The 57,671-nt window shown below is 73.6% G+C and carries 49 protein-coding genes and 1 riboswitch (1 of these 50 cut by a window edge); of the genes, 18 read left to right on the top strand and 31 right to left on the bottom strand.

Annotation, left to right across the window (positions count from 1 at the left end):
* The 10 genes from murG to mraZ all read right to left on the bottom strand — a co-directional run.
* On the bottom strand, positions 1-910 hold the 5' portion of the coding sequence (gene murG / locus OG896_RS30335) for an undecaprenyldiphospho-muramoylpentapeptide beta-N-acetylglucosaminyltransferase (RefSeq protein ID WP_328473970.1). It extends 179 nt beyond the left edge of the window; the window shows 910 of its 1,089 coding nt (coding positions 1-910); its start codon is at positions 908-910; its stop codon lies beyond the left edge, outside the window.
* A 6-nt stretch (positions 911-916) separates the two neighbouring features.
* Positions 917-2,395, bottom strand: coding sequence for a putative lipid II flippase FtsW (gene ftsW, locus OG896_RS30330; RefSeq protein WP_329374380.1), 1,479 nt, complete (start codon positions 2,393-2,395; stop codon positions 917-919).
* 520 nt (positions 2,396-2,915) lie between these two features.
* Complete coding sequence (murD, locus tag OG896_RS30325) at positions 2,916-4,319, bottom strand: UDP-N-acetylmuramoyl-L-alanine--D-glutamate ligase (protein WP_329374379.1); 1,404 nt, start codon at positions 4,317-4,319, stop codon at positions 2,916-2,918.
* Positions 4,320-4,459: 140 nt separating this feature from the next.
* Positions 4,460-5,524: a phospho-N-acetylmuramoyl-pentapeptide-transferase gene (mraY, locus tag OG896_RS30320; RefSeq protein WP_328462969.1), complete on the bottom strand. Its 1,065-nt coding sequence runs from the start codon at positions 5,522-5,524 to the stop codon at positions 4,460-4,462.
* A complete protein-coding gene (locus tag OG896_RS30315; RefSeq protein WP_329370431.1) occupies positions 5,521-6,972 on the bottom strand; it encodes a UDP-N-acetylmuramoyl-tripeptide--D-alanyl-D-alanine ligase in 1,452 nt (483 codons plus the stop codon). Before OG896_RS30315 ends, mraY begins: the two co-directional genes overlap by 4 nt.
* Positions 6,969-8,654 (bottom strand): UDP-N-acetylmuramoyl-L-alanyl-D-glutamate--2,6-diaminopimelate ligase, encoded by a 1,686-nt coding sequence (locus OG896_RS30310; protein WP_329370429.1) that lies wholly within the window; start codon positions 8,652-8,654, stop codon positions 6,969-6,971. The genes OG896_RS30315 and OG896_RS30310 overlap by 4 nt, the downstream gene beginning before the upstream one ends.
* On the bottom strand, positions 8,651-10,441 hold the full coding sequence (locus OG896_RS30305; protein WP_443057178.1) for a peptidoglycan D,D-transpeptidase FtsI family protein: 1,791 nt from the start codon (positions 10,439-10,441) through the stop codon (positions 8,651-8,653). Before OG896_RS30305 ends, OG896_RS30310 begins: the two co-directional genes overlap by 4 nt.
* 420 nt (positions 10,442-10,861) lie before the next feature.
* On the bottom strand, positions 10,862-11,578 hold the full coding sequence (locus OG896_RS30300; protein WP_329370427.1) for a hypothetical protein: 717 nt from the start codon (positions 11,576-11,578) through the stop codon (positions 10,862-10,864).
* Positions 11,575-12,543 carry a 16S rRNA (cytosine(1402)-N(4))-methyltransferase RsmH gene (rsmH, locus tag OG896_RS30295; protein WP_329370425.1) on the bottom strand — a complete coding sequence of 323 codons (969 nt, stop codon included), beginning with the start codon at positions 12,541-12,543 and terminating at the stop codon, positions 11,575-11,577. Before rsmH ends, OG896_RS30300 begins: the two co-directional genes overlap by 4 nt.
* A 328-nt stretch (positions 12,544-12,871) precedes the next feature.
* Positions 12,872-13,312 (bottom strand): division/cell wall cluster transcriptional repressor MraZ, encoded by a 441-nt coding sequence (gene mraZ, locus OG896_RS30290; RefSeq protein WP_329370424.1) that lies wholly within the window; start codon positions 13,310-13,312, stop codon positions 12,872-12,874.
* A 198-nt stretch (positions 13,313-13,510) separates the two neighbouring features.
* On the opposite strand from mraZ, the gene OG896_RS30285 reads away from it, so the two are divergent.
* From OG896_RS30285 to OG896_RS30270, 4 genes are all read left to right on the top strand, one after another.
* Positions 13,511-14,065, top strand: coding sequence for a beta-class carbonic anhydrase (locus tag OG896_RS30285; protein WP_329370422.1), 555 nt, complete (start codon positions 13,511-13,513; stop codon positions 14,063-14,065).
* 151 nt (positions 14,066-14,216) lie between these two features.
* On the top strand, positions 14,217-15,260 hold the full coding sequence (locus OG896_RS30280) for an AAA family ATPase (protein WP_328462983.1): 1,044 nt from the start codon (positions 14,217-14,219) through the stop codon (positions 15,258-15,260).
* Positions 15,260-16,936, top strand: coding sequence for a DUF58 domain-containing protein (locus tag OG896_RS30275; protein ID WP_329370419.1), 1,677 nt, complete (start codon positions 15,260-15,262; stop codon positions 16,934-16,936). Before OG896_RS30280 ends, OG896_RS30275 begins: the two co-directional genes overlap by 1 nt.
* Positions 16,933-19,332, top strand: coding sequence for a transglutaminase TgpA family protein (locus tag OG896_RS30270; protein ID WP_329370418.1), 2,400 nt, complete (start codon positions 16,933-16,935; stop codon positions 19,330-19,332). Before OG896_RS30275 ends, OG896_RS30270 begins: the two co-directional genes overlap by 4 nt.
* A gap of 268 nt (positions 19,333-19,600) precedes the next feature.
* On the opposite strand, the gene OG896_RS30265 is transcribed toward OG896_RS30270, so the two are convergent.
* The 3 genes from OG896_RS30265 to OG896_RS30255 form a co-directional block, all read right to left on the bottom strand.
* On the bottom strand, positions 19,601-20,035 hold the full coding sequence (locus OG896_RS30265; protein ID WP_328462988.1) for a DUF3040 domain-containing protein: 435 nt from the start codon (positions 20,033-20,035) through the stop codon (positions 19,601-19,603).
* Between the two features lie 269 nt (positions 20,036-20,304).
* A complete protein-coding gene (locus OG896_RS30260; RefSeq protein ID WP_329370416.1) occupies positions 20,305-21,087 on the bottom strand; it encodes a methyltransferase in 783 nt (260 codons plus the stop codon).
* Between the two features lie 68 nt (positions 21,088-21,155).
* Positions 21,156-21,689: an SAV_6107 family HEPN domain-containing protein gene (locus tag OG896_RS30255; protein ID WP_443057177.1), complete on the bottom strand. Its 534-nt coding sequence runs from the start codon at positions 21,687-21,689 to the stop codon at positions 21,156-21,158.
* A 169-nt stretch (positions 21,690-21,858) separates the two neighbouring features.
* On the opposite strand from OG896_RS30255, the gene OG896_RS30250 reads away from it, so the two are divergent.
* From OG896_RS30250 to OG896_RS30240, 3 genes are all read left to right on the top strand, one after another.
* Entirely contained in the window at positions 21,859-22,482 is a 624-nt protein-coding gene (locus OG896_RS30250; RefSeq protein ID WP_329370414.1) for a TetR/AcrR family transcriptional regulator, read from the top strand.
* Between the two features lie 697 nt (positions 22,483-23,179).
* On the top strand, positions 23,180-24,733 hold the full coding sequence (locus tag OG896_RS30245; RefSeq protein WP_329370413.1) for a phytoene desaturase family protein: 1,554 nt from the start codon (positions 23,180-23,182) through the stop codon (positions 24,731-24,733).
* Positions 24,734-24,931: 198 nt separating this feature from the next.
* The gene (locus OG896_RS30240; RefSeq protein WP_329370411.1) at positions 24,932-27,181 is read left to right on the top strand and encodes a terpene synthase family protein; all 2,250 of its coding nucleotides are present in this window, start codon (positions 24,932-24,934) and stop codon (positions 27,179-27,181) included.
* Between the two features lie 66 nt (positions 27,182-27,247).
* On the opposite strand, the gene OG896_RS30235 is transcribed toward OG896_RS30240, so the two are convergent.
* The 5 genes from OG896_RS30235 to OG896_RS30215 form a co-directional block, all read right to left on the bottom strand.
* Positions 27,248-28,264 (bottom strand): hypothetical protein, encoded by a 1,017-nt coding sequence (locus OG896_RS30235; RefSeq protein ID WP_329370410.1) that lies wholly within the window; start codon positions 28,262-28,264, stop codon positions 27,248-27,250.
* Positions 28,265-28,287: 23 nt separating this feature from the next.
* Positions 28,288-29,208 (bottom strand): methylenetetrahydrofolate reductase [NAD(P)H], encoded by a 921-nt coding sequence (metF, locus tag OG896_RS30230; protein ID WP_328463000.1) that lies wholly within the window; start codon positions 29,206-29,208, stop codon positions 28,288-28,290.
* A 999-nt stretch (positions 29,209-30,207) separates the two neighbouring features.
* Entirely contained in the window at positions 30,208-30,867 is a 660-nt protein-coding gene (gene thiE / locus OG896_RS30225; protein ID WP_329370407.1) for a thiamine phosphate synthase, read from the bottom strand.
* A 96-nt stretch (positions 30,868-30,963) separates the two neighbouring features.
* Entirely contained in the window at positions 30,964-31,338 is a 375-nt protein-coding gene (locus OG896_RS30220) for an Rv2175c family DNA-binding protein (protein WP_329370405.1), read from the bottom strand.
* A 93-nt stretch (positions 31,339-31,431) separates the two neighbouring features.
* On the bottom strand, positions 31,432-32,643 hold the full coding sequence (locus OG896_RS30215; protein WP_329370403.1) for an NAD(P)/FAD-dependent oxidoreductase: 1,212 nt from the start codon (positions 32,641-32,643) through the stop codon (positions 31,432-31,434).
* 128 nt (positions 32,644-32,771) lie between these two features.
* Positions 32,772-32,885, top strand: a riboswitch (TPP riboswitch).
* Here OG896_RS30215 and thiO point away from each other — a divergent pair.
* The 5 genes from thiO to OG896_RS30190 all read left to right on the top strand — a co-directional run bounded on the left by thiO (position 32,881) and on the right by OG896_RS30190 (position 38,270).
* The gene (thiO, locus tag OG896_RS30210; protein ID WP_329370402.1) at positions 32,881-34,044 is read left to right on the top strand and encodes a glycine oxidase ThiO; all 1,164 of its coding nucleotides are present in this window, start codon (positions 32,881-32,883) and stop codon (positions 34,042-34,044) included. (Overlaps the previous riboswitch by 5 nt.)
* The gene (thiS, locus tag OG896_RS30205) at positions 34,041-34,247 is read left to right on the top strand and encodes a sulfur carrier protein ThiS (RefSeq protein ID WP_329370400.1); all 207 of its coding nucleotides are present in this window, start codon (positions 34,041-34,043) and stop codon (positions 34,245-34,247) included. Before thiO ends, thiS begins: the two co-directional genes overlap by 4 nt.
* Before the next feature lie 2 nt (positions 34,248-34,249).
* Positions 34,250-35,071, top strand: coding sequence for a thiazole synthase (locus OG896_RS30200; RefSeq protein WP_443057176.1), 822 nt, complete (start codon positions 34,250-34,252; stop codon positions 35,069-35,071).
* Between the two features lie 331 nt (positions 35,072-35,402).
* Complete coding sequence (gene pknB / locus OG896_RS30195) at positions 35,403-37,358, top strand: Stk1 family PASTA domain-containing Ser/Thr kinase (RefSeq protein WP_329370399.1); 1,956 nt, start codon at positions 35,403-35,405, stop codon at positions 37,356-37,358.
* Between the two features lie 24 nt (positions 37,359-37,382).
* Positions 37,383-38,270, top strand: a complete 888-nt coding sequence (locus OG896_RS30190; RefSeq protein WP_329374375.1) for a deoxyribonuclease IV — start codon at positions 37,383-37,385, stop codon at positions 38,268-38,270.
* A gap of 92 nt (positions 38,271-38,362) precedes the next feature.
* On the opposite strand, the gene OG896_RS30185 is transcribed toward OG896_RS30190, so the two are convergent.
* The 5 genes from OG896_RS30185 to OG896_RS30165 form a co-directional block, all read right to left on the bottom strand.
* A complete protein-coding gene (locus OG896_RS30185; RefSeq protein WP_328473985.1) occupies positions 38,363-39,124 on the bottom strand; it encodes an amino acid ABC transporter ATP-binding protein in 762 nt (253 codons plus the stop codon).
* A gap of 86 nt (positions 39,125-39,210) precedes the next feature.
* Positions 39,211-40,248: an amino acid ABC transporter permease gene (locus tag OG896_RS30180; protein WP_329370398.1), complete on the bottom strand. Its 1,038-nt coding sequence runs from the start codon at positions 40,246-40,248 to the stop codon at positions 39,211-39,213.
* A gap of 38 nt (positions 40,249-40,286) precedes the next feature.
* Positions 40,287-41,213: an ABC transporter substrate-binding protein gene (locus OG896_RS30175; protein WP_329370397.1), complete on the bottom strand. Its 927-nt coding sequence runs from the start codon at positions 41,211-41,213 to the stop codon at positions 40,287-40,289.
* Positions 41,210-42,019 carry a deaminated glutathione amidase gene (locus OG896_RS30170; RefSeq protein ID WP_329370396.1) on the bottom strand — a complete coding sequence of 270 codons (810 nt, stop codon included), beginning with the start codon at positions 42,017-42,019 and terminating at the stop codon, positions 41,210-41,212. The genes OG896_RS30175 and OG896_RS30170 overlap by 4 nt, the downstream gene beginning before the upstream one ends.
* The gene (locus OG896_RS30165; RefSeq protein WP_329370395.1) at positions 42,004-43,050 is read right to left on the bottom strand and encodes a hypothetical protein; all 1,047 of its coding nucleotides are present in this window, start codon (positions 43,048-43,050) and stop codon (positions 42,004-42,006) included. Before OG896_RS30165 ends, OG896_RS30170 begins: the two co-directional genes overlap by 16 nt.
* A 146-nt stretch (positions 43,051-43,196) precedes the next feature.
* On the opposite strand from OG896_RS30165, the gene OG896_RS30160 reads away from it, so the two are divergent.
* On the top strand, positions 43,197-44,654 hold the full coding sequence (locus tag OG896_RS30160; RefSeq protein ID WP_329370393.1) for an aminotransferase class I/II-fold pyridoxal phosphate-dependent enzyme: 1,458 nt from the start codon (positions 43,197-43,199) through the stop codon (positions 44,652-44,654).
* A 64-nt stretch (positions 44,655-44,718) separates the two neighbouring features.
* Here the strand turns inward: OG896_RS30160 and OG896_RS30155 are convergent, their stop codons facing one another.
* Positions 44,719-45,333, bottom strand: a complete 615-nt coding sequence (locus OG896_RS30155) for a sulfite oxidase-like oxidoreductase (protein WP_328463024.1) — start codon at positions 45,331-45,333, stop codon at positions 44,719-44,721.
* A gap of 179 nt (positions 45,334-45,512) precedes the next feature.
* Between OG896_RS30155 and bfr the strand changes: the two genes are divergently transcribed.
* Positions 45,513-45,992 carry a bacterioferritin gene (bfr, locus tag OG896_RS30150; RefSeq protein WP_329370389.1) on the top strand — a complete coding sequence of 160 codons (480 nt, stop codon included), beginning with the start codon at positions 45,513-45,515 and terminating at the stop codon, positions 45,990-45,992.
* 22 nt (positions 45,993-46,014) lie between these two features.
* On the opposite strand, the gene OG896_RS30145 is transcribed toward bfr, so the two are convergent.
* The gene (locus tag OG896_RS30145; RefSeq protein ID WP_329374374.1) at positions 46,015-46,332 is read right to left on the bottom strand and encodes a (2Fe-2S)-binding protein; all 318 of its coding nucleotides are present in this window, start codon (positions 46,330-46,332) and stop codon (positions 46,015-46,017) included.
* 157 nt (positions 46,333-46,489) lie between these two features.
* Complete coding sequence (locus OG896_RS30140; RefSeq protein ID WP_329370387.1) at positions 46,490-47,839, bottom strand: class II 3-deoxy-7-phosphoheptulonate synthase; 1,350 nt, start codon at positions 47,837-47,839, stop codon at positions 46,490-46,492.
* A gap of 283 nt (positions 47,840-48,122) precedes the next feature.
* Here OG896_RS30140 and OG896_RS30135 point away from each other — a divergent pair, with 283 nt between their 5' ends.
* Together OG896_RS30135 and OG896_RS30130 are read left to right on the top strand one after the other, a co-directional pair.
* On the top strand, positions 48,123-50,231 hold the full coding sequence (locus OG896_RS30135; RefSeq protein WP_329370384.1) for an anthranilate synthase family protein: 2,109 nt from the start codon (positions 48,123-48,125) through the stop codon (positions 50,229-50,231).
* A gap of 69 nt (positions 50,232-50,300) precedes the next feature.
* Positions 50,301-51,047 carry a hypothetical protein gene (locus OG896_RS30130; protein ID WP_329370383.1) on the top strand — a complete coding sequence of 249 codons (747 nt, stop codon included), beginning with the start codon at positions 50,301-50,303 and terminating at the stop codon, positions 51,045-51,047.
* A 43-nt stretch (positions 51,048-51,090) separates the two neighbouring features.
* On the opposite strand, the gene OG896_RS30125 is transcribed toward OG896_RS30130, so the two are convergent.
* The 5 genes from OG896_RS30125 to OG896_RS30105 all read right to left on the bottom strand — a co-directional run bounded on the left by OG896_RS30125 (position 51,091) and on the right by OG896_RS30105 (position 56,182).
* Positions 51,091-51,768, bottom strand: coding sequence for a uridine kinase family protein (locus OG896_RS30125; RefSeq protein ID WP_329370381.1), 678 nt, complete (start codon positions 51,766-51,768; stop codon positions 51,091-51,093).
* 265 nt (positions 51,769-52,033) lie between these two features.
* On the bottom strand, positions 52,034-53,062 hold the full coding sequence (locus OG896_RS30120) for a 6-phosphofructokinase (protein WP_329370379.1): 1,029 nt from the start codon (positions 53,060-53,062) through the stop codon (positions 52,034-52,036).
* 69 nt (positions 53,063-53,131) lie between these two features.
* On the bottom strand, positions 53,132-53,917 hold the full coding sequence (locus tag OG896_RS30115) for a response regulator transcription factor (protein ID WP_329370378.1): 786 nt from the start codon (positions 53,915-53,917) through the stop codon (positions 53,132-53,134).
* Positions 53,914-55,227 (bottom strand): MacS family sensor histidine kinase, encoded by a 1,314-nt coding sequence (gene macS, locus OG896_RS30110; RefSeq protein ID WP_329374373.1) that lies wholly within the window; start codon positions 55,225-55,227, stop codon positions 53,914-53,916. The genes OG896_RS30115 and macS overlap by 4 nt, the downstream gene beginning before the upstream one ends.
* A gap of 232 nt (positions 55,228-55,459) precedes the next feature.
* Entirely contained in the window at positions 55,460-56,182 is a 723-nt protein-coding gene (locus OG896_RS30105) for a lysophospholipid acyltransferase family protein (protein WP_443057175.1), read from the bottom strand.
* A gap of 138 nt (positions 56,183-56,320) precedes the next feature.
* Between OG896_RS30105 and OG896_RS30100 the strand changes: the two genes are divergently transcribed.
* Together OG896_RS30100 and OG896_RS30095 are read left to right on the top strand one after the other, a co-directional pair.
* Positions 56,321-57,100: an alpha/beta hydrolase gene (locus OG896_RS30100; RefSeq protein ID WP_329370374.1), complete on the top strand. Its 780-nt coding sequence runs from the start codon at positions 56,321-56,323 to the stop codon at positions 57,098-57,100.
* Positions 57,093-57,602: a hypothetical protein gene (locus tag OG896_RS30095; RefSeq protein WP_329370373.1), complete on the top strand. Its 510-nt coding sequence runs from the start codon at positions 57,093-57,095 to the stop codon at positions 57,600-57,602. The genes OG896_RS30100 and OG896_RS30095 overlap by 8 nt, the downstream gene beginning before the upstream one ends.
* Positions 57,603-57,671 lie beyond the last annotated feature (69 nt).

The raw sequence follows: 57,671 nt of genomic DNA, 5'->3' as shown, positions 1-57,671 counted from the left end.
CGCCGCCGGCCTTGACCACCGGCTGCGCGTTGAGCCGCTGCTCGCCGTTGCCGATCGGCAGCGGCACGTACGCCGCGGGCAGCCCCACCGCGGAGAGTTCGGCGACGGTCATCGCGCCGGCCCGGCACAGCATCATGTCGGCGGCGGCGTAGGCGAGATCCATCCGGTCGAGGTAGGGCACCGGACGGTACGGCGGCATGCCGGGCATGTTGTCGGACTGCGGCAGTTCGTTCTTCGGGCCGACCGCGTGCAGGATCTGCACCCCGGACTGCTGGAGCCGCGGGGCGACCGTGGTCACCACCTCGTTGAGCCGCCGGGCGCCCTGGGAGCCGCCGGAGACCAGCAGCGTCGGCAGGTTCTGGTCGAGGCCGAACGCGTGCCGGGCCTCGGGGCGCGCGGCGGCCCGGTCGAGGGTGGCGATGGAGCGCCGCAGCGGGATGCCGATGTAGTGCGAGTCGCGCAGCTTGCTGTCAGGGGTGGAGACGGCCACGGTGTGCGCGTAGCGGGAGCCGATCTTGTTGGCCAGGCCCGGCCGGGCGTTGGCCTCGTGGACGACGATCGGCACGCCGAGGCGCTTGGCGGCGAGGTAGCCGGGCAGGGCGACGTAGCCGCCGAAGCCGACCAGGCAGTCGGCCTTGGTGCGCTCCAGGATCTGCTCGGCGGCCTTGATGGTGCCGCGCAGCCGACCGGGGACGGTGATCAGTTCGGGGGTGGGCCGGCGCGGCAGCGGGACCGCGGGGATGAGGGCGAGTTCGTAGCCCCGCTCGGGCACGAGCCTGGTCTCCAGGCCGCGCTCGGTGCCCAGTGCGGTGATTCCCACGGTCGGGTCCTGCCTGCGCAGGGCATCGGCGAGCGCGAGCGCCGGCTCGATGTGGCCGGCGGTCCCCCCACCGGCGAGTACGACATGCACCGTCATTCACCGCTCTCCCGACGGCCGCCTTCCGGTACGCCGTCGCATCGTCCTTTTCATCACCCCGGTCAGGGAGTTGCGCTCCCGCATGGCCAGGGCCGCCCGCGCCGCCGGCTCGCTTCTGGCGAAGGAGATCAGCAGCCCCACGGCGTACATGGTCGGCAGGAGGGCCGAGCCTCCGTAGGAGAACAGCGGGAGCGGGACACCGGCGATCGGCAGCAGGCCGAGCACCGCACCGACGTTGATCACGGATTGGACCGTGATCCAGGTGGTCACGCCACCCGCTGCGAACCTGACGAAGGGGTCCTCCGTGCGACCGGCCACGCGGATACCCGCGTAGCCTAGTGCCGCGAAGAGGGCGAGTACGGACAGCGTGCCCGCCAGGCCCAGTTCCTCACCGGTCACGGCGAAGATGAAGTCGGTGTGCGGCTCGGGAAGTTCGCCCCATTTCTCCACGCTCGCGCCCAGGCCGGTGCCGAACCAGCCGCCGGACGCGAGGGCGTAGATGCCGTGCACGGCCTGCCAGCACTGGTCGTTGGCGCCGGGTGAGGTCGCGGCGATGCAGTGCAGCCGGCCCATCCGGTTGGGGCTGGTCGCCACGAAGAGCGCGGCCAGCACGCCGGCCGCGGCCAGCACGCCGGTGAACAGCCGGGTGGGGGCGCCGGCCAGCCACAGCAGGCCGAACAGGACCGCGGTGAGCACCATGGTGGTGCCCATGTCGCCGCCGAGCATGATCAGGCCGAGCAGCAGCACGGCGACCGGCACCAGCGGCACCAGCAGGTGCTTCCACTGGGTGAGCAGCTTCTTCTCGTTCTTGCGGGCCAGCAGGTCGGCGCCCCACATCACCAGGGCGAGCTTGCCGAACTCGCTGGGCTGGAGCTGGAACGGGCCGCCGATGGACAGCCAGTTGGTGTTGCCGTTGACCGTCTGCCCTATCCCCGGCACCTGGACCAGGCACATCAGGAAGACCGCGCCGAGCAGCAGCGGGTAGGCCAGCGCCCGGTGCAGCCGGATCGGCATCCGCGCCGCCGCGTACAGCAGCACCGAGCCGATCGCCACGGCCATCAGCTGCTTGCGGAAGTAGTACGTCGACGGCAGGCCGTAGCGCAGCGCCTGGATCATCGACGCGGAGTAGACCATCACCAAGCCGAGCACGGTGATCAGCAGCCCGGCGCCGAGGATCACGTAGTACGCGGTGAGCGGGCGGTCCCACGCGTCGCGAACCTGTTTCGGCAGCCGTGCCGCGCCGCGCCGCGCGCTGCCGCGCGGCCGGTTGCCGCCGGCCGTGAACCGGGGTGGGCGGGCGGCCGGTACGGATGCGCCGCGCGGGCGCTCCGACGGGGGCGTTGCCGCGCGGCGCACGGCGGCGCGCTCCGCGGCGGCGGCCCGGGAGCCGCCGTGGTCCGCGGTGCTCGCGCCGCCGCGCGGGGCGGCCGGGCCGTCGCCGGCGGCGGCCCGCCGCACGCGACCCGCGGGGGACGGCATCCGCCGCCCGGAACCCGCGGGCGCGCCCTCGGCGCCCTGGCCCGCACGCGGTGCGCTGGGTGCCCGGTCGGCCCGGCGCTCGCCGGAAGGCCGGGGGCCGTCGGAGATCCCGCCGGCGCCGGAGAGCCGGCCCCGGTCGGTGCGGCGCCCCTCGTCGGCCCGGCGGCCGTTCCCGGACGCCCCGTCAGCACCGGTCGGCCGGCCGCGATCCGGCGCCGGGCGCTCGCCCGGCGACCGTGCTCCGCCCGCGCGGCCGCCGCCGGCGGCGGTACGGCCGGGCGGCGGCAGCGGATCGGTGCCACGGGTGCCGGGCGTGCCCTTCGGCGCGCCGCCGCCGCTGCGCCCGGCCGGCGGGAGCCGGTCCGGGCCGGGGGTACGCGGGGACGCGCCGTCGGCCGGGCGACGGCCGGACGGGGGCGGACGGTCCTCGCCGCCGTGGGCGGTGAAGCGGTCTCGCGGCATGCGTCCCCTCCTCGGTGCGCGGGTACGGCCGGCCGCCGTCCCGAGCCGGGACCGCGGGTCAGCGGCCGTGGTCGGCCGGGCCGGCCTCCTCCGGTCCGCCGCCACGGGCGGCGAGGGCGCGTACCGCCTCGGCGAACACGTCACCGCGCTGGTTGTAGTTGGTGAACATGTCCATCGACGCGCAGGCCGGGGCGAGCAGGACCGTGTCGCCCGGCTGGGCGAGGTCGCGGGCCGTGCCGACGGCGGCGGACATCGCCCCAGTGTCGGTCCGTTCCAGCTCCACCACGGGTACCTGCGGGGCGTGTCGCGCGAGCGCTTCGCGGATCACCGCCCGGTCGGCGCCGAACAGGACCGCCGCCCGCAGCCGGGACGCGGCCGCCGCGGCCAGCTCGTCGAACTCCGCGCCCTTGGCGAGGCCCCCCGCCAGCCACACCACCGACGGGTACGACGTCAGCGACGCCTCGGCGGCGTGCGTGTTGGTGGCCTTGGAGTCGTCGACGTAGGTGACGCCGTCGACGACGGCGACCTCGGCGATGCGGTGGGCGTCGGGCCGGAAGGCCCGCAGCCCTTCGCGGACGGCGTCCGGCCGGACCCCGTAGGCGCGGGCGAGCGCGGCTGCGGCCAGCGCGTTGGCGATGTTGTGCGGCGCGGGCGGGCGGACGTCCGCGACCTCGGCGAGTTCCTGCGCCTGGTGCTGCCGGTCCTCGACGAACGCGCGGTCCACCAGGATGCCGTCGACCACGCCGAACTGCGAGGGCGTGGGCGCCTGGAGGGTGAAGCCGATCGCCCGGCAGCCCTCCTCGACGTCGGCCTCGCGGACCAGCCGCTCGGTCTCCGGGTCGGCCGCGTTGTACACGCAGGCGACCTGGTTGCCCGTGTAGATCCGGCCCTTGTCCGCGGCGTACGCGGCCATCGAGCCGTGCCAGTCGAGGTGGTCGGGCGCGAGGTTGAGCACGGCCGCGGAGTGCGGGCGGATGCTCGGCGCCCAGTGGAGCTGGTAGCTGGACAGTTCGACGGCGAGGACGTCGTAAGGACCGCCCTCCTGGTCGCCGAGGATGACGTCGAAGAGCGAGACGCCGATGTTGCCGACAGCCGCGGTGCGCAGGCCCGCCGCGGTGAGGATCGCGGCGAGCATGCGGGTGGCGGTGGTCTTGCCGTTGGTGCCGGTGATGGCCAGCCACGGCGCCGCGCCGGGTCCGCGCAGCCGCCAGGCGAGTTCGACGTCGCCCCACACCTGCACGCCCGCGGCCCCGGCCGCCGCGAACAGCGGGCTGGACGGCTTCCAGCCGGGGCTGGTGACGACCAGTTCGGTGCCGTCGGGGAGGGTGTCGGCGTCGCCGAGGCGTACGGCGATGCCGAGTGCCTCCAGTTCGGCCGCTTCGGCGTGCTGCTTGTCGCCGGCCGGGCCGTTGACCACGGTGACGCGGGCGCCGAGGTGGTGCAGCGCCTTCGCCGCGGGCACCCCGGAGACGCCGAGCCCGGCGACGGTGACCCGGGCGTCCTTGAAGTCGGCCGGGTCGTCGAACCGGGCCGGGCCGTCCTCGGACCGGGCCGGGCTCTGCTCGGACCCGGCCGGGCCGCCGGCACCGGGCTGAGTGCCCGTCACGACGCCGCCACCCAGGCCGCGTAGAACAGGCCGAGGCCGACCGCCATGCACATGCCCTGGATGATCCAGAACCGGACCACGATCAGGACCTCGCTCCAGCCCTTGAGTTCGAAGTGGTGCTGGAGTGGCGCCATGCGGAAGACCCGCTTGCCGGTGAGGCGGAAGGAGCCGACCTGGATGACCACGGACATGGTGATCAGGACGAACAGGCCGCCCAGGATGGCCATCAGCAACTCGGTGCGCGAGCAGATCGCCAGACCGGCCAGCGCCCCGCCGAGGGCGAGCGAGCCGGTGTCCCCCATGAAGATCTTCGCCGGCGAGGTGTTCCACCACAGGAAGCCGAAGCAGGCGCCCATCAGCGCGGCGGCCACCACGGCCAGGTCGAGCGGGTCGCGCACCTCGTAGCAGGCACCGTTGGCGCTGACCGGGGCGCCGCACCACTCGCCGTGCTGCCACACGCCGATGACGGTGTAGGCGGCGAAGACCATCACGGACGCGCCGGTGGCCAGGCCGTCGAGGCCGTCGGTGAGGTTCACGCCGTTGGACATCGCCAGGATCATGAACAGCGCCCAGATCACGAAGATGACCGGGCCGATCGACCAGCCGAAGTCCGAGGTGAAGGAGAGCTTCGTGGACGCCGGGGTCTGGCCGCGCGAGTCGTGGAAGTTCAGCGCGAGCACCGCGAAGCCGATGCCGACGATGAGCTGGCCGGCCATCTTCGCCTTGGCCCGCAGGCCCAGGCTGCGCTGCTTGACGATCTTGATGTAGTCGTCGAGGAAGCCGACCAGGCCCATGCCGACGGTCAGGAACAGCACCAGCACACCGGAGACGGTGGGCTTGTCACCGGTGGCCAGCTTGGTGACCACATACGCGATCACCGTGGCCAGGATGAACGCGATACCGCCCATGGTGGGCGTGCCGCGCTTGCTGTGGTGGGTCTTCGGGCCGTCGTCCCGGATCATCTGCCCGTAGCCCTTGCGGGCCAGCAGGCGGATCAGCAGGGGGGTGCCGAACAGCGACAGGAACAGTCCCAGGACGCCGGAGACGAGGATCTGCTTCATCGGGTGGCACCCTCGCGGGCCGCTCCCGGGCCGTCGGCGCCGCCGCCGGCCTCGATCAGCGCGAGGGCGACGGACTCAAGTCCGACCGACCTCGATGCCTTGACCAGCACGACATCTCCCGGCCGCGCCCCTGCGCGCACCAGGTCGACCGCCGCCTCCGCGTCGGACACGTGCACCGACTCCTCACCCCACGAACCCTCGTTGTAGGCGCCCATTTGCAGCCATGCGGCTTCCGTGCCGCCGACGGCCACGAGCTTGCTGACGTTGAGTCGGACGGCCAGCCGCCCCACCGCGTCGTGCTCCGCGAGCGACTGCTCACCGAGTTCGGCCATCTTGCCCAGCACCGCCCACGTACGGCCCCCCCGAGCCTGTGCGGAGCTGCCCATCGCCGCGAGTGTCCGCAGGGCTGCCCTCATGGATTCCGGGTTCGCGTTGTAGGCGTCATTGATGACCGTCACGCCGTCGGGCAGCTCGGTGACCTCCATCCGCCAGCGCGAGAGCGTGCCGGCCGCGGAGAGCGCGGTGGCGATCTCCTCGACAGGCATGCCGAGTTCACGGGCGACGGCGGCCGCGGCGAGCGCGTTCGACACGTGATGCTCACCGTACAGGCGCAAGGTCACTTCGGCGCACCCGGAGGGTGTGCGCAGCGTGAAGTGGGGGCGGCCGTCGGCGCCCAGCGTCACGTTCTCGGCGCGTACGTCCGCTTCGGGGGCTTCGCCGAAGGTCACCACTTTCGCCTTGGTTCGGGTGCGCATGGCACTCACCAGCGGATCGTCGGCGTTGAGCACGGCGATGCCGCCCTCGGCCTCGGCCGGCAGCGCCTCCACGAGTTCGCCCTTGGCCTGCGCGATCTGCTCGCGGCCGCCGAACTCGCCGATGTGCGCGCTGCCCACGTTGAGTACCAGGCCGATCCGGGGCGGGGTGAGCCCGGTCAGGTAGGCGATGTGGCCGATGCCGCGGGCGCCCATCTCCAGCACCAGGTGCCGGGTGCCCTCGTCGGCGCTGAGCGCGGTCAGCGGCAGCCCGATCTCGTTGTTGAAGGAGCCGGGTGTCCACACCGTCGGTGCCAGGCGCTCCAGGAGCTGCGCGAGCAGGTCCTTGGTGCTGGTCTTGCCGGCCGAGCCGGTGAGCGCCACCACGGTCGCGCCCAACTGCTCGATGACGTGCCGGGCGAGCGCGCCGAGCGCGGCCTGGACGTCGTCCACCACGATGGCGGGCACGCCGACCGGCCGGGACGCGAGCACCGCCACCGCCCCGTCGGCGACCGCGCCGGCGGCGAAGTCGTGGCCGTCCGAGCGCTCTCCGGCGAACGCGACGAACAGGGCGCCGGGGACCACTTCGCGGGAGTCCTTGACCACCGGACCCGTGACGCGTACCGCACTGTCCGGTATGTCGTGCGTGCTCCCGCCGACCGCACGTGCGACCTCGGCGAGGGTGAGAGGGATCACTGTTCTTGTCGGTCCTTATCGATCGCGGCGCGCAGCACCTCTCGGTCGTCGAAGGGGCGCACCTCTCCGGCGATGTCCTGGCCCTGCTCATGTCCCTTGCCGGCCACCAGCACGATGTCGCCGGGCCGCGCGAGCGCGACGGCGGCGGCCACCGCGGCGGCCCGGTCGGGTTCGACGATGACGTGTCCGCGCTGTGCGGCCGGCACTTGCGCCGCGCCGGCGAGCATCGCGCTGAGGATCTGCAGCGGGTCCTCCGAGCGGGGGTTGTCGGACGTGAGCACGGCGGTGTCGGCGAGCCGGGCGACGGCCGCGCCCATGGGAGCGCGCTTGGTGGCGTCCCGGTCGCCGCCGCAGCCGAGCACGGCGTGGATACGGCCGTCGGTGGTGGTGCGCAGCGCGCGCAGCACCGACTCGACGGCGTCGGTCTTGTGGGCGTAGTCCACGACCGCGAGGTAGGGCTGCCCGGCGTCGACCCGCTCCAGCCGGCCCGGGACGCCGGGGACGGCGGCGATGCCGTCGGCGGCGGTCTGCGGGTCGAGGCCGGCGGCGGCCAGGGCGGCCAGCGCGGCGAGGGTGTTGGCGACGTTGAACGGGCCGGGCAGCGGCGCCACCGCCTGCACCCGCTCGCCCTTGGGGCCGATCGCCGTGAAGCGGCTGTCCATCAGGCCGGCCCGGACGTCCTCGGCCCGCCAGTCGGCGTCGAGGCTGCCCTGCGCGGAGAACGTCACCAGCGGCACGCCGGCCTCCGCGACGAGCCGGCGGCCGTACTCGTCGTCGAGGTTGACCACGCCCAGGCGGCTGCGCTGCGGGGTGAACAGCCGCGCCTTGGCCTGGAAGTAGTCCTCCATGCCGGAGTGGAACTCCATGTGCTCCGGGCTGAGGTTGGTGAAGACCGCGACGTCGAAGACGGTGCCGTCGACCCGGCCGAGGATCAGGGCGTGGCTGGAGACCTCCATGACCGCCGCGTCCACGCCGCGTTCGCGCATCACCGCGAAGAGCGCCTGGAGGTCGGTGGCCTCGGGGGTGGTGCGCTCGCTCTTGATCCGCTCGTCGCCGATCCGGGTCTCGACGGTGCCGATCAGACCGGTGCGGCCGGCCGCGTGGCCGGCCCGCAGGCCCCCCTCGGCGAGGTAGGAGGTGGTGGTCTTGCCGGAGGTCCCGGTGATGCCGATCCGCAGCATGCCCTCGCCGGGGCGGCCGTAGACGACGGCGGCGAGCTCGCCCATCTCGGCGCGCGGGTCGGCCGCGGTGAGCACCGGCAGCCCGGTCGCGGCCGCGCGTTCGGTGCCGTCGGGATCGGTCAGTACGGCCACCGCGCCGGCCTGGGCGGCCTGCGCGGCGAAGTCGGCGCCGTGCACGTGGGCGCCGGGCAGGGCCGCGTACAGGTCGCCGGGGCGGACCGCGCGGGAGTCGTGGGTGATGCCGGTGACCTGCGGGCCGTCGTCCGCCGGCGCGGCCGCGGACGGGCCGAGGCGGCGGGCGAGGTCGGCCAGCGGTGTGGGGCGCACGTGCGCCGGGCGCGGTGCACCCGGCTGTCTGAGGGTGGGTTGATCAGCTGTGGGCACGGCGGCGAGGTTACCCGGCGAGCCGGGGTCCGGGCCAAAACGACCGCTGTCGTGCCTGGTGGTGCCGCCGGGCGCGGGAGGCGCGGGCGGGGTGGATCGGCGGCCGATGGTGATCACCCGACTTTCTTGTCGTTGGTGGCCGGGTCGGACGGGTTCCAGGTGACCGGCAGCTTCGGGGCGGGGGCGCCGGACGGCGGCACGCCCAGGGACTTGAGCGCGAACTGCATGACCTGCTTGAAGACCGGGCCGCAGATGTCGCCGCCGAAGTAGCTGCCCTTCGTGGGGTTCTGGATCACGCAGGAGATCGTCACGCGCGGTTTGTCGGCCGGTGCGAAGCCGAGGAAGGAGGAGGTGTAGCCCTTGTAGCGGCCGGTCAGCGGGTCCACCCGGTTGGCCGTACCGGTCTTGCCGGCCACCCGGTAGCCGTCGATCCGGGCGTTGATGCCGGTGCCCTGCTCGCTGCCGACCACCGACTCCAGCATCTGCGAGACGGTCCTGGCGGTCTGCGCGGACACCACCCGGGTCTTCTTCGGGGCGGCGGCGGGCACGAACCGGCCGTCGGGGCCGGTGGTGCCGCGGATCAGGCTGGGCTCGACCCGTACCCCGCCGTTGGCGATCGTGGAGTAGACCGAGGTGGCCTGGAGGGCGTTGACCGACAGGCCCTGGCCGAACGGGATGGTGTACTGCTGCGAGGCGTTCCACTTCTGGGGCTTGGCGAGGATGCCGGGGGTCTCACCGGGGAAGCCGATGCCGGTGGGCTGGCCGATGCCGAACTTCCGCAGGTAGTCGTAGAGCACCTGGTTGGCCTGCGGCTGGGTCTTGCCGAGCTGGCCGCTGGCCTCGATGGTGCCGATGTTGCTGGACTTGGCGAGCACCCCGTTGAGGGTGAGGTACCAGGTGCCGTGGTCGACGTCGTCGTGGAAGATCCGGTCGGCGCGCGGCAGGGTGCCGGGCACGGTGACGCGGGTGGTGGGGGTGGCCGCGCCGGTGTCGATGATCGCGGACATCGACATCAGCTTGCTGACGCTGCCGGGCTCGTAGGCGTCCTGCATCGCCGCGTTGCCGAGCGACGCGGGGTCGGCGTGCGTCAGGTCGTTGGGGTTGAAGCCGGGGGCGTCGGCCATCGCGAGCACCTGGCCGGTGCGGGGGTCCTGCACGATGACGTAGCCGCGGTCCGCCTTGGACTTCTGCACCTGCTTGGTGATGGCGCTCTGGGCGGCCCACTGGATGTCGCGGTCGAGGGTGAGCTGCACGTCGGTGCCGGGCACGGCGGGCTGCTCCTGGCTGCCGGCGGTGGGCACCTGGCGACCGTCGGACTGCGCGTAGCGGATCTTGCCGTTCTTCCCGGCGAGTTCCTTGTCGAGCATGGACTCCAGGCCGCCCGCGCCCTGCCCCTGGCTGTTGACGAAGCCGACGACGCCCGCGGCCAGGTCGCCGGCCGGGTAGACCCGCTTGGAGTGCGGTACGTGGAAGATCCCGGCGAGCACGTTGGCGTTCGGGCCCTTGGCGGCGAGGGTGGACTTCAGGTCCTGGATCTGGTTCCACGCCTGCGGGGACTGCTGCTGGGCGATGATCTGGTAGCGGGAGTTCGGGGTGGCGAGCTGCTGGGCGATCTTCGTGGCGTCGCCGCCGACGATCGGCGCGAGCAGTTGCGCGGCCTGCTGCGGCGCGTCGTTCACCTTCGCCTGCGCGGGCGTGAACAGGTACGGGTCCGCGGTGATGTCGTAGGCGTCCACGGTGGTCGCCAGGTCCACGCCGGAGCGGTCGGTGATGGTGCCGCGGTCGGCGGTGACCTCGTGGGTGACCCAGCGGTTGACGGCCGCCTTGGCGGCGTACGCGGACGCGTCGACCGCCTGCACCTGGAGCAGCCGCACCACGAACACCGACATCACCAGCGTCAGCACGACTCCGACCAGCCGCAGCCGCGGGCGGACGGCGCCGAGGCGGACCGCCCGGGGGCCGCCCGGCTGCGGGGGCCGCAGGCGGGGCGAACGGCCGGCGGGGCGCGGCGGGCGGGCGCGACGGGGGCCGGGGGCGCCCGAGCCGCCGGAGCCGCCCGCACCGCCGGGACGCGGTACGCGGGGGCGCGGGGCCGGCCGCCGTCCGCGGGGTCGGCGTCGGGGCGGGGCGCGGTGGGGCGGGCGGTGCGGCGGGCCTGCGGGCGCGGCGCCGAGCCGTCCCGGCCCCCGCCGTACCGGGCGTCGCGTGCCGCGCCGGCGTCCCTGCCACCCTCCCGGCTCGCACCGCCGGCGCCGCCGGAGGAGGACGGCCGCCGGGGGCCGTCGCCGCGCGGGCGGTCTGCGTCGTCGCGAGGGGTCACGCGCTCACCTGCCGGGGGTCGGGGTCGTCGTGGAGGTCGAGGACGTGGTGGACGTCGTCGAGGTCGGGCCGCTGGTGGAAGCGGTCGACGAGGAGGTGGTCGACCGCGTGGTGCGCGACGAGGTGCCGTTCACCGGCGCGGTGCCCGTCGGGGTGCCGGCCTCGCCCGGGTCCGCCGTCCCCGCCGGGTTCGCGGTCGTCCCCACCGGATTCGTGGCGGACGAGGTGGACGAGGTGGACGAGGTGGACGGGGTGGCCGGGTTGGCCGGCGTCGTCGTGGGCGGCTGCGCGGTCGTCGTCGGCGGGGGCGCGGGCGGGGCGGTCGCGGGCGAAGGCGAGCCCTGCACCTTGCCGTTCGGGTCGAGGAAGGCCGGGTCGCCGCCGGGCACCATGCCCAGCTCGCGGGCCCGCTGCTCCAGCGAGTCCGGCGCCGAGTAGCCGTCGACCTCCTGCTGGAGCTGCTGCTGCTGGTCGGTGTAGTGGGTCGTCTGGTCCTGGAGCTTGTCGAGCTTGAACGAGTCCCGGTTCAGGGCCGCGTTGAGCATCAGCAGCGAGATGAGTCCCCCGGCGAGCAGCGTCACGACCAGAACGACGAACGGGGTGCGCCGCGCGGTTGCGGACCGCCCGGCGCCCAGCCGCGCGCCCAGGGCGCTGCCGCGCACCGCGTCACGTACGGTGCCGCGGCCCGTGCGTCGCCCGTCGCGTCCCGCGCCGCCGCTCATCGCACGTCCTCCCGGATGCGCTCCGCACCGCGCAGCCGGGCCGGCGCGGCCCGGCGGTTCTCGGCGATCTCGTCCTCGCCCGGCAGTTCGGCGCCGCGGGTGAGCAGCTTCAGCCGGGGCTGGTACTGCTCGGGCACCACCGGCAGGCCCGGCGGCGCGGAGTGCGCGGCACCGGCCGCGAAGACCTGCTTGACCAGCCGGTCCTCCAGCGAGTGGTACGACAGCACGGCGATCCGGCCGCCCACCGCCAGCGCGGCCACCGCCGCGGGAACGGCCCGCTCCAGCACCGACAGCTCGCCGTTGACCTCGATCCGCAGCGCCTGGAAGGTGCGCTTCGCCGGGTTCCCGCCGGTCCGCTTGGCGGCCTGCGGCAGCGCCTGCCGGATCACGTCGACCAGCCGCGCGCTGCCGCTGAACGGCTCCCGCTCGCGCTCGCGCACCACCGCGTCCACGATCTTGCGGGCGAACTTCTCCTCGCCGTACGCCCGCAGGATGCGTACCAGCTCACCGGGCGGATAGGTGTTCAGCACCTCCGCGGCGCTGATCCCGGTGGACTGGTCCATCCGCATGTCCAGCGGCGCGTCCTGGGAGTAGGCGAAGCCGCGGTCGGCCTCGTCCAGCTGCATCGAGGACACCCCGAGGTCGAAGAGCACGCCCTGCACCCGCGGCACCCGCAGCCGCTCCAGCACGTCGGGTAGTTCGTCGTACACCGCGTGCACGAGGGTGGCGCGCTCCCCGAACGGCGCCAGCCGCTCCCCGGCGAGCTTCAGCGCGGCCGGGTCGCGGTCCACCGCGATCAGCCGGCAGGCGGGGAAGGTGGTCAGCAGCGCCTCGCTGTGCCCGCCGAGCCCCAGCGTGGCGTCGACCACGACGGCACCGGGCAGCGCGAGCGCGGGGGCCAGCAGGTCGAGGCAGCGCCGCAGCATCACCGGGATGTGCCGCGGGGACGGGGACGGGTTGCTCATGTGGCCCTTATCGAACGGTAGGGACGGCGTCGCACGGTCGGGAACGGCGTCGAACGGTGGGGACGGTCGTACGGGGTCGTACGGGTCGGGTCGGCGGTCCGGCGGTCCGGCGAAGGAACGTCGCCTGCCAGACAAGCACGACGGACACGCTACGGCCGGCAGCGGCTCGGTGGACGCGGAACCTGGTCCCCGCCCGCTCGGGAGAAACGTTCCCCTGGCACCGGGGAAGTGGTGCCAGCGGAGCCGGGGAGCGGGAGGAGGCCGGGCCGCGCGTCCGCACCGGGGTGGGACGAAGTGGTGCGCGCCCCTCGTCGGGGCGGGGCCGCGCTCACAGTAATCCGGTCGGAACCTCCTGTGACAGGGCCGAAAAGGTGTCTTCCTGGTCTGCCAGATACCGCTCCCACGCCTCCGCCGACCAGATCTCCACCCGGGTGTTCGCGCCGATCACCGCGCACTCCCGGACCAGGCCCGCGTAGTCCCGCAGCGGCTGCGGGACCGTCACCCGGCCCTGCTTGTCCGGCACTTCGTCATGCGCACCGGCGAACAGCACCCGCAGGTAGTCACGGGCGGCCTTGGAGGTGAGCGGCGCGGTGGACAGCTGCTCGGTGGCGGCCCGGAAGCCCTCCACCGGCCATACGTACAGGCAGCGCTCCTGCCCGCGGGTGATCACCAGTCCGTCGGCGAGCTGCTCGCGGAACCGGGACGGCAGCACCAGCCGGTTCTTGTCGTCCAGCCGCGGGGTGTACGTCCCGAGGAATCCCAGGAACACGGCACACCTCCCGCAGACGGCACCACTTCGCGCCACTTTACTCCACCATGCCCCACCGTCAACGGCGGCCGCGCCCGGGCGCGCCCCTCCGTACGCCTCGTGCGCCCCTCCGTACGCCCGGGCACACTCCCCGGCACGCGGCCCGGCGGGGGCGGGCGCGCCGATGCGGTCCCGGCAGGCTCGGATACCGTCATAGACATGTCGATACATGCCAGCGCCCCCGCGAATCCCCCCGCCCCCGAAGACCAGGGCGCCGACGCTTCCGTGACCGACCGGCTGGTCACCGCCAACCAGCGCTACGCCGAACAGTTCACCGACCCCGGCATGGGCGCCGCCCCCGTCCTGAGGGTGGCGGTCGTCGCCTGCATGGACGCCCGCCTCGACCTCCACAAGGCACTCGGCCTGGAGTTGGGCGACTGCCACACCATCCGCAATGCCGGCGGTGTGGTCACCGACGACACCATCCGGTCCCTTGCCATCAGCCAGCGCGCGCTGGGTACACGCTCCGTCGTACTCATCCACCACACCAACTGCGGCATGCAGACCATCACCGAGGACTTCCGCACCGATCTGGAACACGAGGTCGGCCAGCGGCCCACCTGGGCGGTCGAGGCGTTCACCGACATCGACCAGGACGTGCGGCAGTCCATGGCCCGGGTGCGGACCTCCCCGTTCCTGGCCCACACCGGCGACGTGCGCGGCTTCGTCTTCGACGTGCACACCGGCCTGCTGCGGGAAATCACGAACAAGTAACGGCAGGCGAGTGACGCGGCCCTCCCCGTAAGGGAAGAATGCACCGTGCGGCACGTCTCGCCTCCGGCGGGCGTTGCGCAATCGGGGAGGGCCGCGGTCCAGGGACGACCGAGACCCTGGGGCCCCAATGGAACAGGCCGAGGAGTACCGGGTGACGACCTTTGACGCTCGAGCGGAACTGAGCGATCTGACCACGACCGCGGAGCGGGTGCGCCGGAGCGTGGAGAACGTGATCGAGGGCAAGCCCGAGGTCGTACGCATCGCACTGACCGTTCTGCTGGCGGAGGGGCATCTGCTGATCGAGGACGTGCCGGGCGTGGGCAAGACCATGCTGTCCAAGGCGCTGGCGCGGTCGATCGACTGCTCCGTACGGCGTATCCAGTTCACTCCCGACCTGCTGCCGTCGGACATCACCGGCGTGAGCGTCTTCGACCAGCAGCAGCGGGACTTCGAGTTCAAACCCGGGGCGATCTTCGCGCAGATCGTGGTCGGCGACGAGATCAACCGCGCCTCGCCGAAGACGCAGTCGGCGCTGCTGGAGTCGATGGAGGAGCGCCAGGTCACCGTCGACGGCACCACCTACGAACTGCCCAGCCCCTTCATGGTGATCGCCACCCAGAACCCGGTGGAGATGGAGGGCACCTATCCGCTGCCGGAGGCGCAGCGGGACCGTTTCACCGCCCGGGTGTCGATCGGCTACCCGAGCCCGGAGGCGGAGCTGAAGATGCTCGACGTGCACGGCGGGGTCTCCCCGCTGGACGACCTCCAACCGGTCGCGCACGCGCACGACATCGTGAAGCTGATCGAGGCGGTCCGGCAGGTGCACGTCGCCGACCCGATCCGCCGCTACGCGGTCGCCCTCGTCGGCGCCACCCGCAGCCACCCCGACCTCCGGCTGGGCGCCTCCCCGCGCGCCACGCTGCACCTGGTGCGGGCCGCCCGCGCCTCCGCCGCCCTGGACGGCCGTGAGTACGTCCTGCCGGACGACGTGCAGGCGCTGGCGTCCTCGGTCCTCGCGCACCGGCTGCTGCCGACCGCGCAGGCACAGCTCAACCGGCGTACGCCGGAGCAGGTGGTGACCGAGATCGTGCAGCGGGTGCCGGTGCCCGATCCGGCGGCCGGCAACGGCGCCGGGGCCTGGCCGCAGCGGCCGGGCGGGCGACCCCAGGGCACGCCGGACGCGCGGGGCCTGTGATGGGTTCGCCCGCCACCCCGCCACCCCCGCCGGGCTCCCGCCCACCGGGGCGGGCACCGTCCGCGGGCCCGTACGGCGACGGCCCCTACGGCGTCGGGCCCTACGGTGACGGCCCGTACGGCGACAGACCCTACGGCTCCGGGCACCGGTCTCCGGGACGGCACCCCACCGGACAGCACGGCGCCGGACCGGACAACGCCGGGCCGTACGGCGGGTCCCAGGCGACCGGGCCCTACGCGGCCCCCCGGCCCCCGGGCGTCCCGCCGGTCGGGCCCTCGTCCGACGACGAGCGGCCGACCGGCGGTTTCCGCCGGGCGCTGGGCGGACTGACCACCCGCGGCCGGTCGTTCGTCGCCGCCGGGGTCGCCGCCGCCGCCTGTTCGTACGTCCTGGGCCAGTCCGACCTGCTGCGGGTCGGGCTGCTGCTGGCCGCGCTGCCGCTGGTGTGCGTGGCCGTGCTCTACCGCACCCGCTACCGGGTGGCCGGCAGCCGGCGGCTGGCGCCCTCCCGGGTGCCGGCGATGTCCGAGGCGCGGGTGCACCTGCGGGTGGACAACGTCTCGCGGATGCCCACCGGCCTGCTGATGCTCCAGGACCGGGTGCCCTACGTCCTCGGGCCGCGGCCCCGGTTCGTGCTGGACCGGGTGGAGCCCGGCGGCCACCGCGAGGTGTCCTACCGGGTCCGCTCCGACCTGCGCGGCCGCTACCCGCTGGGCCCGCTGCAACTGCGGCTGACCGACCCGTTCGGGATGGTCGAACTGACCCGCTCGTTCAGCGCGTTCGACACCCTCACCGTGGTGCCCAAGGTCGAGCCGCTGCCGCCGGTGCGGCTGGCCGGCGAGTCCTCCGGATACGGCGAGAGCCGCACCCGCGCGCTGTCGCTGGCCGGCGACGACGACGTCATCCCGCGCGGCTACCGGCACGGCGACGACCTGCGCCGGGTGCACTGGCGGTCCACCGCGAAGTACGGCGAGCTGATGGTGCGCCGCGAGGAGCAGCCGAACAGGGCGCGCTGCACCGTGCTGCTCGACACCCGCAGGGACGCCTACTTCGGCGCCGGCCCCGACTCCGCCTTCGAGTGGGCGGTGTCCGGCGCCGCGTCGGTGACCACCCACATGCTGGAGCGCGGCTTCGCGGTGCGGCTGCTCACCGACACCGGCAGCAGCGTGCCGGGCCCCGAGGGCACCTCCGGCTACGGCGGCGACTCCAGCGACATGGCCGGGCTGCTGCTGGACACCCTCGCGGTGGTCGACCACTCCGACGGCGACACCCTGGCGGCCGCGTACGACGTGCTGCGGTCGGCCAACGAGGGCCTGCTGGTGGGGTTCTTCGGCGACCTCTACCAGGAGCAGGCGGCCACCATCGCGCGGATGCGGCAACGGGCCGGCGGCGCCGTGGCGTTCGTGCTGGACAGCGACGACTGGCTGGCCCGCGAGCTGGGCGCCCGGCCCGGCCCGGAACTGTCCGCGGTGCAGCCCGGCGTCGACGGCGCGGAGCCGGACAGCACCGAACGCGCGGTGCGGATGCTGCGCGAGGCGGGATGGAACGTGGTGGAGGTGCAGCCGGGCGCCGCGTTGCCGGAACTGTGGCAGCAGGCGGACCGTTACCGGTCACGCGAGGAGACGCAAGCGGCGCAGGCGCACCAGGCGCCGCGCGGAGCGGGGGCGGCGGGATGAGCGGACGCGCACGGCTCACGGTGTGCGCGGTGGTGGCCTCCTTGCTGGCCGCCGCCGCGTTGCTGCCGCTGACCGACGACAGCGGGTGGTTCGCCAAGGCGATCCTGCTGGTCCTCTTCCAGTCCGCGGTGGGCGCGGCGTGCCGGCGGATACCGCTGGCCAGGCCGCTGACGGTGCTGGTCCAGGCGGTGCTGTCGCTGGTCGTGCTGACGGTGATGTTCTCCTCCCAGCAGGCCCTGGGCGGCGTGCTGCCGGGCCCGCAGGCCCTCCAGCAGCTGGGCCAGGTGGTCCAGCAGGGCATCACCGACGTCTCGAACTACTCGATCCCCGCGCCGGTGACCCCCGGCATCAGAATCCTGCTGATCGGCGGCGTGACCCTGGTCGCGCTCGCCGTCGACGCGATGGCGGTCACCTACAACAGCGCGGCCCCGGCCGGGTTGCCACTGCTCGCGCTGTACTCCGTCGCCGCCGGCCTGGACAGCGGCAGCGCCGCCTGGCTGTACTTCCTGCTGGCCGCGGCCGGCTACCTCCTGCTGCTGCTCGCCGAGGGCCGGGACCGGATGTCCCGCTGGGGCCGGGTGTTCAGCAGCCCGCCGCCGCGCAACGCCTGGGGCGGCGGCCAGGCCGGCCAGGCCAGGCCCACACCGGTGCGCGGCGCCCGCCGGATCGGGGCGATGGCGCTGGGTATCGCGCTGATCGCGCCCGCCGCGCTGCCCTCGCTCGGCGGCGGCCTGCTGGACGCCTCCGGCCATGGCGGCGGCAGCGGCATCGGCGGCCGCGGCGGCGGTTCGGTCAACCTGATCGCCGCCCTCCAGGACAACCTGAACCAGCCGAGCAACAGCGAGGTGCTCACCTACACCACCAACGCCAAACCCGCCGCGGGCATGTATCTGCGGATCGCGGCGCTGGACAAGTTCGACGGCACGCAGTGGTCGCCGTCGAACCTGCCGACCGAGGCCCTCCCGGACGCGCTGCCGCGCCCCCAGGGCATGGCGGCGGACGTGAAGTACACCACCGCCACCACCCAGGTGCGGGTCGACGACAGCTACGTGCAGGGCATGCTGCCGGTGCCGTTCCCCGCGACGAGCGTGCGGACCACGGGCGACTGGAAGTACCAGCCCGAGGGCCGGATGATCGTCGGCGCGCACGGCCAGACCGCGGCCGGCCAGCGCTACACCGTCGCCAGCATGCAGGTCGAGCCGACCGCCGCCCAGCTCGCCGCGGCCCCCGAGGCCACCGGGCGGATCGCCAAGCAGTACGAGCAGGTGCCCGGCTCGCTGCCGTCGATCGTCAAGCAGACCGCGCTGCGCGAGACCAGGGGCGCCACCAGCGACTACCAGAAGGCCGTCGACCTCCAGAACTACTTCACCTCCGGCCAGTTCGTGTACAACACGCAGGCCAAGGCGGGCACCGGGGTCGACGCGATCGCCCGGTTCCTTCAGACGAAGGAGGGCTTCTGCGTCCACTTCGCCTTCACCATGGCGGCGATGGCCCGCACCCTGCACATCCCGGCCCGGGTCGCGATCGGCTTCACCCCCGGCGCGCCCGAGGCCAACGCCGACGGGGTGATGTCGGTGGGGCTGAAGGACGCGCACGCCTGGCCCGAGCTGTACTTCGAGGGGATCGGCTGGACCCGCTTCGAGCCGACGCCGTACCGCGGCAGCGCGCCCGACTACACCGTGGCCCCCTCCCCCACCGGTGACCCCAACCAGCAGGACCTCGCGCCGCACACCTCGGCGCCCGCCACGACCGGCACGCCCGCTCCGACGCAGAGCTGCGACCAGGGTGACGCGACATCGGGCAGTGACTGCTCGCAGGCCGCGCTGCCCGCGAGCAGCGGCTCCGGCGGCGGCTTCGGCGGCGGCCGGGCGGCGCTGGTCGTACTGGCCGCGCTGATCGTGCTGCTGCTGCTCACCGCCCCGCTGACGTGGCGCTCGCGGGTCCGCAGACACCGGCTCGGCGGCGGGGACCGGCCCGAGGGGCTCGCGCTGTCCGCGTGGCGGGAGGTCGTCGACACCGGGTGGGACTACGGCATCCCGCCGGACGACTCGGAAACCCCCCGCCGGGCCATGGCCCGGCTGGTGCGGGACGGCCACCTGGAGGGTGAGTCGGCGCAGTCCGCCGCCAAGCTCGCCACGGCCGTGGAGCAGACCCTCTACGCCGCGCAGCCCCGGCCGGTCCCCGGGCTCTCGGAGGACGTCCAGCGCGTCCGCCGGGGCCTGAAGGCCGGGACGAACCGGCGCGGGCGGCTGCGGGCGGCTCTGCTGCCGCGTTCGGCGGCCCGGATCGGATGGGCGCTGTCCGCCCGCTGGACGGCGCTCGCCTCGCGCACCCGGGCCACCGGGCAGCGGCTCACGGCGCCGCTGCGCAGGAGGGCGGCCCGGGAGGTGTCGTAGGGGCGCACGCCGGAGCCGATCGGAGACGTGAGAAAGGGCGCGGCCCCCACCGGGGGGCGCGCCCTTCTTACGTTGTGCGTGCGGTCGTGCGTGGTGCGCCATACGCCGTGCGGTCGTGCGTGGTGCGCTCCTGCGTGGTGCGGCTTACGGTCCTACGTCTTACGTCTGCGTCTCACGGTCCTGGGTCCTGCGGTCGCGAGCGGTGCGACCGAGGTGCGGCCGGACTGCCGGACTGCCGGGCCGCCGGGCCGCCGGCCGTTGCCGGCCGCTACTGGCCCTGCTGCTGGTCGCGGCGGCGCTGCCACCGCTCCTCGATGCGGTCCATGACCTTGCCGCGGCGCTGCTGGCGACGGCGGGCCCCGAAACGGCGACCGATGTGCCCGGGGACCGCGGTGGGCCCGGGAGGTCCGGGCGGCCCGGCCTCGGGCGGACGGTTGGCGCGACGCCAACCGGTGACCGCGAGCACGGCACACGCCAGCATCACCAGGAAGCCGACCACACCGATCCAGGACTGTTGCGCGATCATGCCGCCCATGAGCAGCCCGATCCCGCACAGGAAACCGAGCACGGCCAGGTAGACCCGACGACGGGTGAACGCGCGCACTCCGTTTCCCTCAAGCGCCGACGCGAACTTGGGATCTTCGGCGTACAGCGCTCGCTCCATTTGCTCGAGCATGCGCTGCTCGTGCTCCGAGAGCGGCACGGAGACCTCCTACTCGTCGGTCGCGCGGGGCCGCGACCGGTCCGACCCTTTCAGGATAGGCGGGATTCCCCTCCGTGAAACCCACCCCACTGCGCCAATCCGACGGGGCACTTCTTCCCCGCCGAGCGTCACGTCATGCCAGCATACGGTGAGGAATGACGCCGCGGGCGGGCCTGTGACCGACTCCGCGGCCCGGTCCGGTGCGTGCTGCCCCCGGTCGGGCCGGGGCCACGGCCGGGCTCCGCCCGGGAGTACCCCCGCGGGGCGGGTCAGTCGCGCTCGGCGAGGACGTGGAGCTGGGTGGCGACGGAGTGGAACCCGGGCTCCTCGGCCGCCGCCAGCTCCAGCCGCAGCAGTGCCTCCGCGGCGCCGGGCTCGGTGTCGACCAGCACCCCGGGCACGAGGTCGGCGAAGACCCGTACACCGTGCACGGAAGCCGTGCGCAGGCCCGCGTCGGTGACCAGGCGGGTCAGGTCGTCCGCGGTGAAGCGGCGGGGCAGGGAGTCTGCCGCGCCGTATCGGCCGTCCGGGTCAAGGAGCGCCTGCTGGGCCTCGCCGAAGTGCCCGGCGAGCGCACGGGCCAGCACGGCGCCGCCGCGCCCGGCGGCGAGCAGGCTCAGCGAGCCGGCCGGGCGGAGGGCCTCCACCACGTTCCGCACGCCTTCGGCGGGGTCGTCGACGTACTCCAGCACGCCGTGGCAGAGCACCATGTCGTATCCGCCGGGGCGGATCACGCCGAGCAGGCCGTGGACGTCGCCCTGGACACCGGTGACCCGGTCGGTGACGCCGGCCTCGGCCGCCCGCCGCTCCAGGGCGAACAGCGCGTCCGGGCTCGGGTCGACGACGGTGACGCGGTGGCCGAGCCGGGCCACGGGCACCGCGAAGTTGCCGGTGCCGCCGCCGGTGTCGAGGACGTCGAGCGCCGGCCGGTCCGAGGACTTGGCGCGCCGCTCCAGGGCGCCCTGGAGCACCTCCCACACCACGGCGGTACGAAGGCTGGCACGGGGTCGGATCGGGTCCACCCCTCCTGGACGGGACCCTGCACGGGACATGGCGGGCGGCTCTCCTCGCGGTGGTGCTGGCTGCGTGACCGACGGCGTCGGCCGTCGCACCCCCAACTCTAAGGTGTGCCGCCGGGCGCGGGCCGGAGCAGAAGCATGCGTTCCACCAGGCGCAGGAACATGGCGGCGGAGCGCAGCAGGTCGTCGGCGTCGCGCGGGCCGGCGGCGCCGGCTATGCCCGCGTCGGCCCGCGCCCGGCGCTCGGCGCCGGCCGCGAACAGGGCGCTCCACTCGGCCAGTTCGGGCGCGACCTCGGGCAGCACCTCCCACACGCTGCGGATGCGGCCGCGCTTGCGGGGGTTGGGCTCGGGGCGGCCGCGCACCGCGAGCACGGCGGCGGCGGTGCGCAGCGCGGCCAGGTGGGCCGTCGCGTACCGCTCGTGCGGGGGTTCGAGGAGGGCTGCCTCCTGAAGTCCGATGTGTGCCTGGGTGAGCAGGTCGAGCGCGCCGGGGGACGCGGCGGCGCGGCGCAGCACGGGGTGGATGTCGGCGGGAGCGCCTGGACCGGCCGGTGCGCCGAAGCCCCCGGGTGTCGCGGACAGCGCGGGCACGGGCGGGGTCGGCGGCACGAACGGCATCGCGGGAATGGCCATGGCGAACCTCCTGGTCTCCGTTGCTTCCTCATCGGCTTCCCATCATCGACGCCACCACTGACAATCGGCTCTGACCTGCGCGAACCCCACGTGCTACGCGCGTATCCCGGGCCATGCCGCCGTGATGCGGTGGAAACACGGCCGTCACGGTGCGGGCAGAATCAGGGCCATGACCACCGCACGACGCCAGGCCACCCGGCAGAAGCTGTTCGAGGCCGCCGTCACCCTCATCGCCGAGCAGGGCTTCTCCGCCACCACGGTCGACGAGATCGCCGAGCGCGCCGGGGTCGCCAAGGGGACCGTCTACTACAACTTCGCCAGCAAGAACGTGCTGTTCGAGGAGCTGCTGCGGCACGGCGTCGGGTTGCTGACGGTGTCGCTGCGGCGGGCCGCGGACGAGACGGCGGCGCGCGGCGGCAGCCGGGTCGACGCGCTGGACGCGATGATCCGCTCGGGGCTCGCCTTCATCGCCCGCTACCCGTCCTTCACGCAGCTGTACGTCGCGGAGCTGTGGCGGACCAACCGCACCTGGCAGGACACGCTCATGACCGTCCGGCAGGAAGCGGTCGCCGTGGTCGAGAAGGTGCTGGGAGAGGCGATGGAACGCGGCGAGGTGAGTGGCGAGATCGATGTGCCGCTGACCGCGTCCGCGCTCTTCGGGATGGTGCTGGTCGCTGCGCTCGACTGGCAGGCGTTCCAGCCCGAGCGCAGCCTCGACGACGTCCACGAGGCGCTGTCGCGGTTGCTCCAGGGGCGGGTGGGCGGCGCCGCGGCCCACCGCTGTGCTCGGTGATCCGCGGGCCATCCCCCGTTGCGGTCGGTGCCCGCGTGCTCGTTTCCGCCGCCCCGTGTCGGCGGGTCCGGGCCGCGCCCCTTCCGCACCCCCTACTCTTCCGGCTGCGCCGGGCCTCGCCATCCGTACAGCTACTCATCCCATTACCTAGGTAGGCCCCTCCGTCCTGCCCCTTTCCCCCGTCCCGGGACCATACGTCCCCCTATGGCTTGTCGCGCCGTTCCCCGCGCCCCTGGTTGCGCTCGGCTCCTCCGTGAAAAGAAGCTCGCTTCTTCCTTCCCGCCCGGGTGTGCTTGCTTCTCTCGGGCTTTGGCCGGGCCGGACTGCCGTCCAGGCTGCTGCTGCGGATGTTTGCCGGACCTTCTGCGGCTTGACGGCTGGTCGCGCAGTTCCCCGCGCCCCTTCGTCGTGGCTGTTCGCCGCGGAGACAGTGCTGCTCAACCACGTCACCCCACTCCGTACGAAGGTCGGCTTACCCAGGGGCGCGGGGAACTGCGCGATCAGCCACTCACCGGGGGAAGATCCGGCATCCCCCGCAAGGGGCAGGCGCGGCGGAGCCGCACCGCGGAGTACCCGCACATACCCAGGGGCGCGGGGAACGGCGCGACCAGCCCCCATCTACCGCAAGGTCCGGGCAGCGGGGGGAGGGGGCAACCCGGGCGGATCGCTGAACCCACGGCGTGGATACGCTCGGCGCATGGGACGGATTGCGGTGGTGGGCGCCGGGATGGCCGGGATGGCGGCGGCGGCGCGGCTCGCGACGGGCGGGCACGAGGTGGTGGTGTACGAACGTGGGGAGACGTACGGCGGAGGCGTGGGCGCGTTCGCCCGGGACGGCTTCGCGTTCGACACCGGCCCGGGCCTGCTCCAGCTCCCCGCGGTCTACCGCGACCTGTTCGTGAAGACCGGCCGGGAGAGCCTGGAGGACAGCGTCGAGCTGGTGCAGACCGACCCGGCCGGCCGCCACGTCTTCGCGGACGGCACCGACGTGTCGCTGCCGAACGCCTCCCGCTCGGGGGTGATCGAGGCGCTGGACGGCGCGTTCGGCCCGGGCAGCGGCGAGCGCTGGAGCGAGGTGCTGGTGAGGGCGCGGCAGGTGTGGGAGGGCGTCCGCAGGCCGCTGCTGGAGGAGCCGATCGGGGACCCGAAGCCGCTGTCCAGGGACCCGTACCCGGCCCGGCGCAAGGGCCTGCTGCGGCGGCCGCCGCACCTGGCCGACGTGGCCGCGGACGAGCTCGGCGGTGATCCGCGCCCGGCCGCGCTGCTGGAGTGGTACGCCCTCGGGAACGGGCTCGACCCGCGTACGGCGCCCGCGGCGGCGGCCGTACTGCCGTACCTGGAGCAGTCGTTCGGCGTCTGGTACGTCCGCGGCGGGATGCGGGCGCTCGCGGACGCGCTGTACGCCCGCTGCCGGGCCCGGAAGGTGGAGTTCCGGTTCGGCGCCGGGGTGAGGGGCGTGGAGGTGCACGAGGGACGGGTGCGCGGGCTCCGGTTCACCGACCACTCGACCGGGGCCGCCGACATGGTGGCCGCGTCCGTGCCGTTGCCCTGCCTCCCGCAGGAGACCCTCCCGTCGGGCGGGAAGGACCTGCGGCCGCTCGCCGGGGCGCGCGACGAGCCCGGGCGCTGCACGGTGCACGTGGCGTTGCGCGGCTCGCGCCCGGCCGGTGCGGCGCACCGTACGGTCGTGCACGCCGCGGACCGGGGGGCCGCGCTGGACTGGGTGTTCGGGCGCGGACGGGCCGAGGTGCCGGCGCCGGGGGCGCTGACGGTCACCGTGCTGCGACCGGACGACCCGGCGACGCGGCCGGACGACGGGCACGAGGCGGTCACCGTGACGGCCACGGTGCCGCGGCACGCCGCAGGGCGGACCAACTCCGGTTCCCACTCGGGCTCCACCTCCGGCTCCGGGGTGGACTGGTCCGGCGGGGACTTCGTGGACGCGTTCGCCGAGCGGATGCTGGAGGTGGCGGAGCGGGCCGTTCCCGGGCTGCGGGAGCGGGAGTTGTGGCGCGAGGTCCGCACCCCGCGGGACGTGGAGCGGGAGACGGGGGCGGCGGGCGGTTCGGTGCCGGTGCCCTCGCTCCCCGGGGCCGGCGGCGCCCTCTTCCGCCCGCCCAACCGGACGCCCTTCAACGGGCTCTACTTCCTGGGGGGTTGGGCCCACCCGGGCGGCGGGCTCCCGCACGCGGGCATGTCCGCGGCGATCGTCGCCGACCTCGTGGCCGGCGGCCCGGGCGGCAGCCGCTGACCTCCGCTCCGCCGCCGGGTACGCGCCCGGGGCGCCCCACCTTCCGCCACGAGCCCGGGAACAAGATCGTTAACCCCCGCGGGGGCGAATTCAACCCATCGGGCGGAAAAGGGCGTTACCGGCTCACGGCGCCGGGTGGGGCCGACCTAGCGTGAGGGGCTGTACAGGTGATCAGTTGAGCGGAAGGTCTTAACGGAGATGCCGCAGCCCTTCGAACTGCCCAAGTTCTACGTGCCGTACCCGGCGCGGCTGAACCCGCACCTCGAACGCGCCCGGGAGCACTCGAAGGAGTGGGCCCGGGAGATGACGATGATCGAGGGCTCGGGCATCTGGGCCGAATCGGACTTCGACTCGCACGACTACGCCCTGCTGTGCGCGTACACCCACCCGGACGCCTCGGGGCCGGAGTTGGACCTGGTGACCGACTGGTACGTGTGGGTGTTCTTCTTCGACGACCACTTCCTCGACATCTTCAAGCGCACCCCGGACATGGCGGGCGCGAAGGCGTATCTGGACCGGCTGCCGGCGTTCATGCCGGTGGATCTCGCGCAGGAGGTCCCCGAGCCGACGAACCAGGTGGAGGCGGGCCTGGCCGACCTGTGGCGGCGGACGGTGCCGCAGATGTCGGAGGGGTACCGGCGGCGGTTCCACGAGAGCACCCGGCACCTGCTGGAGGAATCGCTCTGGGAGCTGTCCAACATCAGCACCGGCCGGGTGTCGAACCCGATCGAGTACATCGAGATGCGCCGCAAGGTCGGCGGCGCGCCCTGGTCGGCGAACCTGATCGAGCACGCGGCGGGCGCCGAGGTGCCCGACGCGATCGCGGCGAGCCGCCCGATGCGGGTGCTGCGCGACTGCTTCGCGGACAGCGTGCACCTGCGCAACGACCTGTTCTCGTACCAGCGCGAGATCGAGGACGAGGGCGAACTGTCCAACGCCGTACTGGTGCTGGAACGGTTCCTCGACCAGACCCCGCAGGAGGCCGCCGACACGGTGAACGACCTGCTGACCTCGCGGCTCCAGCAGTTCGAGCACACCGCGTTCACCGAAGTGGAGCCGCTCTTCGACGAGTTCGGGCTGGACCCGGCGCAGCGGCTGGGCGTCTTCGCCTACGTGAAGGGGCTACAGGACTGGCAGTCCGGCGGCCACGAGTGGCACATGCGCTCCAGCCGCTACATGAACGGCGCGAGCGACGAGGCGCGGGCGGTGGGCGTGCTCGGCGGGCCGACCGGGATCGGCACGTCGGCCGCGCAGATCGCCGGCTCGCTGGCCGCGACGCTGCCGCAGCGGGCCCGCGCCTACGGCCACGCGCCGTTCCAGCAGGTCGGCTGGGTGCGGCGGGCGCCGGTCCCGATGCCGTTCGAGACGACGCTCAGCCCGCACCTGGACGCCTCCCGCGCGCACAACCTGGCGTGGGGCCGGCGGATGGGCCTGCTGGACGCCGAGCCGGGCTTCCCGGTGCCGGGCGGGCTGTGGAACGAGGAGAAGCTCGCCGGGTACGACTTCGCGCTGTGCGCCGCGGGCATCCATCCGGCCGCCTCCCAGGACGAGTTGGACCTCACCACGGACTGGCTGACCTGGGGCACCTACGGCGACGACTACTACCCGATCGTCTTCGGCCGGGCCGGCGACATGGCGGCGGCCCGGATCACCACCGAGCGTTTCAAGCTGTTCATGCCGCTGGACGCGGGCGCGGTGCCGCCGCCGCTGACGGCGCTGGAACGCTCGCTGGCGGACCTGTGGCAGCGCACCGCGGGCCCGATGGCGCCGCCGGCGCGGCAGCGGTTCCGCGCCGCGATCGAGGACATGTGCGAGAGCTGGCTGTGGGAGCTGGCCAACCAGAAGCTCAACCGGGTGCCCGACCCGGTGGACTACATCGAGATGCGCCGCAAGACGTTCGGCTCGGACCTGACGATGAGCCTGTCCCGGATCGGCCACGGCGACGCGCTGCCCGACGAGATCTACCGCTCCCGGCCGGTGCGCGGCATGGAGGTCGCCGCCCAGGACTTCGCCTGCCTGCTCAACGACGTGTTCTCCTACCGCAAGGAGATCGAGTTCGAGGGCGAGATCCACAACGCGGTGCTGGTGGTGCAGAACTTCCTGGACTGCGGGCCGCAGGAGGCGATGGACATCGTCGGGGACCTGATGGCCGCCCGGATGTCGGAGTTCCAGCACATCACCGAGACCCAACTTCCCACGCTCTTCGAGGAGTTCGACCTCGACGAGACGGCACGCGGGGTACTGCTCGACTACGCCCAGGAGTTGCGGGACTGGATGGCGGGCATCGTCACCTGGCACGAGGGCTGCGCCCGGTACACCGAGGAGTCGCTGCTCAAGCACTACCCGCACCTCGCGGCCACGGTGCCCCGTCCCGGGCAGCCCTGGCGCACCCCGGCGGGCCTGGGCCTGTCCGCGGCCCGGCTGCCGTCCCTGCTCAACGGCCGCTAGCCGAAGGCCGGTTGGCCCGCCCGGCGGTTGAGGGTCGACCGTCGGCTGTCGGCGGCGGACCGGCGCTCAGTAGCGGTACGGGTCGTACGGGTCCGCGTACTCCTGCTGCTGCTCGGGCTGTTGCTGCTGCTCGTACGGCGGCTGGTGCTGCTGCTGCGGGATGTACGGCTGCTGCCGGCCGTACGCCTGCTGGTCGTACGCCTGCTGGTCGAAGCCGTAGCCGCCGTACGTGTCGGCCGCGGGCTGCTGCGGGTAGGGCTGCGGGGACTGCCAGTCCCCGGCGCCCTCCCCGCCGTACCCGCCGCCGTCGGTGCCGCGGGCGTTGCCGAACACGTCGTAGTCGTCGGGGTCGTAGCCGTACGAGGCCGCGGCGGGCGCGGGCTGCTCCTGGTAGCCGCCGCCGTCCTGATCCTGGCCCTGCTGTTGCCCCTGCCCCTGGTCCCAGGCCGGCTGCTGCTGCTCGTAGCCGGTCCAGCTCTGGTAGCCCTGCGCGCCGTACCCCTCGTAGCCGCCGCTGGTGTACGGGTCGGGGGTGTACGTCGACTGGCCGTCGTAGAGCGGGTATTCGCCGCTGTCGTCCTGCATCGGCATCGGCTGGTACACCGCCTGCTCGGCGCCGTACCCGCCCTGGCCCTGCGGGTCGCCCGACGGGACCGAGAAGTCGTGCACCGCCGTCGCGTTGGCGCCCACGCCCGCCAACTCCTCAGTCGGAAGCGGCTGTTGGGCGGCGTCCGGGCCGGCCGCCTGGTCGGCCTCGATCGGGCCGACCTCCAGCACCGGTTCGGCCGGGCGGGCGCCCGCGGCCCTGCGGCGCCGGCTGGAGCCGGGACGGCCGCCTATCGCCCAACCCGTGGAGAAGCCCCGCTTGTAGGAGAGCGTGACCTGGCTCTGCCCGGTGCCGAAGGCGAGCGCGCCCAGCACGATGAGCACCACACTGCGGTCGGCGACCCCGATGACCAGGCCCAGGAACCCCGCGAAGGCGAGCACCCGCCAGCGCAGCCGGGCCTTGTACTGCAACAGCACTTCGCCCAGCAGCCACAGCGCGACGATGCCGAACGCGATGTAGAGCACCGAGTAGCCCATGTGCCCACTTCCTCACCTAGGGGTCACGCCGCCCGCCGATGCAGCCCGAGGTTCTCGTAGATCTCCAGCGATGCGGTGGAGTGGTTAAGAGTAATGAAGTGGAGCCCCGGAATGTCCTCTGCCATGAGGCGGCGGCACATCTCGGTGGTGAACTCGATGCCGATCTCCCGTACCGCCGCCGGGTCGTCCTGCACCGCGAGGATGCGTTCGGCCAGGTCGGCGGGGAACGGCGCGTTGCCGAGCTGCGAGAAGCGCTCGATCTGCCGGACGTTGGTCACCGGCATCACCTCGGGGATGATCGGCACGGTGCAGCCCGCCCGGTCCACCCGGTCCCGCAGTCGCAGGTACGCGTCCGCGTCGAAGAACATCTGGGTGATCGCGAAGTCGGCGCCGGCCCTGCACTTGTCGAGGAAGTGCCGGGTGTCCTCGGCCGGGTCGGTCGAGCGCGGGTGCATCTCGGTGAACGCCGCGACGCCGACGCAGAAGTCCCCCGACTCCTTGACCAGCCGCACCAGTTCGGCCGCGTACGTCAGCCCCTGCGGGTGCGGTACCCACTCGCCCATCGGGTCGCCGGGCGGGTCGCCGCGCACCGCGAGGATGTTGCGGATGCCCGCGTCCGCGTACTGCCCGATGATGTTGCGGAGTTCGGCGACCGAGTGGTTCACCGCGGTGAGGTGGGCGCACGGGGTGAGCGTGGTGTCCGAGACGATCCGGTCGGTGGCCCGCACGGTGCCCTCCCGCGAGGAGCCGCCGGCGCCGTAGGTGACCGACACGAAGGTCGGGCGCACCGCCTCGATCCGGCGGATCGCTCTCCACAACGTGCGCTCGCCCTTCTCGGTCCGCGGCGCGGCGAACTCGAACGAGTACGAGCGCTGACCGGACGCGAGCAGTTCACGGATCGTGATCGCGCGGTCCGTGCGTGTGGATGAAGTCCCCAGGGCCATGCAAGCAGGCTAACGTGTGGCGGTCGCCACACGTTAGTGCGTCACGCCATCCCCGGGGGGACCCGTGCCCCTCGGACAAGGGTGCCCTGCACTCCCCGGGCGGACCCGCTGCCGCGGAAGGCGCTGCCCCCTCCCCGGGCGGACCCGCTGCCGCGGAAGGCGCTGCCCCCTCCCCGGGCGGACCCGCTGCCGCGGAAGGCGTTCACCACTCAGGGGCGCTGGGGGTACCTCCCAGGCGACGCTCGGGGGTGAGCTGCGGGCGCAGCCATCCACCGGCCGGTGGTCCGGACACGACAGCAACAGCCCCTTCTGGCCGGTGGCGACGCGCGCCACCGTCGCGGCTGGTCGCGCAGTTCCCCGCGCCCCTGATTGGTTGCCGCACTCCGCGACGGCACCCCGGCGCCCCTCATTGGTTGCCGCACTCCGCGACAGCACCCCCGCGCCCCTCATTGGTTGCCGCACTCCACAACGGCACCCCCGCGCCCCCCATTGGTGCCGCATTCCGCGACGGCACCCCGGCGTCCCTGATTGGTTGCCGCACTCCATGACGGCACCCCGGCGTCCCTGATTGGTTGCCGCACTCCGCGACGGCACCCCGGCGCCCCTGACTGGTTGCCGCATTCCGCGACGGCACCCCGGCGCCCCTGATTGGTTGCCGTACTCCGCGACGGCACCCCAGCGCCGCTCATTGGTTGCCGCACTCCACAACGGCACCCCCGGCCCCTCATTGGTTGCCGCACTCCATGACGGCACCCCCGCCCCCATTGGTGCCGCACTCCGCGACCGCACCCCCGCGCCGCTCATTGGTTGCCGTGCTCCGCGACAGCACCCCCGCGCCCCCATCGGTCCCCCCAACCCCACAACAGCACCCCCCGCACCCCCCATCGGTCCCCCACCCCACAACAGCACCCCCGCACCCCCCATCGGTCCCCCCACCCCACAACAGCACCCCCGCGCGCCTGGAGGGGGTGGAGGTCTTCCGGGAGGGGGGGCGGGGGGTCAGTGGGGCGTTGGGGGGTGGAGGGATTGGGTCAGGGCGGAAGCGGCTTCGTAGGGGTCGGGGGCCTCGGTGATCGCGCGGACGACGACGATCCGGCGGGCACCGGCGTCGAGCACGGCGGGGAGGTTCGAGAGATCGATCCCGCCGATCGCGAACCAGGGCCGTTCCGTGCCGAGGGCGGCGGCGTGGCGGACGAGGGAGAGCCCGGGAGCGGGGCGCCCTGGTTTCGTGGGGGTCGGCCACACCGGCCCGGTGCAGAAGTAGTCCGCGCCGGGCTCGACCGCCGCGGCGTCCACCTCGGCCTCGGCGTGGCAGGACCGGCCGATCAGCACGTCGGAGCCGAGCAGGGCGCGGGCGGCGGGCACCGGCAGGTCGTCCTGCCCCAGGTGCAGCACGTCGGCGCCGGCCGCGTGCGCGACGTCGGCCCGGTCGTTGACCGCGAGCAGCTTGCCGTGCCGGCGGCACGCGTCGGCGAGTATGTCGAGCGCGGCCAGCTCCTGGCGGGCCTCGATGCCCTTGTCGCGGAGCTGGATGATGTCGACGCCGCCGCGCAGCGCCGCGTCGGCGAACTCGGCGAGGTCGCCGCGGGCGGTACGCGCGTCCGTGCACAGGTAGAGCCGCGCGTCGGCGAGGCGGGCGGACGCAGCTGGAGTGGGCATCGCGGGCTCCCGGGGTCGATGCGCCCCGGGCGGGCCGCCGCCGTGCACGCACGCGGGTGCGGTACGGGCGTGGCGGCGGCCCCCGGCGGGCGCGGGCTACACGGCGAGCGCCTGCGCGCGGCGCTTCACCTCGGTCCCGCGATTCTCGCGCAGCGCGTTGGCGGGGGTGCCGGGCAGGGTCGGGTCAGGCGTGAAGAGCCACTCGAGGGCCTCGTCGTCCGTGAACCCGTCGTCCTTCAGCAGCGTCAACGTGCCGGGCAGCCCCTTGACGATCTTTCCGTCTCCGATGAAGTCGCTCGGCACCATCAGGACCTTGTTCTCCCCGCGGCGAACCGCGATGAGCTGCCCTTCCTTGATCAGCGGTCGAATCCGGGTCACTTCGAGGCCGAGACGCTCCGCGACCTCGGGCAGGGTGAGCCAGGAGGGGACGAGAGCGTCAATGTGTGCGTCAACCGACGAGAAAACAGTCACGGGACAAGCCTGCCACCTGCGGCCGACAATCGCTCCCAACGCTGAGCCGTCACGGTAGTGGTGCCCGCCGTGTCGTGCCCGCGCCCGGGCCGGTCAGCGGGGCACCGCGGACTTCAGCGGCACCGCCGGGTCCGCGGCGAGCGCGGGGTCCGGCTCGAAGCCGGCCGCGATCAGCTTGCGGGCCTGTGCCATGTCCCGCGGCCGCTCCACCGCGAGGAGCGCCACCAGCACGCCGCGGCGCAGCCACAGCACCGACCAGGACGTGCCGGAGGGGTCCCCGCGGGTGAGCAACTGGTCGTCGTCCCGGTGGAATCCGGCGTACTGCACGAAGCGGCCGAACTGCTCGGACCAGAAGTACGGCACCGGGTCGTAGGCCTCCTCGCCGCCGAGGAGGTTCGCGGCGGCGGTGCGCGGTCCCTGGACGGCGTTGTCCCAGTGGTGGATGAGCAGGCGCCGGTTGTAGCGGGCCGAGGGGAAGGACGCGCAGTCGCCGACCGCGTAGACGTCGGGCGCGGTCGTCCGCAGCCGCTCGTCGGCCTGTACCGCGCCCTGCGGGTCCAGGGTCACCCCGGAGCCGGCCAGCCAGCCCGTGGAGGGCCGGGCGCCGACCCCGACCACCACCGCGCCGGCCGCCAGCCGGCTGCCGTCGGCGAGCACCACCCCGCCCGCCTCGACCGCGGCCACCGGCGTGCCGGTCCGCAGGGTGACGCCCGCTTCGTCGTACCAGCCGGTCATGTGTGCGGTGACGGAGGCGGGCAGCACCCCGGCGAGGGGGCGGTCGGCCGCCTCCACGACCGTCACCTCGCAACCGGCCTGCCGGGCCGCCGTCGCGAACTCGGCGCCGATCCAGCCGGCGCCGACCACCACGACGTGCTCGCGCCGGTCGAGTACGGGGCGCAGCGCGGCGGCGTCGTCCAGGGTGCGCAGCGGGTGCACCCCGGGCAGGCCGGCCGTGCCGGGCAGGGCCACCGCGTACGCGCCGGTCGCCAGCACGAGCGCGTCGTAGTCCACCCGCCCGGTGTCGGTGATCAGTTCGTGCCGCTCGGCGCGCAACGCCTGCGCGTGCACGCCCAGCCGCAGGTCCACGTCGAGCGCGGCGAAGTCGACGTCGAAGTGCACGTCGGTGAGGGCGCCGCCCTCCGCGCCGAGCAGCACCGCCTTGGACAGCGGCGGGCGGTCGTACGGCAGGTGCGGCTCGTCTCCCAACAGGGTGATCCGGCCGCGCCACCCCTGCCGGCGCAACTCGACGGCCGTCTGCACGCCGGCCATGCCGGCTCCCACGATCACTGCGTGACGCTCGCTCACCCGGCCACGTTAACCCGTCGGTGCCGCGGCGGACGCCCGCCCCGTCCGCGCCGCGGACCTGCTTCGCCCTCGACCGGCGGCGGACGGGGGCGGCGTCCGGGCCGGGGCCCTCCGCTAAGCTGGCCGGCAAGCGAGATCGCGGGAGCCCGGGCGGACCGGGCTGAGAGGGTGGCTGGTCGGCCGCCGACCGTACGAACCTGATCCGGGTCATGCCGGCGAAGGGAGCAGCCGAGACTCATGCGTACCCGAACAACGGACGTCCTCGTCGTGGGGGGCGGCATCATCGGGCTGGTGACGGCGTGGCGCGCCGCCCAGCGCGGGCTGGCCACGGTGGTGGCCGACCCGTCCCCAGGCGGCGGAGCCGCCCACGTGGCGGCGGGCATGCTCGCCGCGGTGACGGAGTTGCAGTACGGCGAGCAGACGCTGCTCGACCTGAACCTGGCGTCGGCCGCGCGCTACCCGGACTTCGTCGCGGAGTTGACCGCGGCCACCGGCCTGGACACCGGCTACCGCCCGTGCGGCACCCTCGCGGTGGCGCTGGACGCGGACGACCGGGCGGATCTGCGCGACCTGCACGCGTTCCAGACCTCGCTCGGACTTTCCGCGCAGTGGCTGAGCGGGCGGGACTGCCGCCGGCTGGAGCCGCTGCTGGCCCCCGGGGTGCGCGGCGGCCTGCGGGTGGACGGCGACCACCAGGTCGACCCGCGCCGGCTGGCCGCGGCGCTGCTGGGGGCCGCGCGGGCCGCGGGCGTGGAGTTCGTCCGGGCGAAGGCGGTCCGGGTGGAGTGCGCCGGCGACCGGGTCACCGGCGCGGAACTCGCCGACGGCACAAGGGTGTCGGCGGGCCGTACCGTGCTGGCCGCGGGCTGCGAGAGCGGCCGGCTGCCGGGGCTGCCGGAGGACGCGCTGCCGCCGGTGCGGCCGGTGAAGGGGCAGATCCTGCGGCTGCGGGTGCCGGCCGCGCGGGCGCCGTTCCTGTCGCGCACGGTCCGCGCGGTGGTCCGCGGTAGCCACGTCTACCTGGTGCCGCGGGAGAACGGCGAGCTGGTACTCGGCGCGACCAGCGAGGAGTTCGGCTGGGACACCGCGGTGACCGCCGGCGGGGTGTACCAACTCCTGCGGGACGCGCACGAGTTGGTACCCGGGATCACCGAACTCCCGCTCACCGAGACGCTGGCGGGACTGCGGCCGGGCTCCCCCGACAACGCGCCCCTGCTGGGGCCGTCTGAGCTGGACGGCCTGCTGCTCGCCACCGGGCACCACCGCAACGGTGTGCTGCTCACCCCGATCACCGGGGACGTGCTCGGCCACGTCCTGGACACCGGCGAACTTCCCGACTACGCCAGGCCGTTCGGGGCCGGCCGGTTCGCGGCGACCGCGCGTGAGGAGCAGGCGGTATGACGATCAGCGTGCTCGTCAACGGGGAGCGGCGCACCCTCGACGAACCGATCGAACTCGGCGCCCTCGTGGCGCGGTTCACCGCGGCGCCCTCCGGGGTGGCCGCCGCCCTCAACGAGACCGTCGTACCGCGCTCGCGCTGGGCGGCGACCCCCCTGGCCGAGGGCGACCGGGTGGAGATCCTCACCGCGGTGCAGGGAGGCTGACCGTGACGACATCGGTGAAGTCCGCGGGGACGGCCGATCCGCTGCGGATCGGGGACGCCGTGTTCGGGTCCCGGCTGATCATGGGGACCGGCGGGGCGCCCAGTCTCGACGTGCTGGAGCAGGCGCTCCTCGCGTCCGGTACGGAGTTGACGACCGTGGCGATGCGGCGGCTGGACCCGACCGCGAAGGGTTCGGTGCTGTCGGTGCTGGACCGGCACGGCATCCGGGTGCTGCCGAACACGGCCGGGTGCTTCACCGCGGGCGAGGCCGTCCTCACCGCGCGGCTGGCCCGGGAGGCGCTGGGCACCGACTGGGTCAAGCTCGAAGTGATCGCGGACGAGTGGACGTTGCTGCCCGATCCGGTCGAACTCCTCGACGCCGCGGAGACGTTGGTGGACGACGGGTTCACGGTGCTGCCGTACACCAACGACGATCCCGTGCTCGCCCGCAAGTTGGAGGATGTCGGGTGCGCGGCGATCATGCCGCTCGGCGCGCCGATCGGGTCCGGGCTCGGCATTCGCAATCCGCACAATTTTCGGCTCATCGTGGAGCGCGCGTCCGTGCCCGTGATCCTCGATGCCGGTGCCGGCACCGCTTCCGACGCGGCCTTGGCGATGGAACTCGGGTGCGACGCCGTCATGCTCGCGTCTGCGGTCACCCGGGCGCAGCGGCCCGCTCTCATGGCCGAGGCCATGCGGCACGCGGTCGCCGGCGGCCGGCTCGCCCACCGGGCCGGCCGCATCCCCCGCAGGTACGGTGCCCTCGCTTCCTCCCCGACCGACGGTGCCCCCACCTTCGGGGCGGCCCCGGACTCCCCGTCCTGACGGTCCCCGTCCGCCTCCCGGGTGCGGCCCCGCGGCTCCCCGCCGCCAGGGTTTCGGCCCGTTCCCGGCCGCGCCCCGGTGGTGGGTTGCGCGCGCAGTTCCCCGCGCCCCTGGCGGGTGACCGTCCTCCCGCGGAAGGAGCCGCACCAACCCAGGGGGCACCCCCACCCAGGCGAAGCCCGGGGGGAGGAACCGCGCGCGCAACCGGCCACCGGGGCGCACCCGGGCGCGAGGGGGAACCCCCGCGGCGGGGAGCCGTACCGTCACAACCGCGTAGCGAACCGCGCGGGTCACGTCGAACCACCCAAAGCGCCTCGTAGAATCGGTGGCCGTGGACACCAGCGTGCAGGACCCGCTTGTCGGGCAGATGCTCGACGGGCGCTACCTGGTCGAGGGGCGCATCGCCGTCGGGGGGATGGCGACGGTCTACCGCGCCATGGACACCCGGCTGGACCGGGAACTCGCACTGAAGGTCATGCACCCGCGGCTCGCCGAGGACGCCGTTTTCGTGGAGCGCTTCATCCGCGAGGCGAAGGCGGTCGCGAAGCTGGCGCACCCGAACGTGGTGGGGGTCTTCGACCAGGGCGCGGACGGCACGTACGTGTACCTGGCGATGGAGTACGTCGCCGGGTGCACGCTGCGGGACGTGCTGCGGGAGCGCGGCGCGCTCCAGGTGCACGCGGCGCTGGACATCCTGGAACCGGTGCTCGCGGCGCTGGGCGCAGCCCACCGCGCGGGTCTGGTGCACCGCGACATGAAACCCGAGAACGTGCTGATCGGCGACGACGGCCGGGTGAAGGTCGCCGACTTCGGCCTGGTCCGGGCGATCGACACCAAGACGAGCGTGTCCACGGGCGTGGTGCTGGGCACCGTGTCGTACCTGGCGCCGGAGCAGATCGGGCACGGCACGGTCGACCAGCGCGCGGACGTGTACGCGTGCGGCGTGGTGCTGTACGAGATGCTGACCGGCCGCAAGCCGTACGACGGCGACACCCCGATGAAGGTGATGTACCAGCACGTCAACGAGGACGTGCCGGCCCCTTCCGCGGTCATGCCGACCGTTCCGCCGCTGCTGGACGCGCTGGTGGCGCGGGCCTGTGCCCGGCTTCAGCAGGCCCGCCCGGCGGACGCGGTGGAGCTGCTCGCCGAGGCCCGTACGGCCCGGGCCGCCCTCTCGCCCGAGGAGCTGGACGCGCGGCCGGGCGGCGCGAGCGCGCAGGCCGCGCCCGTACCGGTGCCGGTGCCCGAGCCCGTGGACGCGGCACCCGCCGGGCCGGCCGGTTCCGAGGAGCCCACCAGCGTCGTGGTGCTGCCCGACGGCCCGGTCACCGACCGCACCACCCGCCTGCTGCTGCCCGCCCCGCCGCCCGACGACCCTCCCCCCGCCCCGGCACCCGGGGGAAGGGCCCGCTCCCGCCGAGGCCCGCTCGCCCTGCTCGTCGCCGTGCTGGTCCTGATCGGCGTCGCCGCGGGCGTCTGGTACATCAACGACGGCCAGTTCACGACCGTCCCGGGCGTGCTGTCGCTGCCGCAGGCGAAGGCGGAGCAGCAGCTCGACAAGGCCGGCCTGGACACCAAGGTGAAGCGGGACTTCTCGCTGACGGTGCCGCGCGGCAGCGTGATCGCCACCGACCCCTCCCCGGGCAAGCGCATCCGCGGCAACGGCACCGTGACGCTGACGGTCTCCAAGGGCCCCCAGCACGTCCAGGTGCCCGACGTCGCGGGGCGCGACCTGGCCACCGCCCGCAAGGAGATCAAGGCCGCGAGCCTGACCCCGGGCACCGTCGCCCAGGCGTTCGACGACGACGTGCCGCGCGGCGAGGTGGTCTCCACCGACCCGAAGGGCAGCACCGAGCTGGCCCCGGGCACCCCCATCGCGATCACCGTCTCGCGCGGCGCCCCGATCGACGTGCCGGACGTGGTCGGCGAGTCGGTCACCGACGCCCAGCAGGACCTGGAGGCGGCCGGGTTGAAGGTGGTGCTCGCGCCGGGCAAGGTCTTCTCCGACGAGGCCGACAAGGACCAGGTGGCGCTGGAGTCGCCGGGCAGCGGCAGCCAGGCCGCCGCGGGCGACTCCGTGACGATCACGGTCTCCAAGGGCCAGCAGCAGTTCCCGGTGCCGGACGTGACCGGCAAGAGCGCGGGCGACGCGAAGAAGATCCTCCAGGCCGCGGGCTTCGACGTCCGCGTGATCAACATCTTCTTCGGCAGCACCGTGTTCAGCCAGTCGCCCGACGGCGGCAGCCAGGCCCCCAAGGGCGCCACGATCACCCTGTGGGTGCGCTGAGACGGTGTTCGAGTGAACGAGCTGATGACGCCTGGCCGGCTGCGCAACCCGGTCGGCGCGCACGTGCCGGTGGCGGGCGGCCTCGCCGCCAAGGGCCTGGGCTACGCGGAGCAGTTGGGCGCGGAGGCGGTCCAGGTCTTCGTGGCGAACCCGCGCGGCTGGGCGACCGGCCCGGGCGACCCGGCCCAGGACGAGGAGTTCCGCACCCGGTGTGCCGACGCGTCCCTGCCGGCGTACGTCCACGCGCCGTATCTGATCAACTTCGGCTCGCACACCCCGGAGACCGTCGACCGCTCGGTGGCGTCACTGCGGCACTCGCTGCGCCGCGCGCGGGCGATCGGCGCGCTCGGCGTCGTGGTGCACACCGGTTCGGCGACCGGCGGCCGGGGCCGCGAGGCCGCGCTGGGCCAGGTACGGGAGCGGATGCGGCCGCTGCTGGACGAGTTGACGCACGACGACGACCCGTGGCTGCTGCTGGAGTCGACCGCAGGCCAGGGGTCCTCGCTGTGTTCCCTGGCGGAGGACCTGGGGCCGTATCTCGACGCGCTGGACCGGCATCCCCGGGTGGGGCTGTGCCTCGACACCTGCCATGTGTTCGCCGCCGGGCACGACATCGCCGCGCCCGGCGGGGTGGCGCGCATGTTCGCGGAGATCGAGAGCGCGGCGGGCGCGGGGCGGCTTCGGCTGATCCACGCGAACGACTCGAAGGCGGGATGCGGCTCCCACCTCGACCGCCACGAAGGGATCGGGTCCGGGCGGATCGGGGCCGACCCCTTCCGCGAGATACTGGCCCACCCGGCGACGTCCGGGGTGCCCCTGATCATCGAGACCCCGGGGGGACCCGAAGGGCACGCCTCGGACGTGAAGCTGCTCCAGTCCCTCCGCCCCGAGGCGGTGAGCGGCGCGGCCTGACCCGGGGCGGCGCGGCCTGGACCCGAACCCGGGCGGTGCGGCCTGGACCCGGCCCCGGGCGGCGCAGCCTCCTGACCCGGGCGGTGCCGCCGTCAGGTCTCCTGGATGAAGCGGCTGAGGAACGCCTGCGTGCGGGCCTGGGCGGGATTGTCCAGGACCTGGCGGGGCGGTCCGCTCTCGACGACCTGCCCGTCGTCCATGAACACCACCCGGTCCGCCACCTCCTTGGCGAAGGCGATCTCGTGGGTGACCACGAGCATGGTCAGGCCCTCCTCGGCCAGGGTCCGCATGGTGGCCAGCACCTCGCCGACGAGTTCGGGGTCGAGGGCGCTGGTCGGCTCGTCGAAGAGCATCAGCTTGGGCCGCATGGCCAGTGCGCGGGCGATGGCCACCCGCTGCTGCTGCCCGCCGGAGAGCTGCCGCGGGTAGGCGCCCGCCCGGTCGGCGAGGCCCACCTGGTCCAGCAGCCGCAGCGCCGTCTCGCGTGCCTCCGCCTTCGGCACCCGCAGGACGCCGACCGGCGCCTCCATCACGTTGGCCAGGACCGTCTGGTGGGGGAAGAGGTTGAAGTGCTGGAAGACCATCCCGATGTCGCGACGCTGCCGGGTGACCTCCCGGGGACGCAGGTGCGTCACGCGCGAGCCCGACTGGCGGAAGCCGATCAGCCGGCCGTCGACATGGATGGAGCCCGCGTCGATCTGCTCCAGGTAGTTCACGCACCGCAGGAGCGTCGACTTGCCCGAACCGGAAGGGCCGAGCAGGACGACGACCTCGCCGGTGCCCACCTCCAGGTCGATGCCGCGCAGCACCTCCTGGTGCCCGAACCGTTTGCGCACCTGGCGGGCCACCACCATCGGCGCCGGCTTCGTCCCGGCCGGGCCGGTGGCGACCGGGGCGCTCCGCGGACCCGTCACGCTCCGCACGGCCGTCTCGTCCGTCGTCATGAGATCGTCTCCTCGGTTTCCCGTGCCTGCGGCGCGAGGGTCGCGCGCTGCCGGCGGAAGAACGCGAAGTCCCAGAAGCTCTGGGGGGTGTTGCGCGTCGCTCCGCGGGCGTAGTGGCGCTCGATGAACGACTGCCCGACGTAGAGCACGGACGTCATGATCAGGTACCACAGGCACGCCACGATCAGCAGCGGGATGGTCTCGAAGGTGCGGTTGTAGACCGACTGCACGGTGTAGAGCAGGTCGGCCAGGGCGATGACGCTCACCAGCGAGGTCGCCTTGAGCATGTTGATGACCTGACTGCCGGTGGGCGGCACGATGAACCGCATGGCCTGCGGCAGCACGACGCGCCGCAGGATTCTGGCCCGCCCCATGCCGAGCGCGGACGCGGCCTCCGTCTGTCCCGGGTCCACCCCGAGCAGGCCGCCGCGCACGATCTCCGCCATGTACGCGGCCTCGTTGAGCCCGAGGCCGAGGATGGCCGCGAACCACGGGCTGATCAGGGAGTTCGTCGCCGCGTGCCCGAACTCGGGGCCGAACGGCACGCCGAGGGAGATCCGGGGAAGCAGGGCCGAGAGGTTGTACCAGAAGATGAGCTGGACCAGGACGGGGATGCCCCGGAAGAGCCAGACGTACAGCCCGCAGGCGCCGCGCATCACGCGGTTGTCCGACATGCGCCCGATGGCCAGCAGGACGCCGCCGACGATGCCGATGAACATGGCCACCGCGGTCAGTTCGATGGTCGTGGCGATGCCGGGGCCGATGAGCTGGGCGTCGAAGTAGGCGCCGACCGTGCCCCATTCGAAGTTGGGGCTGGTCACCAGGAAGTGCCCGAGCTGGGCGGCCAGCACCGCCAGCACCAGGACGGACAGCCAGCGCAGCGGGTGGTGGACACGTGCCGCGGTGGAGACGTCGACGGTGCCGTGGACGGAAAGCGGCGCGGTGCCGTCGCCGGGGCCGGACCGGGTTGCGCCGGTGTGCGGACCGGTCGTGTCGGGGCCGTCCTGGGCGGTCGTGGAATGCGGGGTGGCCATGGCCGGCTCACCTCCTCTCAAAGGGTCTGCTGCGGATTTCAGGCGTCGCCGCCGAGATTGATGCCGGGCGTGGTGAGCTCATTGCGGGTGAGGTTCCACTTCTTCATGATCGATCCGTACGTGCCGTCGTCGACCAGCTTCTGGAGCGCCTTGACCAGCACGCCGCGCAGCGGCGAGCCCTTGGCGACGACGGCGCCCTGGTACAGGTCGTGGAAGCCGTTGGCCGACTTGGTGCCGGACAGCTCCAGTTGCCCCTTGGACTGCGAGACGAAGTAGGTCAGCGGCGACTCGGAGGAGAAGAACGCGTCGGCCCGTCCGGACCGCACGGCCAGGATCGAACTGGGCTGGTCCTTGTACGACTGGACGGCGATGGCCTTCTTGCCGTCCTTGACGCAGGTCCGCGACTGCGAGCGGATGACGGACTCCGCCGAACCGCCGGCCTGGACGGCGATACGCCGGCCGCAGGCAGTGGGCAGGGAGTCGATGCCGGCCGGGTTGCCCTTCGGGACGGCGAAGACCACGAACTCCTTGACCCAGTCCACGAAGTCGTTCGCGCCCTGCCGGTCCTTGAAGTCCCCGACCGGCCCGAGCGCCAGGTCGTAGCGGCCCGCCTTGATGCCGGTCAGTTCGGAGGGCAGCCCGTCGGCGGTGACGTTCTGGATCTTCACGCCGAGCAGCCGGCCCAGCGCATCCGCCAGGTCCGCGGAGGCGCCGGTGAGGCTGGAGGTGTCGGAGCCGGCGATCTCGTACGGCGGGAAGGAGCCGCCGTTCACCGACACCAGCGTGCCGGACGAGCGGTTCTTGGCCGGCAGCATGGCGTGCAGCGCGGGGTCCTCGGTGATCGAGGTCTGCCGGCCGCCGGAGGTCTGCGCGCCGCCCTGGGACTCCGGCGGGTTCGCCGCGCAGGCGGTCAGGGCGAGGGCGCAGGTCAGGGCGGCGGCCGCGCCGGCGAGGGCGGATCTCATGAGGGGCCTCCCAGCAGTATGGGGTCGGGGTTGACGGCGAAGCGGCGGTTGGCCAGCACCGGCAGGGTGCGCCGGGCCGTCGCCGTGGCCTCGGGGTCGATGTCGGCCCAGGCGAGCCCGGGACCGGCGGCCAGCCGCGCCCGGACGGTGCCGAGCGGGTCCACCAGCATGCTGTTGCCGATGTTGCGCGGACCGCACTCGCCGCTCGCCGCCACCCAGCAGGTGTTCTCCAGCGCGCGGGCGGTGACCATGACCTCCCAGTGGCGCTCCTTGGCAGGACCGCGCACCCAGGCCGCGGGCAGCGCGAGCACCTCGGCACCCGCGTCGACCAGCAGCCGGGCCAGTTCCGGGAAGCGTACGTCGTAGCAGGTCATCAGGCCGACCTTGGTGCCGGCCACCTCGACGACGACGGGTGGCTCGTCCGCGGGGCGGACGTTCACCGACTCCTGGTCGCCGAAGGCGTCGTAGAGGTGCAGCTTGCGGTAGCGGGCGACCAGGGCGCCGTCGCGCAGGACCACCAGCGTGTTGAAGACCCGACCGTCGTCGGAAGGTTCGTGGACGCCGACGACCACGGTGGCGCCGCCGCCGCGGGTGGCCGCGGCCAGTTCGCTGACGAAGGGGCCGTCCAGCGGCTGGGCGACCTCGCGGATACGGTGCCGGTCCTCGGTGAAGCGGGCCAGCACGCCCTCGGGCAGGACCAGCAGGTCCGCGCCCCCGCGTTCGGCCTGCTCCAGTGCGTCCTTGCAGGCGGCGAGGTTGTCCTGCCAGTCCGGACGGGCGGCGAACTGTCCTACTGCTGTACGCATGGCGTGCTGCTCCCGGTCGGGGCCGCGGACCGGTGAGCTGTGGTCGCGGCAGGCGGTTCGGTGACGTCGACGGTGTCGAGGGCCGGGTCGGGGAAGACCACGGCCGGGTCGATGGGCTCGGGCCAGACGCCCTGCTCGTGGAGTTCGGCGCAGAACGCCCGGGTCATCGCGGCGTTGGGCAGCGCTCCGTACGGCATCCAGTCGCCGTCGAAGAGCAGCGCCGACTCGGTGAGCTGGTGCAGCAGCCAGGGTTCGGTGTCCGCGAGCAGGCGGCGGCGGCCCACCCAGCGGCGCTTGGACTCCTCCAGCGCCGCCAGCAGCGCGGCGGGCAGGTCCGGATGGGCCCGCACGACCTCGCGCTTCAGCGTCACCAGATGGATGCCGGGGACGAACCCGGTGGTCCGCCAGTACGCGCGCTCGGCGGCCGGGTGGTCGGCGAGCAGGTGGCGGAAGCGGCTGCCGGCCGTGAACAGTTCCGGCGGCATGAACGGTGTCAGGATCGCGTCCACGCGGCCCGCGGCCAGCTCTCCGACCAGCGACTCCCCCGCCGACATGGCCGACACGTTCGGCGGCAGCGGGCGCGCGCCCAGCCGGCTCTTGCCGATCTCGCCCGCCTCCAGCGGCCCCACCCGCCACTCCACCCCGGTCAGGTCCACTCCGGCGGCCCGGATCAGCGCCCGGGTCCAGGTGTTGCCGGAGTCCGGCCAGCCGGTCAGGCCGATCCGGGTTCCGGCGAGTTCCTCCAGCGCGTGCAGCGGGCTGTCGGTGCGCACCAGCACGCAGCGGTGGCGGAAGCCGCGCATCACGAACGCCGGCAGGCCGACCAGCCGGTCGTCCCCGGCCGCCACGGCCTGCACGTAGCGGCTGAACGAGGTCTCACCGCCGTCGAGTCCGGGCTCGGCCAGCACGTCGGGCGTGACCTCGCGCGACTCGATGCGGACCGTGCAGCCCGGTACCTCCACGCCACCGGAGGCCAGCGGGACGAGATGGTCCCAGTCACGAAGTCCCAGTCGGACCACAGGGGAGGACACAGTGCGCAACTCCTCGCGTGTACGAACTTTCCACGCATAGCTCTCATACGGCCTGCGATGCAAAGGAGGCTATTGTTCACCCAGGACGGTAGACAAGAGTTGTTTTGTTACTGAACATAGGTTTTCCACGTCGTAACCTGCTGAGGGTGCGTCAGAGTGCGGTCCGGGCGAAGGGCGGGGCGATGCAGGAGAAGGCGATCAGCGGGGCGGGCGCGGCGCAGGAGGCCGGCGGCACGGCCACGGAAGAGGAAGGCGGGGGCTGGTCCGCGGTCCGGCTGGCCGGGCGGATCACCGACCCCAGCGCCCGCGGCATCGCGGCGGCCATGACGGACCTCATCCGGGCCGGTGACCTGGCACCCGGCAGCGCGTTGCCGACCGTGCGCGCCCTGGCCGCCGCGCTGGAGGTCAGCCCCGGCACCGTCGCGGAGGCGTGGGCCCTGCTGCGCGGCCGCCGGACGATCGCCACGCTCGGCCGACGCGGCAGCGTCGTCAGCGGGCCGCCGTCCGTGCCCCACCCGGTGCGCTACGAAAGGGTCGGCGACCTCGGTCCCCACCTCACCCTGGACCTCGCCGTGGCCGCCCCCGACCGGGCGCTGCTGCCGGCCCTGGACGGCGCCCTGCTCGCGGGCGCCCGCACACCCCAGCTCAACGACTACTCGCGCACGGCCGTCACCTCAGCCCTTCTGGACGCCGTACGCGGCAGCTGGCCGTTCGAGCCGGAGGCGTGGATGGCGGTGGGCGGCGGCTACGAAGGCGTACACCTGCTCTGCCAGGCGCTGATCGCGCCCGGCGACCGGGTCGCGGTGGAGGAGCCGACGGCGGCTCGGCTGCTGGACATCCTGGAGTCCCTGGGAGCCCAGATCCTGCCCGTCGCCTGTGACGCGGAGGGGCCGCTGCCGGACTCGCTCGCCGACGCCGTCGCCCGTCGCCCCACGCTCTTCCTGCACCAGGCCCGGGCGCAGGCGCCCTGCGGCTGGACCGTGAGCCCGGCCCGGGCCGCCGCGCTGGCCGCCGTCCTGGAGCCCGCCCGGAACATCACCGTCATCGAGGACGACGGCATCGGCCCGCTGGCCCGCACCGACGCCGGCAGCATCGGCACCCATCTGCCCGAGCGCACCGTGCTGGTGCGCTCCTACAGCAAGGCATACGGGCCCGACCTGCGCATCGCCGTGCTCGGCGGGCCGCGCGAGGTGGTCGAGCGCGCCCGGGTGCTGCGCACCTTCGGCATCGGCTGGACCAGCCGCATCCTCCAGGACGCCCTGGCCCACCTGCTCACCGACGACACGGCGAGCCGTACCGTGCGGGCCGCCGCCGACCGGTACGACCTGCGCCGCAGGGGACTGGCCGACCGGCTGGCCCGGCACGGCGTGCCCACGGCCAACCGGGACGGCCTGATGCTCTGGGTGCCGGTGGCCGACGAGACCTCCACGCTGGTCACCCTGGCGGCGCGCGGTATCACCGTGTCCCCCGGCAGCCGCTTCTGCGTCTCCTACTCCCTGCCGCACGTCCGGGTCGCCACCAGCCGCCTCACCGACGACCCGGAGGCGCTGGACAGGACCGCCGCCGTCCTCGCGAGGGCCGCCGTCGCCCCGGACGCGCCCTAGCGCCTGTCGTTCGGATCTCCGCGGCGTCGCTCCCGGCACGCCTGGCCGACTCCCCCGACGCCGCCTAGAGTTCGGGGCCGTCTCCCGGGGTCTCCTGGAAGGAGTAGCGCTGCTCGCTCCAGGGGTCCCCGACGTTGTGGTAGCCCCGCTCCTCCCAGAACCCGCGGCGGTCGGCCGTCATGTACTCGATGCCGCGGACCCACTTGGGCCCCTTCCAGGCGTAGCGCTTGGGGACCACCAGGCGGACGGGGAAGCCGTGTTCGGCGGTGAGCGGCTGACCGCTCTCGTGCGTCGCGAAGATCGTGAGGTCGTCGAGGAAGTCGTCGATGCGCAGGTTGGAGCTGAAGCCGTACTCGGCCCAGACCATGACGTGGGTGACGTCGTCCGCGGGCGGCGCGAGCTTCGCGACGGTGGTGGCGGCGACCCCGCCCCACTCCATCCCGGTCATCGAGAACTTCGTGACGCAGTGGAAGTCGGCGACCACGGTGGCGTACGGCAGCGCGGAGAACTCGTCGTGGTTCCACACCGGCCGCGCCCCCTGCGCGGTGGCACCGAAGACACGGAAGTCCCAGCGGTCGGGGCGGAAGCGGGGCACGGGGCCGTAGTGCGTGACCGGCCAGCCCCGCTGGAGCCGCTGCCCCGGGGGGAGCCGCCCCTCCGGATGCTCGTGCCGACCCATACCCCCATGGTGACAGACCCGCCGCGATGCTTCCGCCGCGAGGCGCCACTCACCGCCCCCACCAGGGGTTTCGCCGCGCCGGGCGGCGCCGCCGTAAGCGTGCACTTACTGGAACAGGCCGCTGGGCGGTGCGAGGATGCCCGGAACTGTCGAGCCCGAACGGGAAGGACGGCGTTGCCATGCAGGGCGACCCCGAGGTCATCGAGTTCCTCAACGAGCAGTTGACGGCCGAGCTGACCGCGATCAACCAGTACTTCCTGCACGCGAAGATGCAGGACAACTTCGGGTGGACGAAGCTCGCGAAGAACACCCGCGCCGAGTCCTTCGACGAGATGCGGCACGCCGAGATCATCACCGACCGCATCCTGCTGCTGGACGGCCTGCCGAACTACCAGCGGCTGTTCCATGTGCGGGTGGGGCAGACCGTCACCGAGATGTTCCAGGCCGACCGGCTGGTGGAGGTCGAGGCGATCGACCGGCTGCGCCGGGGCATCGAGCTGATGCGGTCGAAGTCCGACGTCACCTCGGCGCGGCTCTTCGAGGACATCCTCAAGGACGAGGAGCACCACATCGACTACCTGGACACGCAGCTCGGCCTGATCGAGAAGCTGGGCGAGCCGCTCTACATCGCGCAGCAGATCGAGCAGCCGGAGAGCTGACGCGGGGCGGGGGCGTGCCCGGTCAGGCGACGCGCCGCAGCGGCAGCGGCAGGGCCGGCGGTACGGACCCGGGCTGCGGCAGCACCGAGGGCTCCAAGGGCGCCGTCACGGGCTCCCGCGGCGCGGTCGCCGGCTCCACCGGGGCCTTCGCCGGCTCCAGCCTGGTCCGGGTGGCGCAGCCGTCGCCGCGGCCCAGGACCGCCTGGATGCGCTTGACGCAGGAGCCGCAGTCGGTGCCGGCCTTGCAGGCGGAGGCGATCTGGCGCGGGGTGCAGCGGCCCTCCTCGGCGTGCTGCTTGACCTGCTGCTCGGTGATGCCGAAGCAGGAGCAGACGTACACGCGGTCACCGCCGATCGAGGCCAAGGGCTACTGAGGTAATCCTTACCTTACCCAGAGGTCCCGGCGGAAGAAAAGCCACGAGGGGCGCGGATCGATGTGATCCGCGCCCCTCTGCCGTATCTCGGTGCCTGGTCTCGGCGCCGGGTCTCCCGGGGTGCTACTGGCCCCGGTACATCTCCGCGACCAGGAACGCCAGGTCCAGCGACTGGCTGCGGTTGAGCCGCGGGTCGCACGCCGTTTCGTACCGCTGGTGCAGGTCGTCGACGAAGATCTCGTCGCCGCCGCCGACGCACTCGGTGACGTCGTCGCCGGTCAGCTCGACGTGGATGCCGCCGGGGTGGGTGCCCAGGCCGTGGTGGACCTCGAAGAAGCCCTTGACCTCGTCCAGGACGTCGTCGAAGCGCCGGGTCTTGTGGCCGGAGGCGGCCTCGAAGGTGTTGCCGTGCATCGGGTCGCAGACCCACGCCACCTTCGCCCCGGACGCGGTGACCTTCTCCACCAGCGTCGGCAGCTTGTCCCGCACCTTGTCCGCGCCCATCCGCACGATGAAGGTGAGCCGGCCGGGCTGCCGGTCCGGGTCGAGGCGGTCGACGTAGGTGAGCGCCTCCTCCGGGCTGGTGCCGGGGCCGAGCTTCACGCCGATCGGGTTGCCGATCCGCGAGGCGAACTCGATGTGCGCGCCGTCGAGCTGCCGGGTCCGCTCGCCGATCCAGACCATGTGCCCGGAGACGTCGTAGAGCTTGCCGGTGCGCGAGTCGGTACGGGTCAGCGCGGTCTCGTAGTCGAGCAGCAGCGCCTCGTGGGAGGCGTAGAACTCGACCGTGCGGAACTCGGCCGGGTCGGTGCCGCACGCGGCCATGAAGGTCAGCGCGCGGTCGATCTCGCGGGCGAGTGCTTCGTAGCGCTGCCCGGACGGCGAGGACTTCACGAAGTCCTGGTTCCAGGCGTGCACCTGGCGCAGGTCGGCGTATCCGCCGGTGGTGAAGGCGCGCACCAGGTTCAGCGTGGAGGCGGAGGCGTGGTACATCCGCTTGAGCCGCTCCGGGTCCGGGATGCGGGCCTCGGAGGTGAACTCGAAGCCGTTGACCGAGTCGCCCCGGTAGGTCGGCAGCGTGACGCCGTCGCGGGTCTCGGTCGGCTTGGAGCGCGGCTTGCTGTACTGCCCGGCGATCCGGCCGACCTTGACCACCGGCACCGACGCGGCATAGGTGAGCACCGCTCCCATCTGGAGCAGCGTCTTGAGCTTGTTGCGGATCTGGTCCGCACCCACGGCGTCGAACGCCTCGGCGCAGTCGCCGCCCTGCAGGAGGAACGCCTTGCCCTCGGCCACCGCGGCCATGCGGCTGCGCAGTTGGTCGCACTCGCCGGCGAAGACCAGCGGCGGATACGAGGCGAGCTCGGCGATCACGTCGCGCAGAGCCTCGGGGTCCGGCCACTCGGGCTGCTGCGCCGCGGGAAGAGACTGCCAGGTGTTGACCCCGGCATGGGTTTCGGCTTTCACGGTCACGGGCTCCACAGTACGGGGTCCGATGGGTGCCGGATCGGGCCGCTCAGTGGATGAGACATCTCGCCACCGGATACGGACGGCTGCCGCCGCGGTGCGGTAGGGTCGGTGCCATGACCGCGATGATCACCCGCACCACCCAGCACACCTGCTGGCGGACCGCTTCTCCGGCGGCCCGTTAGACATCGCGCGCAGATCACCTCGCGAAGGCCGCCCAGGGGGCGGCCTTCGGTGTTTCCGGGTCCGGCCGCCCCCTTCCCCGCCCGTCAAGGAAGGAACGCCCGCCGTGCCCCTCTCCGCCCCGCCTCCCACCGCCGCGCGACTCGTGGAGCGCCTGCTCACCCCCGGCTGCCCGCCGTTCGCCCTGCTGCACCGCCAGACCCCCGGCCGCCCGCGGGACGTGGTGGAGGTGCTGCTCGGCCCGATCGAGCACGCCGACACGCTCGCCGGCATCCCGCTGCCCTCCGGCGCGCCCGGCGCCCCCGTCACCGACGCGCTGGCCCTGGTGCCGTTCCGGCAGATCCGCGAGCGGGGCTTCGACGTCCACGACGACGGCACCCCGCTGGCCGTGCTGCGCCCGCAGGAGGCGTACGAACTCCCGCTCGCCGAGGTGCTGGCCGCGTTGGAGGCGCTGCCGGGCGGGCGCGGGGTGCGGGTCGAGGGCGGCGCGTTCGACGTCGACGACGACGCGTACGCGCGGATCGTGCGGCAGGTGATCGACGACGAGATCGGCACCGGTGAGGGCGCCAACTTCGTGATCCGGCGCACCTTCCGCGGCTACCTCCCGGACTTCGACCCGGCGGCCGGGGGCACCTCCCGGGCGAGGGTTCTGGGGGAACTGGCGCTGTTCGCCCGGCTGCTGCGCGGCGAGCGCGGCGCGTACTGGACGTACACGGTGCACACCCCCGAGCGGACGCTGGTCGGCGCCAGCCCGGAGGTGCATGTGCGGATGTCCGGTGGAAGGGGCGAGCGCGAAGCGCTCTCGGTTGAGGGTGGTGGTGGGCGACGGGCGGGCACCGTGGTGATGAACCCGATCAGCGGCACCTACCGCTACCCGGCGCAGGGGCCGTCCGCCGAGGGGCTGCTGGAGTTCCTGCACGACCCGAAGGAGGTGGAGGAGCTGACCATGGTGGTGGACGAGGAGCTGAAGATGATGTGCACGGTCGGCGACCTCGGCGGGGTCGTGATCGGGCCGCGGCTCAAGGAGATGGCGCACCTGGCGCACACCGAGTACGAGTTGCGCGGGCGCTCCAGCAAGGACGTGCGGGAGGTGCTGCGCGACACGATGTTCGCCGCGACCGTCACCGGCTCGCCGGTGCAGAACGCCTGCCGGGTGATCGAGCGGTACGAACCGCGCGGCCGCGACGGCTCCGGGCGCGGCTACTACGCGGGCGCGCTCGCGCTGCTCGGGCGGGACGCGGGCGGCGCCCAGACGCTGGACTCGCCGATCCTGATCCGCACCGCCGACATCTCCCCCGCCGGCGAGTTGAAGGTGCCGGTCGGCGCGACCCTGGTGCGGCACTCCGACCCGTACGCGGAGGTCGCCGAGACGCACGCGAAGGCCGCGGGGGTGCTCACCGCGCTCGGGGTGCTCGCGCCGCCCGCGGGGACGCGGCGGGCCTCGGCGGGGTCCGGCGCGGGCTCGGCCGCGCCCCGGCTCGCCGACGACATCCGGGTGCGGGCCGCGCTGGACGCCCGGCGCTCCAAGCTCGCGCCGTTCTGGCTGCGGATGCGGCCCGGCGGCCCGGCCACCGCCCCGGCCGACGGCGACGCGGCGTCCGGCGGACCGGTGCTGGTGGTGGACGCCGAGGACACCTTCACCGCGATGCTCGCGCACGTGCTGCGCTCCTCCGGCCGCACCGTGGCCGTACGGCGCTACGACGAGCCCGGGCTGCGGGAGGCCGCGCTGGCGCACCTCGGGCCGGTGGTGCTGGGCCCCGGCCCCGGCGACCCGGCGGACACCGCCGACGCCAAGATGCGGTTCCTGCGCGCCCTCACCGCCGACCTGGTGCGCGACCACGCGCACGGGCTGCTCGGGGTGTGCCTCGGCCACGAGTTGATCGCGGCCGAACTCGGCCTCGACCTGGTCCGCAAGGACCACCCGGCGCAGGGCGCGCAGGAGGTGGTCGACTACTTCGGCACCCGTACGACGGTGGGCTTCTACAACACCTTCACGGCCCGCTGCGACGCCGACGCCGCCGAGGAACTGGCCATGCACGGAATCGAGTTGAGCCGCGACCCGGGCTCCGGCGACATCCACGCGCTGCGCGGACCGGGCTTCGCGGGCATCCAGTTCCACCCCGAGTCCGTGCTCTCCCTCGACGGCGCCGCCCTCGCCGCCGGGCTCCTCACCCACATCGCCACCACCGCCCGGGCGGTGCGACCGCCGGTATAGCGTGGTCGGCGTGGTTTTCGGGGGCCGCCCGGCCGACGGGGCGGGCGGCTCGGGGGAGGGAGCGCAGTCATGGGATTCCGCCGCAACAGGCCGCAGTTGCCGCCGGAGGAGGACCCGGTGCCGTGGCGGGAGGTCACCCGCTTCGTCGTCGGCCGGCGGGTGCGGGGCGACGAGAGCCGCATCGTGCGCCCGGCCTACGGGCCGCCGGCGGTCCGGGTGCCGAACGGCGGCGAGAACCGGTTCGCACCCGCGGTGTTCATCGAACAGCCGCACACGGCCGAGGAGTTGTACGACCTGTACGGCGCCCTGGACAGGGCGCCGATGTGCCGGGTGCTGCCGCTGGCCGGGACGGGGACGGACACCGCGGACCGCGGGGACGTCGACGGCCACCGGGTGGTCGACCCGGCCGGCGCGGAGATCGGCCGGGTGTTCCGCACCCCGCGGGCCAAGCGCTCCGTCCAGCAGACCCTGTGGTTCCAGCAGCCGGGACACCCGAACGTGGTGGCCCGCCACCACTGGGCGACCGGCTCGACCCGTGAGGTGGCGGGCCGGGTGACCACGGCTGCGGTCGGCACCGCGGCCGTGGTCGCGGTGGGCCTGGCGCTGAGCGCCATCGGGCTCGACGGCGACGGAGACGGCGAAAGCACCGGCGACAGCGGGCGCTCCTCGTCGAAGCCGGTGACCTGGCGGGCCGGCGACGAGGACGTCCTCGACTACCTCCCGGGCCAGGGCCGCCAGCGCCCCTACGTCCCCCGGGCCGACTGGCTCGACCTGCGGCTCGCCTTCGCCCTGGCCGTCCTCCGCGAGAGCTGGTGACCGGACGGCGATCCGGCCGGGGCCGGGGCCGGGGGCACCGGGGTCATACGGCCAGGGGCTGCGCGTGCGGTGCGTGCGGGGCCTCGGCGCCGAGCCCGACGTGCCGGGGCTCCGCGCCGAGCCCCTCCACGCCGAGCCCCAGCACGTCGCCCACCAGGTGCGCGACGGCGCTCAGCAGCCCGGCTTCCGACGTCGTCCCGTCCAGGACGAGGTCGGCCCGATCCCGCGCGGGGGCCACGTACTCCGCGTGCCGTTCCCGCCCGCTGAGCAGGTAGTTGCGGAGCGAGACCCCCGGGTCCTGCCCGAAGACCTCGATCTTGCGCAGGATCTTCCGGGCCAGCCGGATGTCGTCGGGCGTGTCCACGTACACCCGCCAGGTGGCGCGCTCGGCGACCGCGCGGAGGGTGAGCGCGAACAGCCCCTCCACGACGACGAGCCGGTGCCGCCCGCCGGTGGCCGCCGCGTCGATCGCGGTGGCGACGGCATCCTCGTCGATGGAACCGGGATGGTTCCAGTCGAGCGTCTCCGCCCCGGTCGCGCTCAACGTCCGCACCCCGCGCCCCGGATCGTGCGCGGGCACGTAGAAGTCGTCGAGGTGGACGAGACCGACGGTCTCGGGATGGTGCCGCGCCAGCGCTTCCGCAAGGGTGGACTTGCCGGAAGCGGTGCCGCCTGCGACCGCGAGTACGGGCACCGCGTGCCCTCCCACAACACCCGTCATACCGGGCGCTCCTCAGGTGCTCAAAAAAGGTGGGGACAGGACGAGAAGGGGAAAACCAAAGCGGCCGGACATGCCGGGTGGAGGGATGGTAGGGCGCGCGGATGGCCTACGGCAAGCGCCGTAGGCCATGAGTCGGGCAACGTGCGGAACCGGTGCGTCCGGCGCCGCGACCAGGGCGGTGACCAGGGCCGGACCGAGGCGGGACCGGAGCCCGAACCGGCAGCCGTCACCGGGGCGCACCCGCGGCGGGGAAGCGACGGCCGCGCTACCCGAAGAACACCTCCGCCTCCGCGTAGAGGGCCGGGTCGACGGTCTTGATCCGGGCGGTCGCGTCGCCGATCGGCACCCGCACGATGGCGGTGCCGCGCAGCGAGACCATCGTGCCGAAGTCGCCGTCCCGGACCGCGTCGATGGCGTGCAGCCCGAACCGGGTGGCCAGCCACCGGTCGAAGGCGCTGGGGGTGCCGCCGCGCTGGACGTGGCCGAGCACCGTGGTGCGGGCCTCCTTGCCGGTGCGCTTCTCGATCTGGTGGGCGAGCCACTCGCCGACGCCGGACAGCCGGACATGCCCGAAGGAGTCGAGGGTGCCGTCCTTGAGCACCATGTCGCCGTCGCGGGGCATCGCGCCCTCGGCGACGACCACGATCGGCGCGTAGCGGATCTTGAAGCGGCTCTCCACCCAGGCGCAGACCTGGTCGAGGTCGAAGCGCTGCTCGGGGATGAGGATGACGTTGGCGCCGCCGGCCAGGCCGGAGTGCAGCGCGATCCAGCCGGCGTGCCGGCCCATCACCTCGACCACCAGGACCCGCATGTGCGACTCGGCGGTGGTGTGCAGGCGGTCGATCGCCTCGGTGGCGATGTTGACCGCCGTGTCGAAGCCGAAGGTGTAGTCGGTGGCGGACAGGTCGTTGTCGATGGTCTTGGGGACGCCGACGCAGGGGATGCCGTGCTGCTCGTACAGTTCGGCGGCCACCCCGAGGGTGTCCTCGCCGCCTATCACGATGAGCGCGTCGACCTCCTCCTCGGCGAGGGTGCGCCGGACCCGGTCGGCGCCGCCCTCCACCTTGAGCGGGTTCGTGCGCGAGGAGCCGAGTATGGTGCCGCCGCGCGGCAGTATGCCGCGGACGGCGGGGATGTCGAGACGTACGGTGTCCCCTTCGAGGGGGCCGCGCCAACCGTCGCGGAAGCCGGTGAAGTGGTAGCCGTATTCCTGGGTGCCTTTACGGACGATGCCGCGGATGACCGCGTTGAGGCCGGGGCAGTCTCCGCCGCCGGTCAGGACTCCGACCCGCATGGACTCTTCCCTTCGTCGCAAGCCAGCTGTGCCGGATGTGCAACCTCCGCCAAGCTAGCGTGACTTGGGTCACATGTCGCCGTCCCTGCGGTCGTCCGCCGCGCTCCCCCGGGCGCCCTGGTCACCCCGGCCGCGCGCGTCGGCCCGGCCCTCCTCGCCGCCCTCGTCGTCGAGGCCGCGCGCGATCGCGTACCGGACCAGCTCCACCCGGTTGTGCAGCTGGAGCTTGCCGAGGGTGTTCTGCACGTGGTTCTGCACGGTGCGGTGCGAGATGACCAGGCGCTGGGCGATCTGCTTGTAGCTCAGGCCCTTCGCGACCAGCCGCAGCACCTCCGTCTCGCGCTCGGTCAGCCGCGGCGCGGCCGGCTCGTCGGACTTCGCCGGCACCGGCTCGGTGGCGAGCCTGCGGTACTCCCCCAGCACCAGCCCGGCCAGGCCCGGGGTGAAGACCGGGTCGCCGGCCGACGTACGGCGTACCGCGTCCACCAGCTCGGCCCGCCCGGCGGACTTCAACAGGTAGCCCGTCGCACCGGACTTGACCGCTTCGAGTACGTCGGTGTGCTCGCCGCTGGCCGACAGCACCAGCACCCGCAGCGCCGCGTCGTGCGCGATGGCCTCCTTGCACACCTGCACCCCGGACGCGCCGGGCAGGTTCAGATCCAGGACGAGCACCTGGGGGCGGGCCGCACGGGCCCGGCGGATGGCCTCGGGCCCGTCGCCCGCGGTGGCCACCACCTCGAAACCGGCCTCGGCGAGGTCGCGGGCGACCGCGTCCCGCCACATCGGGTGGTCGTCGACGACCATCACCGTCACGGGCCGGTCCGGCCCGGCGTGCTCGGCGGTGCCGAGGGTCATGGCGTGGGTCCCCCTTCGGTCCGGCCGGCGTCGGTACCGGCCGGTTCGGTGCGTACGGCCGAGGCTACCGGGCCGCCGGGTACGGTCCCCGGCCGCGGGAGCGCGGGGGATACGGCGGCGGGGCGCGGCTCCGCGGTCGCCGGGTGCGGGCCCGTACGCCGGAGCCGCCCCTTCTCCGGCACCGCCTTCGGCAGCCGCAGTTCCACCTCCGTGCCCTGGCCGGGCACCGAGAGGACCTCGGCGCTGCCGCCCAGGTCCCGCAACCGGCCCCGGATCGACTGCGCGACGCCCAGCCGCCCCTCCTGCGCCGCCGCGGCCAGCCGGCCCTCCGCGATGCCCGGGCCGTCGTCCCGCACGGTCACCAGCACCGCGTCCGGCTCGTCCTCCAGCAGAATCCAGGCGTGCGCCTGCTCGCCCGCGTGGTTGCGGACGTTGTCCAGTGCCGCGCCGACCGCCGCGGCCAGCTCGGCCGCGGCGCCCGGGTCCAGCGGCACCGGCGTGCCCGGCGCCGACACGGTGACCCGGCCGGAGGCGTACCGGGCCAGCAGCGTCCCGAGGTCGACCGGGCAGTCCGGCACGGGCGAGCCGTCGGGAGCGGTCGGCGAGGGCTCGGGGGTGCCCGAGATCAGCGAACGCAGCGCCACCTCCTGCTCGCCGGCCAGCCGGCCGAGTTCCGCCGCCTCGCCGCCCGCCTGGTCGCCCCGGCGCTGCACCATCGCGAGCACCTGGAGCACGTTGTCATGGATGTCGCGGGCCAGCCGCTCCCGTTCCTGGGTGGCCGCCTCGATCTGCAGCGCCCGGGCCAGGGTGCGCTCGCTCGCCCGGGCCACCTCGACGACGTAGCCGATGGCGATCGCCGCGATCCACACCAGCACCAGGTTGTGCAGGGTCTCCGGGCTGGGGGTGCCGCGCTCCACGAGGTCGGCCGCGGCCACCACCGACGCGGCCAGCGCCGCCCAGCGCCAGCCGCCCTTCACCGCCCACGCCAGCACCGATCCGGCGGTCCAGATCGACGGAAGCGTGAACGCGCCGGACTCTATCCGCGCGGGCGCGTCCACCACCGCGGTCAGCAGCACTCCGGTCACCGCGACGGCCAGGTCCACCACCAGGAACGCGGGCGTGCAGCGTGCCGCGTTCTTCACCCGGCCCAGCGTGGCGAACGTCCACAGCGTCAGTACGCCCATGTACACGCCACCCGGCAGCGGGTGCCGCAGCTCCCCGGACGCATGCACGTACAGCGCCACCGCGTACCCGCAGGTCAGCACCCGATACGCGAGCAACGCCCGCCACAGCGGCAGCTCCACCGACATCTTCACGGCCACGCGTTCCTTTCCCCCGAACCGCCAGTCTCCCCCGGGCCCCGGGTGCGCTGCCCTCTTTTCACGGGAGGACCCGCACGAAATCAGGCGCGCAGGGGGCGCCTCCCAGGCGAAGCTCCGGGGAAGAACGGAGCGCGCAACCACCCACCGGCCCGCGGCCGGTACCCGAGCTCAGCCCCCGACGGCGCGGATCAGGCCGCCCCACCCGAGAAGGTCCCGGGACTCACGCTGCCGGATCGGACGGGGGGTCCGCCTTCGCCGCCTCCGCGATCATCCGCTTCGCCGCCGTCGCGTAGATGTCCACGTACTCCTGCCCGGACAGCTTCATGATCTCGTACATCACCTCGTCGGTGATGGAGCGGAGGATGAACCGGTCGTGCTCCATCCCGTTGTAGCGGGAGAAGTCGAGCGGCCGGCCGATCCGGATGCCCGGGCGGATGGAGAGCTTGGGCATGACCTGCCCCACCGGCTGGACCTTCTCCGTGTCGATCATGGCCACCGGGATGACGGGCGCGCCGGTGGCGAGGGCGACCCGGGCCAGGCCGCCCGGCTTGCCGCGGTAGAGCCGGCCGTCGGGCGAGCGCGTCCCCTCGGGGTAGATCCCGAACAGCTCACCGCGTTCGAGCACCGCGATCCCGCTGTTGATCGCGGCCTCGCCGGCACCGCGCGCGCCGGAGCGGTCGACCGGGAGCTGCCCGACGCCCTTGAAGAACGCGGCCGTCAACTTCCCTTTGACCCCAGGGGTGGTGAAGTACTCCGCCTTCGCGATGAAGGTGACCTTGCGGTCGAGCATGGACGGCAGGAAGAAGGAGTCCGAGAAGGACAGGTGGTTGCTGGCGAGGATCGCCGGACCGTCCTTCGGAATGTTCTCCATCCCCTCCACCCACGGGCGGAAGACAGCCTTGATCGGCTTGCCGAGAACGATCTTCATCGCGCCGTAGAACAACGGGGCCTCCTGTTGCCGTCGCGATGACCTTAACCCGCGCGGGGGCCGGTGGGGCTTACCCCTGGGGATCGGGTCCGCGTACGCTGAACGTCCGACTCCCGTGTACCCGCGTACGCGTCGTTGAACAGGAGATGCACGGTGCCGCTCATGCCCGGAGCAGAAGCGTACCGCCATGAAGGCGGCGAGACCGGTGTCCTGATCTGCCATGGTTTCACCGGCTCCCCTCAGTCGATGCGCCCGTGGGGCGAGTACCTGGCGGAGCGGGGGCTGACCGTGTCCGTGCCGCTGCTGCCCGGACACGGCACCCGCTGGCAGGACATGCAGGCCACCGGGTGGCCGGACTGGTACGCCGAGGTGGATCGCGCACTGCGGTCGCTGCTCGACTCGTGTTCCCGGGTGTTCGTGTGCGGCCTGTCCATGGGCGCCACCCTCACGCTGCGGCTGGCCGAGAAGCACGGCGCCGCGATCAGCGGGCTGGTCCTGGTCAACCCGTCGGTAAAGGCCGACGGGTTGCAGATCAAGGCGGTACCGCTGCTGCGGCACATCCTGCCGTCCGCGCCGGGCATCGCCAGCGACATCGCCCGCGAGGGCGGCGTCGAACTGGGCTACTCCCGGGTGCCGATGCGCGCCCTGCACTCGCTGACGAAGTTCTGGCCGGTGGTGCGCGCGTCGTTGCCCCAGGTCACCCAGCCGGTGCTGCTGCTGCACAGCAGGGAGGACCACGTGGTGCACCCGTCCAACACGGCGATGGTGCTGGGCAGGATCTCCTCCACCGACGTCACCGAGCTGGTCCTGGAACGCAGTTACCACGTCGCCACCCTCGACCACGACGCCGAGCGGATCTTCGCCGAGTCCCACGCGTTCATCGAGCGGCTCTCCGCGACCACGGCCACCGAGGAGGTCACCGCCGGTGGCTGACGCCGATCGCGAGGACGAGGGCGCCGCGCCGCTCGACGAGGACGCCGCCTGGGCGGCCCTGGTCGCCGGTTACGACGAGGAGCCCGAACCCGGGGCCGGGTCCTGGCCCGAGGCCGAGAACGTGACGCCGGACCAGCCGAAGACGCCGCCCGCCGAGGACCCCGCGGCCATCACCCCGCCGCCGACCCGCAGCATCGTCATCCACCCGGTGATCTCCGGACCGCGGGACTACGAAGTCGAGGATGACGACGAGGACGCGCACTACGTCCCGCCGGAGCCGCCGCCGCTGCCCGAGGCCGACGTCACCACCAAGTTCGCCTGGCTCGCGGTGCTCGGCGGGCCGCTGCTGCTGCTCGTCTACGTCCTGCTCCAGCTCGACATCACCTGGTGGGTGATCCTGGTCGGCGTCGGGGGGTTCGTCGGCGGGTTCGCCACGCTGGTGGCCCGGATGCGGACGGGCGACGAGGACGACGAACGCCCGGACGGCGGCGCCGTCGTCTGACCGGCGGCCCGGCCGTACGGGCGGCCCGGCCGTTGTCGGGGCAGCCCGGACATCGTCCGGAGGAGACGG

The organism is Streptomyces sp. NBC_00669 (assembly GCF_036226785.1).
Lineage (GTDB): Bacteria > Actinomycetota > Actinomycetes > Streptomycetales > Streptomycetaceae > Actinacidiphila.
Note: the sequence above shows the minus strand (reverse complement) of the source record. Positions and strands in the feature narration are given on the sequence as shown.

Excerpts from the sequence above, each read along its gene's own strand:
- macS (WP_329374373.1), bottom strand. The coding sequence starts at position 55,227 with ATGTCGGTGGAGCTGCCGCTGTGGCGGGCGTTGCTCGCGTATCGGGTG.
- OG896_RS30245 (WP_329370413.1), top strand. The coding sequence starts at position 23,180 with ATGGGACGGATTGCGGTGGTGGGCGCCGGGATGGCCGGGATGGCGGCG.
- ftsW (WP_329374380.1), bottom strand. The coding sequence starts at position 2,395 with ATGCCGTCCCCCGCGGGTCGCGTGCGGCGGGCCGCCGCCGGCGACGGC.
- OG896_RS30120 (WP_329370379.1), bottom strand. The coding sequence starts at position 53,062 with ATGCGGGTCGGAGTCCTGACCGGCGGCGGAGACTGCCCCGGCCTCAAC.
- OG896_RS30285 (WP_329370422.1), top strand. The coding sequence starts at position 13,511 with ATGTCGATACATGCCAGCGCCCCCGCGAATCCCCCCGCCCCCGAAGAC.
- OG896_RS30130 (WP_329370383.1), top strand. The coding sequence starts at position 50,301 with ATGGGATTCCGCCGCAACAGGCCGCAGTTGCCGCCGGAGGAGGACCCG.
- thiS (WP_329370400.1), top strand. The coding sequence starts at position 34,041 with ATGACGATCAGCGTGCTCGTCAACGGGGAGCGGCGCACCCTCGACGAA.
- OG896_RS30240 (WP_329370411.1), top strand. The coding sequence starts at position 24,932 with ATGCCGCAGCCCTTCGAACTGCCCAAGTTCTACGTGCCGTACCCGGCG.
- OG896_RS30170 (WP_329370396.1), bottom strand. The coding sequence starts at position 42,019 with ATGCGTACAGCAGTAGGACAGTTCGCCGCCCGTCCGGACTGGCAGGAC.
- OG896_RS30155 (WP_328463024.1), bottom strand. The coding sequence starts at position 45,333 with ATGGGTCGGCACGAGCATCCGGAGGGGCGGCTCCCCCCGGGGCAGCGG.
- OG896_RS30275 (WP_329370419.1), top strand. The coding sequence starts at position 15,260 with ATGGGTTCGCCCGCCACCCCGCCACCCCCGCCGGGCTCCCGCCCACCG.
- OG896_RS30115 (WP_329370378.1), bottom strand. The coding sequence starts at position 53,917 with ATGACCCTCGGCACCGCCGAGCACGCCGGGCCGGACCGGCCCGTGACG.
- OG896_RS30270 (WP_329370418.1), top strand. The coding sequence starts at position 16,933 with ATGAGCGGACGCGCACGGCTCACGGTGTGCGCGGTGGTGGCCTCCTTG.
- bfr (WP_329370389.1), top strand. The coding sequence starts at position 45,513 with ATGCAGGGCGACCCCGAGGTCATCGAGTTCCTCAACGAGCAGTTGACG.
- mraY (WP_328462969.1), bottom strand. The coding sequence starts at position 5,524 with ATGAAGCAGATCCTCGTCTCCGGCGTCCTGGGACTGTTCCTGTCGCTG.
- OG896_RS30185 (WP_328473985.1), bottom strand. The coding sequence starts at position 39,124 with ATGGTGGTGGCCCGCCAGGTGCGCAAACGGTTCGGGCACCAGGAGGTG.
- metF (WP_328463000.1), bottom strand. The coding sequence starts at position 29,208 with ATGGCCCTGGGGACTTCATCCACACGCACGGACCGCGCGATCACGATC.
- OG896_RS30125 (WP_329370381.1), bottom strand. The coding sequence starts at position 51,768 with ATGACGGGTGTTGTGGGAGGGCACGCGGTGCCCGTACTCGCGGTCGCA.
- thiE (WP_329370407.1), bottom strand. The coding sequence starts at position 30,867 with ATGCCCACTCCAGCTGCGTCCGCCCGCCTCGCCGACGCGCGGCTCTAC.
- OG896_RS30300 (WP_329370427.1), bottom strand. The coding sequence starts at position 11,578 with ATGAGCGGCGGCGCGGGACGCGACGGGCGACGCACGGGCCGCGGCACC.
- thiO (WP_329370402.1), top strand. The coding sequence starts at position 32,881 with ATGCGTACCCGAACAACGGACGTCCTCGTCGTGGGGGGCGGCATCATC.
- OG896_RS30250 (WP_329370414.1), top strand. The coding sequence starts at position 21,859 with ATGACCACCGCACGACGCCAGGCCACCCGGCAGAAGCTGTTCGAGGCC.
- OG896_RS30175 (WP_329370397.1), bottom strand. The coding sequence starts at position 41,213 with ATGAGATCCGCCCTCGCCGGCGCGGCCGCCGCCCTGACCTGCGCCCTC.
- OG896_RS30190 (WP_329374375.1), top strand. The coding sequence starts at position 37,383 with ATGACGCCTGGCCGGCTGCGCAACCCGGTCGGCGCGCACGTGCCGGTG.
- OG896_RS30235 (WP_329370410.1), bottom strand. The coding sequence starts at position 28,264 with ATGGGCTACTCGGTGCTCTACATCGCGTTCGGCATCGTCGCGCTGTGG.
- OG896_RS30255 (WP_443057177.1), bottom strand. The coding sequence starts at position 21,689 with ATGGCCATTCCCGCGATGCCGTTCGTGCCGCCGACCCCGCCCGTGCCC.
- rsmH (WP_329370425.1), bottom strand. The coding sequence starts at position 12,543 with ATGAGCAACCCGTCCCCGTCCCCGCGGCACATCCCGGTGATGCTGCGG.
- OG896_RS30260 (WP_329370416.1), bottom strand. The coding sequence starts at position 21,087 with ATGTCCCGTGCAGGGTCCCGTCCAGGAGGGGTGGACCCGATCCGACCC.
- OG896_RS30180 (WP_329370398.1), bottom strand. The coding sequence starts at position 40,248 with ATGGCCACCCCGCATTCCACGACCGCCCAGGACGGCCCCGACACGACC.